The sequence below is a fragment of the Lactobacillus paragasseri genome (genome assembly GCF_003584685.1).
GTDB classification, from domain to species: Bacteria; Bacillota; Bacilli; order Lactobacillales; family Lactobacillaceae; genus Lactobacillus; species Lactobacillus paragasseri.
In genome coordinates, this window is the sequence record NZ_AP018549.1 from 1,672,027 (window position 1) to 1,729,697 (window position 57,671).

Sequence of the window (57,671 nt, forward strand, 5' to 3'; positions counted from 1 at the left end):
AAATTGTTGCTTACCACGGGTTTGTTTATCACGTTGAACAACAACATATCCTTCTTTAGCCAATTTTGAAACAATTTCATTATCTTTATTGGTATTATCATAGCTTTGATCAACATTAGCAATATTAAATATTGATGGAGGATTGCCCTGGTTATCTAATTCCAGTTCATTCCCCATATAAGCTCCATACTTACTTGTTGATGGATTTAGCTTATAAGTAATTCCTTGATTTTCCGGATTTAAATGATCTACTCCCGTAACATCTACGTAGTGAATTTGTACCTTAGCTACACTACCATCTTCTGACAACGGAGTCGGAGCATAATGTAAGTGTAGAATTTGAGGACTAGGATCTTGCATTTTACTAGAATCGTAGTCAGTATTATCAAAGGTCCATATTTCATCCGCGGGTATATCTACATAGCTGACTCCTGATTCATCGTCTTTTACTTTCCAATCTTCACTACCAGAAATTTTAATTTTATAAGGAGTTGTATCTGAAGTATAACTTTCTGGCATCAAGTAGCACTTTTTACCACTATTTGATGGACCACTTGTTAAATAGTTCAAGATAGGTAATAAGCCATTATCACTAGAATATGACACATTACCAGCTTGGCTTAGATCAAAATTTTTGGTTAATTCTACATTAAACTTAATTTGATGTTTTTTACCTTGAGAATCTTTATATTCATATATTGCTTCATCAATATAGTAACCGGTCCGTTGATAAACCATTAGTCCACTTAAATACGGATTAGAATCATCTGAAGGTATACCTGGATTATGTTTGATCAGATTACCATTTGCATCATAATCATACTGTCCTTGACTATAATTAGTTGCAGACCCCTGATTATATAAGGAGTTATACCTTGCTCCACCAGATTCATTATACGGGATCACTTCACTCCCCTTATTTCCCTGTATCTTAAAGTAATCTGTTCCAGATTTATCTGCATCTTGAGTAGTTTCAGGCAATGCAAATTGCTTAGTTATCGGATCTCTTCTATATGGATCATTGTCACTAATTATATAAAAGTTTTGTTTTTCTTGTTGCACGGGCGTATAAACTACAAAGAAATTCTGAGTATAATCTGATACGACATTACCATCAGCACTTGAATCATATTGGTTATTAGCCTTCAAGGCATCTGCTAAACTATCATAAGCAGGAAAGCTATTTTGTGTCGCATAATTTATTAGCCAAGATTGATTAATAGCATGAACTGCATCCTCACCATTTATTACCGAACCAATTGCACTGGCTGCTAAAGAAGCCAAACTACTACCATCTTCAGCGTAATAAATCTTATAAGTATAGCCATCACGCTGTAGTTGTTTATCAGTATATTTGAAAGTGATTTTGTCTTTATCATTTCCAATAGAAGAATCTAATAGCTGATTTGTTTTTCCAAGCGCTTGTCCAATCAATACTAAGTTAGCATGGTTACTTCCATACTGAATCAAAATATTTTGATCGAATTCAATTATATTATCATCTACTTTTGCAGCACTTAATTCTTTAATATTATATGGATCATTAATATTATATGCTTTTCCTTTAGTATCAAATTTACCTGTACCTATTCCTCTAACACGTACATATGAGCCTATTAAACTTCCAGAAACTTTAGGTATAACGTGTTCTTGATTTTGACTATAACTAACAGTAGCGTTGGCAGACTGATAAATTAGCCCATTAATTTCATCTGGGAAACTATATTCTTTTAAATCTAAGCTCGATGTCTTACTTGAAAAATCGGCAATACTAATTATTCTGCCAGTTAAAGGATTATATAATCCAGAGACTTCTATAGGATCTAGTTTTTTATTGTAATCTGGTTTTAAAGCTACACCAGGTTTATCAATATTTTCAAATTTAACATTTCTTTTAACAATTATTTTTTTAGTAAAACTATTAGCTTTAATCAAGTTATAAACGACGGTATCGCCATCAAAGTAATACATTGATGTCTTACCAAATTCAGCAGTTCCATTTTTCATTCCATTAGGATATTTAGTATCAGAGTTTTCAATCTTAGCGCCAGATTCAACATCTAATACATAACCATTAGGAATGGCGTCAAGTACAGCTTTAGGAATTAGGGAATAATCCTTATTGTTAACAGCATTATCATAGTCACTATTTTTAGTTGCCTTAATAAAGTCAGACTTATTGACAGTATCAACGCCATCTTTATAAGTATGATTTATATCTGGCACTAAAATATCTGCTTGACTACCATCATTAAAATGAAGTTTTAAAGTTAATTGTTGATTGCCCAGAAATAGTTACAGAAGCTGAATTTTTATCTCCTGCGTTAATAACAATTGGTTTAAGTAAATCCGTCCAGGCAACAGAAGATCCATAAGCAGTCTTATTCAGATCTTTTTCAAAAGTTGGATCATAACCATTTAGAGTAACGCCATAAGTACTATTAGCAGGAACAACAGAAATCGTTGTTAGTACTGTCTTAATCTTTGCCCAATCAGTTACTTTATCAGCTGTTACAAAATGTGACTTCAAGCTAGGATCATCCCACTTAATACTATTCAAATTAATATTTTCAGTAGAATAATATTTTTCTATACCTGACTCAATAATATCTCCCGTGGCGGTATTTACTACTTGAACTGAATTTGCATCCTTTAGCTTAAAATCAAATTGAGACTTGCCATCATCAGTTCCAGGTACATGTGAAACCACTACAGCATTGTAAGTATCTTTGTCTTCTGAGTTAACCAACACATTAGAAAAGGTCATATTCCATGAACCTTTATCATCTGATTGTCCTTTAAATAATAAATCAATATCTTGGTTACCTTGAGCCAGACTCTTAGAGTAAGTTCCTGTTGCTGCAATAACATCCCAGTTACTTGTGGTTAAGCGATAAGCATTTTCAGAATTTTCAACAAATGGTAGTAAAGATTGATCAGTAACACGATAAGAAGTATTACTTAACTTTTCGCCTTCTGGTAATGCTAAGTAAACTTGCAAATCACTTGATAAGTTAAGGTGCGTAATTAAGTTTGAATTATTTAAGACTAGCTCCCAATTTTGATTAGTTGCAGTAAATTCACCAGAAATTTTAACAACTGTACGGCCATTTACTTTAAAGCTAGTTATCTTTACATCTCTAGGTAATGCAGTTTTATTAATGCTTGATAAAACTGCATTAGTTGGTAACACAGCATAATAAGTCAATTTTTCAGGCTTGTTTAATAAGTCAGAAATATAAGAAGAAATACGACCAGCTTCTGATGCTCCAGGAACTTTATTATCCTGTCTTCCAGAAGCCGTGATGGTATTATAGTGAACCTCTGGCCTAACTGGAATTTTTTCAACAATAATTTGATTTTGAGTAAAGAGAGCTGGGGCACTTGAATTATTAATACCATCAGCAGTCACATACAAGTCAGTATGTAAATTATTACCTACTTTAACCTCACTGCCATCTGCATAAGTTTTAGCCAATACACCATTTAGGCCAAAATTAGGAGTAGATTCAAAAGCATTAAGTTCGTCAAAAGTCAGAACAACTTTCTTAATCAACTTGCCCGCATTATCTTTTAAAATTGTAGATTGATTGTTGACATCAACTGAACCCGTTTCAGTTGTTCCATCAGCGAGTGTAAAAGTATATTTAAATCCATTAGTGTTTGAAGGAACTGATAAACCACTTATATTCATTCCATCTGGAATATTAACAGTCATTACTACGTTTTTTAAATTATAAGCCGTTGTGTTTCTTGCAGAAATAGAACTATTTAAATTATGGTTACGTGTATCTTCCATTGGAGTAACTGGCTTACTGTCATCAATACTGCCATCGCTCTTAAACTCATATCTATCCGGGTCAATAGTTGCAGTAAATATATCTCCAATTGGCAAACTATCTAATCCGTGATCTTTTCCTAAAATAGTTACTGTAACCGGATTTATGGAACTACTAGACTTATCCCCTACAGCATTAGTCTGCTGAGTTATTGTTGGTTGATTCGAATTGGATAATTGCGTATTTCCTCTTGGAACATCCATTTTAAACTGACCAATAATTTTAACTGCACTATAAATATTTGATGCCCTGCTTAGTTGAGCTTCACTTAATTGTGGTAACGTAAGTTTTACTACTGTACCATCTTGACTAAAGCTAGCATTATATGCAGATAGATCTGAATTATTAGCTTTATTTGTAGCATCAGTATTTAAAACAAAATTTTCTGGCATTGGAATTTCTAAAGTCGTACCATAATTGAAATTTTCGTTAAAGTTACTTATATTTAAATGCCATTCATAGTCTGTATTAGCTAATAAAGGATAATTTTCATTAGAATCTACATTTACCTTATTTCCTTTTGTCGTATAAAGGGAATTTTTAGAATCTCCTCCCTGTTCCCAATATAAATAAACGGAATCTGTTACAGTCTGTTTAAATTCGACGGTCTTTAATAGATGATCATTCTTATATAAAAATGCTTGGCGTGTGAACGTACCGGTTGAATGGAGTTTGTCATCTCTAAAATGATTTGAAGTAGTTAAAATAATTGGCTGACTACTAGTATTATCATGCGTAAATGTATCAGTAATTACCCATTGTTTTTTATCTGCATCATAAGTTTTAGTTGCTGTTCCATAGCTACTATCAAATTGACCAAAATCTACTGAATCTATAGTAGCAGTTTTTTATCAGCAGACTCACCATCTTTAGTCGTGCCGTCAAATCCATCCGTGGTTGTTTCGGGGATAACAATCTTATAAACGTCTCCAGCTTTTGCTTCATTAGTACTAAAATTGAATGTTGCTGAATCTTCAGTATCAATTTTATCCTTGTCTACAGTAAAGTCAGTATACGTATTTTCTGCCTTACTTTCATTAAGTTCAGCCGTGTTAGTTGGAACTGCTTTTAAGGTATCTAAAGTTTGAGTATTTTGCCGTACCTTTTCAGCAGAATTTACATCCTTAGTTGCTACTGGTTTATCGTCTTTTTTATCTACATTAACCTCCGTAGCTTGAACAGTAGATTTATCTGTTTTATTTTCTACATCTGTCTTTGCTAATTCAGCAGTTTTTTGGTGAACTACCTGAGTTTTAGCATTTGTATCTGCTGAACTTTTAACTGTTGTAGCCTCATTTTTTACAATTGGGGAAGTAGCTACAGTCTGCACTTCTTTCTCTGCACTATCAGCGCTTGCAGCTTGAGCTGTCGTTTCACTTGTTCCTAAATAAAAAACTGTTCCCAATAAAACAGAAGCTGTACCGATTGTAAGTTTACGAATGCTAAAACGTTGTCTTGCATTAGCACTATTTTTTATATATTTTCTATTGTTCATCGATTACTATCTCCTAATAAATACTAGCTGTAATAAATAACACACTTACATTTTAACACCTAAGTTTGTTTAGTATTAGTCTTGACTTATTTTTAGTTACCATAAAAAAACATTTACTATCAAAAGTTATCTTCATTCTTAAACCATCCCAAAATAAAAAACATAATTATCAACTAGACAATTATGTTTTCTACCTTAATTATTCTTTTTATATCTCTTCCACAAGACTATATTCCAAATTATCAACAAGCACACCCAAAAGATGGCTAAAATCATCGTATTCCGATAACCACTGCCTTTTTGAATCTTATTCCAAATTTCGCTAAAGTATGTTCCACTTAAAAATGCACTTAAAGTTATTATCGATAATGTCAAAGACATCTTTTTAATTTTATCCTTAACCTTCATCAACTGAATCCAGTTATAGACAACTTCACAAATTACGATTAGTAAAACTAGTAAGTCATACCACCATTCACGTTGTTTAACAAATTCATCAATGGTAGTAATAAAATAGTAACCTGCAAGGATTGCAAATATATTTAAGATCAACAGCTGTCCCACAACTGTACTTTGTTCTTTTTCTTTCATGATCTTCCGCACTTTCTACTTTTTCTCTTCATATAAATTATAAAACATTCGCTTTTCTTCTTGCTTAACCTAAGGCTCTATTTTTTAAACTGCCGCCAATAATTAGCAAGGTATTCTGTTGTTAAACTCACGGGATGGTTAATCAAATCTTGTGTTTGTCCTGCAGCAACGACTTTTCCACCATTTTTTCCGCCACGTGGCCCTAAATCAAGAATATTATCTGCATTAACTATCATATTTAGATCGTGCGTAATCGTAATAATAGTTGCCCCTTGATCTAGCAATTTCTGCATTACTTGAACTAAAACTTTCACATCAAGCGGATGTAATCCAATTGTAGGCTCATCAAATACAAATAAAGTATCGTCCTGTTTATGACTTAAATGTGTCACTAACTTCAAACGCTGTGCCTCTCCACCAGATAAAGTTGGTGTACTTTCACCTAAATGAAGATAACCTAGTCCAACTTCTTTTAGTAAAAGTAAGTCACGCTCAATTTTAGGTTCTTTCTTAAAAACAGGAATTGCTTCATTAATATCTAAATTTAAAATATCAACAATTGAGTAGCCGTTCCACTTTACTTTTTGAACTTCTGGATTATAGCGATTACCCTCACAGGTCGGACAAATCTGCTGCATATCAGGTAAAAATTGAATATCTAAAGTTACAATTCCAGTTCCACCACAAGTTGGACAAGCTCCCTGTTTATTATTATAAGAAAAGTAAGTTGGCGTATAATGCTTGTTTTTTGCAAGAGGCTGCCGAGCAAATAATTTACGTAAATTATCCATAATTGAAGTATATGTAGCAACAGTTGACCTGGTACTTTTACCAATTGGTGAAGCATCAACGCTAACTACTTGATTAATTGGCGATTCAAAGTTCTTAACTTGTTTAGGTAAATTTTCACCTTTTGCTTGTGCTTGAATTGCTGGAACTAAACTATCTAGAATTAAACTTGTCTTACCTGCTCCAGAAAATCCAGTCACAGCAGTTAATTGATTAACAGGAATATTCGCATGAACATCTTGCAGATTAAAATAATGATCCACATTAAATGAAATTTTTACAGAGTTAACTTTTTCTGCTCGCTTTCTCGCCATTAATTCAGCAGTTCCATCAAGATAAGGTCTAATTAAAGATTGCTTGTCTTTTTTTATTTGATCAACGCTACCTTGATCCAGAATTTCACCGCCTTGTTCACCTGATCCTGGTCCAATCTCAATTATTTCATCAGCTGCTTTAATAATATCCACATTGTGATCCACAACTACTAGTGAATTTCCTTGTGCTACTAATTTATGCAAGACCTTAATTAAGCCGTCAACATTAGCAGGATGTAGCCCAATTGAAGGTTCATCTAAGACATATAAGACGCCAGTTGTTTCTGTTCTCAACGTGCGTGCTAACTGAATTCGCTGTAATTCACCTGTGGATAAGGTGTTACCATTTCGAGCCATTGTTAAATAATCTAAGCCTAAATCAAGTAGTGGTTGCAAGTTCTCCACAAACTCTGTGAATAAGGCGCTGGCCATTTTATGCATCTCAGCTGGTAAACTCTTAAGCACTTGACCTTTCCAAGCAATCAAATCATCTAACGGCATTTCAGCTACTTCGTTAATATTTAAACTACCTACTAATTGCTTCAATAATCCTGGCTTTAATCTTGAACCATGACACACAGGACAAGTCTGATATGAGAAAAATTCTGAAATCCGCTTTTGCGCACGTTCGCTCTTACTAGTTTTGGCAGAACGTAAAACAGCTTGGTGAGCATTTTCATAAAGGGCATTAAAATCATGAAAAACTCTCCCCGTTCCTGATAAAAAGTCCATTTTATACTTCTTTTCAGGACCATTAAGAACAAAATCTTTTTCTTTATCAGTTAAATCCTTATAGGGAATGTCAATCCTAACCCCCGCATGTTCTGCTACATTGGGCATAAAGTTTCTACCAGGTAGCGACCACGAAGCAACTGCTCCCTCTTTAATAGAAAGACTAGGATCAGCAATCAACTTACTATCATCCAATTGACGTACTTTTCCTGTTCCGCCACATTTTTCACAAGCCCCATCAGAATTAAAGGCAAACTGTTCAGCACTTGGCGCATAAAACTTAACACCGCAAACTGGACAAGTAAGTTGACCCATTTCTTCACCTGACTTTGCCATTGCTTCTGCAATTTCTAGACTTGGCTTTAAACGGTGACCATTGGGACAAACAGGCGAGCCTAATCTAGAAAAGATCAACCGCAAAATATTAAAAGTTTCGCTCATTGTTCCAACCGTTGCGCGTTCAGATGGAATAGTTGGACGCTGCCTTAAGGCTAAAGCTGAAGGAATATGCTTGACGCTAGTAACATTTGCCTGATTTCCCTGTTTGATTCGTCTACGCATATAAGTAGACAAGGCATCTAAATATCTTCTGGAGCCTTCTTCATATAAGATACCCATGGCTAAAGAAGATTTTCCTGAGCCTGACAAACCAGAGATTGCAACAAATTTATGAAGTGGGATATTAACATCAATATTTTTCAGATTATGAACACGTCCCCCACGCACTTCAATCTGAGTTGGTAACTTTGCAGTCAAAGTCAGTTCCTCCTTACTTTTTATCAACTACTATCTTACAACAATTATTATAAAAAATAGCCATTCTATCGTTGCCTATACAAAAAGAAGACTCTGCTTTATAAAAGTAGAGTCTTCTGAAGGAATATAACTATGAAAATTTAATTTAAGGAAATATTATTTAAGAATTGTGTAATTTGTGTTGATATATGAGGATTATGGAAAATTAAAATTTTAAGTTATTTTGTAAAGCCAACATCGTACCATGAGTTTGCTGATGGCTTAAGTGACCAGCCAGTTACCTTGTTATTAACTGCAGTTACTGACCAACTGTTTGTGGTAGGTACAACATAGGCATTGTCATACATCCATTGTTGCCACTTATCAAATGCTTGTACACGGTACTTGTGGTTGAAGGCCTTAGTTGAATCAATGTTAGTAAGAAGCTTAGATTGAGTTGGAGAAACAAAACGAGCCATGTTGTATGGAGCACCTTCACTGTAAAGGTCCATTGGTGATGGTTCAGATGATATGCTCCAACCACATTCAAAGACATCAATCTTAGGACTATCTGCTTGAACATCTTGTACCCAAGAGTTGAATTCCATTGGACGGCCACCAACAAATTTAGCATCTAAGCCAATCTTTTGCCATTGTTGGATGTAGTTAGTCCAGATCTTTTCAGCGTTTGGTTGTGTATTACGAACAGCAACGTTAATAGTTAACTTCTTACCATTTGGTTGACGACGGTATTTTTCACCCTTACGCTTCTTGTATCCAGCCTTGTCTAACAATTCATTGGCTTTCTTCAAGTTGTATGGGTAGCCCTTGATACTCTTGTCGGAGAAGTCTCCAAATTGTGCTGGGATTAAAGTATTAATACGGAAAGTCAAGCCATTGCTGTAGCGCTTGTTAACAGCATCAATGTTCATTGCATAAGCCATCGCTTTACGTAATGAAACATTGTTCATCTTAGCGTTCTTATCTTCAACGTTCTTACCAGTCTTCTTGTCAAACTTACCTACCTTAAAGCCTAAGTAGTTGTAAGATAGAGGAATCTTACCAATGAAGTTAACATTCTTAGTATCCTTAACATTGTTCCATTGAGAGTTAAGTACACCAGTAATATCAAACTTGTGACTCTTAATAGCTTGAGAAACAGAGTTAGTTCCGATTACTTCCATAGTAATCTTGTCTAAGTTTGGCTTACCACGCCAGTAATGTTCGTTTGGTACGTAAGTAACTGATTGACCACGAACAACCTTTTGAACCTTGTAAGGGCCAAAGAATAGTGGTTGCTTACGAACCTTATCATCAGATAAAAGCTTATCAAATGGCACATCTTTCAAGTAGTGGTATGGTTCTGCACTTTCAAGGAAGTAACCGTTACCTGATTGAAGCATACCTGGTTTCATTTCCTTAAAGTGAAGTACAACTTTTCTACCATCTTCGCCATTTGGCATTTCAATACCAGAAATCTTATCAGTCTTACCTTTGTGATATTCTTCTAAACCAACAAGGTTAGCTAAAGAATCTGTATATCTTGAAGTCTTAGTCTTAGGATTACCAACGATCTCATAGGCATATTCAAGGTCCTTAGCAGTTACTTGCTTACCATCAGACCACTTAACACCTTTTTTCACTTCAATAGTGATTGTCTTGGCATTCTTATCTAACTTAAAGGTAGCTGCACCTTTATTGTTAATCTTATAGCTATCATCAACACTAAATAGTCCTTCTACTCCTGGTGCTTGAATCTCACCATCAGTACTAGTATCAGATAATTCTGGTAAGAAAATACCTGTGAAAGGTGAGTCACTTTCAACTGCGTACTTTAATGTTCCGCCCTTTTTAACTTGTTTCTTAGGAACAGCTTCTTTAAAACTAACTTTCTTATCGCTAGCGTTATTATTGTTGTTATTCCCACAAGCAGTTAAAGTCAATGCCGCACCGGACAATACTGTAATTGCTCCTAACCACTTAACTTTTTTCATTTTTTCTCCCCCTTTGTGAGATGACTTAAATTTCTTGATTCTGATTATATGATATTAAAACGAAAAAAACAATACAAAATTAAAATATTTTTCTATTGAATTTGCTTTTTATTAAAAAGTTAATATTAATACACTTGTTTTCTTTAATAAATAAATCTACTAGTTATAAAAATTGCCAAAAGTTATAAAGAGTTATAAAAAATAGAAAGTAATACATATGAACAATAATCCTTTCAATCCTAGTTTTGGTAAAATGCCAAGTATCTTTCTTAAACGTGGTAGTTTATCTCAAAGAATAATCAGCGAATTAAATAGAGAAAATTCTCCCTTTCAAACTTCACTCATTTATGGTCAAAGAGGATCTGGAAAAACTACTCTCATGTCTGAAATTGCTTCAAAACTTGAAAAAAATAAGGATTGGATCATTATTGATCTAGTTCTTGATAATGATTTACTTATTTCCTTAACTAATCAGCTTCAAGAGCATTTATTAAAATTAAAACTAATTAAAAATTTAGATATAAAAATGAATTTTCTGGGAATTGATATAAACGCTTCTCTAGCTCAAAATATTGATGCTAATTTTCAACAAATTTTTCAAACTAGCCTAGAGAAATTAACCAAAAAAGGTAAAAAAGTGCTTATTAACATTGATGAAGTGCATTTAACACCTCTTTTAAAGAAATTTGCTAATTGTTATCAAATTATGATTAGAAAAAACCTTAATGTTTCTTTATTAATGGCTGGTCTTCCAGAAAATGTTTCTGAAATTCAAAATAATGACGTATTAACTTTTCTCTTGCGAGCAAATCGAATCGTTCTAGATCCCCTAGATTTAGAAACCATTAAACTTAGCTACAAGCATACCTTTCAAAAAGCTAACTTCAATATCGATGATAAAACTATTCTATATATGACCAAACAAACTCAAGGATTTGCCTATGCATTCCAACTTTTAGGTTATCATGTCTGGAGATACGCTACAGATCAGAATAAAAATACTATTTCCATCTCCTTAATAGATGAAATATTAGATATTTATTTAAATGATTTAAATCGAAATGTCTATTTCAAAGTCTATAATGATCTATCTTTCAAAGAAAAAGAGTTCGTGCAAGCAATGGTAAAAGTAGGAAAAACTAAAGTTAAAAGTCAAGAAATTGGTAAAATAATGAATAAAAGCGCCAATTATTTAGCTGTTTATCGCAGAAAATTAATAGATGACCAAGTAATTAAACCAGATGGTTATAGCTACGTAAGTTTCTTGCTTCCTCACTTTGATAAATTTATTGAGCAAGAAATGATCTTAAATGAACTATAAAAACCTCACTAAAAAGCTGATAATATTTTCATTTCAAGCGAAGATATTGCCAGCTTTTCTTTATATTCTCTTTTCAGAAGTTTTTTTAATTTTTCTCTTAGGTGTGAAATTCAAAGCTAAAACTGCCCCAATTACTAAAAATGTTCCTAGCCAATCCATCCCTAACATCACCAAACCAAAGATTAAAACTGAACCAACTGTAGCGGATAAGGGCTCAAACGCATCAAGCAAACTAACCGTTGACGGCTTAACATAACGTAATGCATTCGCCATAATCTGAAAAGGCACTATTGTTCCCAGAATAATAATTGCTCCTACCCGGAGCCAAACTTTTGGGGTGTTTGGAACAGCGGGAAAGCTAGGATGAAAAATCACCAAACCAAGTCCAGCAAAAATCATCCCCCAGCCAGTCAAAACTAAACTTGATATTCTTTTAACAATTTTAACTGGAATCAAAGTATAGCTTGCTTCACCTAGAGCAGATAATAAGCCGAAAAATAATGCCACTGGGGTAATTGCTAAATGATTCAAATTTCCATGAGTTGACAGAAAAAATACACCGATAAAAGCCATAATTGCTGCTAAAACATCTAACCTTCTTAAAACTTGCTGATGAGTTAAAGCAAGATAAGCAAGAACAAAAAACGGTCCAATAAATTGTAAGATAGTCGCAATCGAAGCATTCGCCATTTCAATGACAATAAAGTAAAAAATCTGTACTGGTAATAAACCAAATACACCATAAGCAATAATGTGCAACGTATTTTTCTTGTCTTTTAAAACTGAAATTGGCTTTTGATGTAAAATTGTCGCAATGATTAATAAGACAATCCCAGAAATAATTAGCCTTACTTGCGTCAGCCAAATAGGTGTAATTTTAGAACTGATCTTAAATAAAGACTCCGCAAATAAACCTGATACTCCCCACATCACAGCTGCTAAAGCTGCCAAAATTGTCCACAATCTGCTTCTAGTAACTTGCTTATCCATCCAGCTTCTTCCTCACAAATAAAAATCAATCTAAATCATCATAGCATAGTTACTCTAAGCAATCATTGTAATTTCGGCAAAAAAATACTGTTCAATTAGTTAAGCAACCTGAACAGTATTTTTTAATTCAAATTAATCTAAATCTTTTCCATCAGATTCAATAACTTTCTTATACCAATAGAATGAATCCTTGGGCATTCTCTTTAAAGTACCGTTGCCTTCATCATCTCTATCCACATAGATAAAGCCATAACGCTTACTCATTTGACCGGTACCTGCAGAAACTAAGTCAATACAGCCCCAAGTAGTGTAACCAATTAAATCTACACCATCATCAATTGCACGCTCCATTGCCTTAATATGCATTCTTAAGTAATCAATCCGGTAATCATCATGAATCTTGCCATCATCGCTGATCTTATCAACTGCGCCAAGACCATTTTCAACAACCATCATTGGAATGTCGTAGCGATCATACATTACTTCAAGATAATATTGAAGTCCATCTGGATCAGTTGCCCAGCCCCATTCGGAATACTTCAAGTATGGGTTCTTAACACCAGCAGCAAAATTGCCGCCCACTTTATCTTTTACTTCATGGGTAGTAATAATGTTAGACATGTAGTAAGAGAAGGTATAAATGTCAACTTTTCCTTCAAGCAAGTCTTTTCGATCTTGCTCAGTAATATCTAAATGAACATTATGTTCATTCCATAAACGCTTAGCATAAGTTGGGTATTTACCTTTTGCTTGCACATCGCCGCAGTAGAAGATATTTTTTTCCCACATATGACGGTTAGCCAAAATATCCTTAGGATCTGGTGTTAATGGATAGTCTACAATACCGCAAATCATATTACCAACTACATAGTTAGGATCTAATGCATGAGCAATCTTAACTGCGCGAGCACTAGCAACAAATTGATAATGCAACTTTTGGTAGGCATGTTGATATACCTTATCATCAGTTACATTATTACCAAATGCACTCAGCATTAAAAGCGTTGAGTTAATTTCATTAAATGTAAGCCAGTACTTAACCAGTCCTCTGTATTCTTCAAACAAAGTAGTTGCATACTTAACATACATATCGATCATTTTGCGATCGCCCCAGTCATGGTATTTTTCACTGAGGTATAGCGGATCTTCGTAGTGAGAAATAGTAACTAAAGGTTCAATCCCGTACTTTTTACATTCTTCAAATACACGGCGATAAAAATCTAACCCAGCTTGATTTGGCTTTTCTTCATCGCCTTTAGGGAAAATTCTAGTCCAGGCAATTGAAAGGCGGAAGATCTTAAAGACCATTTCAGCAAACATCTTAATGTCTTCTTTATAGTGGTGATAAAAATCAATTGCCACGTGGTTTGGGTAATATTCATTTGGATCAATTGCACCAACTGCGCCTTCTGGCAAGCCCGCCCCAGGAATACCTGGAGTTTTTTCTAACTTACCATTCAACTTATAAGTCAACATTCTTGGTGCATCTAAACTACCAGCAGTTGTAATATCAGTGACTGATAATCCTTTTCCATCTTCATCATACGCACCTTCAATTTGATTTGCGGCAGTAGCTCCGCCCCATAAAAAGTTTTTTGGAAATGACATTTATATTTCTCCTCTTTTTCAATACTAATCATTTTTATTATATATGAAATCGATTACATCATCTAAGCCATTTGCGGATTTGAACTAGCTGCTTCTGCTTCACTAGCTCCTTCTAAGTCTAAAATCTCTTGTCCTACTTTTACCTTGCCTTGACTTACAACAGTGATCTTTTCATAATCTTTTGAGTTAGTAACTACGATTGGTGTCGTTACAACATAGCCCTTAGCATGAATTGCATCGATATCAAACTTAACTAATTCATCACCTGCTTTAACTTCGTCGCCTTTTGCAACTAAGGTTTCAAAACCATGTCCTTGTAAATTAACAGTATCCATTCCGATGTGCATCAAGATTTCTGCACCATCGCTTGTCTTCATTCCGATAGCATGTCCTGTTGGGAAGGTCATTACAACTTTACCATCTGCTGGTGCATGTAGAACTCCTTCGCTAGGCTCAACAGCAACGCCTTCACCCATAGCACCGCTTGAGAAGACTTCATCTTTTACTTCTGATAGTGGCAATAATTCACCAGCAAGTGGACTAACTAGTTCAGTTGAAACATTTAAGTCGCTAGTACTTGCTAAGCTTGGGGCAGCTTTCGCAATAGTATCTGCTTGGTTTGCAACTTCTTGAACAGTCTTTGCTTGTTTTTCATCGTAAGCTTGATCAACACTCTTCTTGCCAAGAACCATTTGTAAAATAAATCCAAGAACAAATGAGACAGCCATCGCAATCATTAAACCGTAAACACTCATGTCAACACCAGTCTTGGGACCGATAGCAGCAGGGATTACGAAGACTCCCATACCACCCATCATGTACATCTTAGTACCGAAGAATCCAATCAAACCGCCACCAATACCAGCTGCAATACAACTTAAGACAAATGGCTTTTTACGTGGAAGAGTTACACCATAAATAGCTGGTTCAGTAACACCGAAAATTCCTGATAAGAATGCTGGAAGAGCAATACCTTTTAATTTTTGATCTTTAGTTTGTAATAAGATTGCTAAAACAACACCAATTTGTGCAAATGAAGCACCTAATGATAAACCTAAGATTGGGTCATAACCTAATGCAGCAATATTTGACATCATTACTGCAACGAATCCCCAGTGAACACCGAAGATAACGAATACTTGCCAGAAGCCACCAAGTAAAATTCCAGCTAATACTGGACTAAAGTTGTAAACGGCTGAAGTAATGGCAGCAAGTGCATTACCAATCCAAGTAGCAAGTGGCCCGATAATTAAGAAAGTCAAAGGAACTACAATCAGTAAAGTAACAAATGGAACTAAGAAAGTTTTTACCACAGTTGGAATCCATTTCTTGCACCATTTTTCAACAACAGAAGCAAACCAAACTGCTAAAATAATTGGAATAACTGTTGAAGTATAGTTCATTGAAATAATTGGAATACCTAAGAATGTAGCATGAACTTGTGAATGTAAAAACGTTCCGTTAAATAGATCAAACAAAACTTTTTTGCTGCTATTCATTGCTACCATTGCTGGATAACACATCGCAGCGCCAATTGTAATGGCTGTAAAGCGGTCTACCTTAAACTTCTTAGCACTAGTAATTGCTAGAATAAGTGGCAAGAAGTAAAAGAAACCATCCCCAATCGCATATAAAACTTCATAAGTACCAGAGGTTTTAGCGAGCCAGCCAAATGAAGCGCACATTGCAGTTAAGCCTTTAATCATACCTGCTGCAGCCATTGGCCCCAAGATCGGAGTAAAGATACCTGAAATAAGATCGATAGCTTTATCCATTAAACTCATATTGCTGTCATCTAAATCGTCATCAGCAACTTGGCCACCACCAGAAAAGCCACCTTCTTTTAAGACTGCCTCGTATACGTCAGCAACTTCATTACCAATAACTACCTGATATTGTCCACCAGCTTTAACAACTGTAACAACACCATCAGTATCTTTTAAGGCATCATCATTAGCCTTTTTTTCATCTTTTAATTTAAAACGCAAGCGTGTTGTACAGTGAACAACGCTGATTACGTTGTCTTTTCCGCCAACGTCCTTAATAATCGTTTTTGCTAGAGCATCATAGTTCTTAGCCATAGCTTTTTTCCTCCCAATAATAAAACCCAAGCTACTCAAAAACTAGAGAACGTAAATGTTCAATGTCTTTCAGTAACTTGGGTTCTTGCCTAATCGAATTAGTAACATACCTAAATATGAAAATATTTAATTTTCTTGGCGGTTTGTCACGCGCCAAATGTGTAAAACAAGATAGAACTTATCATCTGAATTTAGAGTCTATCCCTTTTTACTATGTAAATAAGTTGCGATTCTTTCTGCCGTATCATAGGCATGATTGTACTTAATCTTCATAAAAGCTAGTAGCGAATCATCAAGTTCGCCACTTTTTTGATGCTTATTTCTTAAAAGTCTTACCAATAATACTCTTAAGTGAGTAATGAAGCGACTATAATTAAACGACTCTGTATCTAAAGTCATTTGGTATTGATACTGAATAATATCAATAATTCCGCTAATCAACTCAGTGATCTCAACTGTTTCTTGAACCTGATCATTATCAGAAGCTGCATTAACGAAGTGATAAGTCATAAAAATACTTTCACTTGGTGGTAAGTTGACTTTCATTTCTTTATTAATTAAAGCAATGACTTTTTCGCTAATCTTATACTCCTTAGGAAAAAGATTCTTAACTTCCCAGCGTGTATTAGCAGCACTCATATCAATATGATCTTCAATTCTTGAAAGAGCAAAATCAATATGGTCAGCTAAAGCTAAGTATTGAAAATCATTGAACTTCACATTTAGAAGTGGCTCCACCATCTGGATCACCTTATTGGTTAAATCGATGGTTGAAGCATTGATTTCTTTAACTTGATTGACTTCATCTTGATGAGAAGTAGCGGTAAACCGCCTTTCAATTTTATTCTCATCAATCTTATCGCCTTTCTTTAAGCCAAAGCCCACGCCTTTACCCAGGACTACTTGTTCTTGGCCTTGATCGTCCTGAACCAAGGCTGCACTATTGTTAAATGTTTTAAGAAATATCATCCGACGAATCACCTTTATATAGAAAAAAGCTACCACAAACTACAATATACACTTTAAGTATATCATCATTATTTGTAGTAGCTCAGACCTGATCGCATCAGTAATCCGCTTATTTACAGTAATTATAATAGCGCTTTCACATACTTGTGTCAACAAGCATTTGCAAAAAAATGCTTATTTTCATGTCAGAAAAAAAGGCTAGACCTTAATGTCTAGCCTCTTTTAGGGATTTCAAACTAACTTTTATTATTTTTGACGCTTTTTTCTATCTACGCCTAATCCGAATAAACTACCTACTGCGGCAATTGCTAAGCCTAAGATACCAGCTGTATTTTCTGACTTAGCACCAGTTTGTGGCAATGTATTCTTTTCAGCATGGTGATTTTCATTTACAGTAGCTGCTTTTGCAGTATTGGTTTCAGAATTAGTTTCTGTAGTCTTACCACCATTGTTGTCACTTATTCCAGTAGCGTCTACATAGACCTTAACTGTTACATCTACGCTAGAGCCATCTGGATAAGTTACCGTAACAACGCCTGTATGTTCACCAATTGTAGAAACATTTGGCACTTCTTTCCAAGTGTACTTAGTACCTTCTGGCATATCGTTCTTGTTCTTAATACCTTCTGATGGGTTTGGAACAACACCTGGAGTAGTGTGAATTGGTTGTGGCTCTGGAGTTACATGGTTCGTACCGATAATTACTGTTACGTTAACCTTATCTTTTGAACCATCTGGGTAAGTCACAATCACAGTGCCTGTAGTCTTGCCTGGCTTAGTTACATCTGGAGTCTTCTCCCATGTGTACTTAGTTCCATCTGGCATGTCATCCTTGTTCTTAATACCCTTTTCTGCTGGTGGTACTACACCTGGGGTAGTGTGAACATCTTGACCTTCTGGAGTGTACTTATCTGCATCACTTGGAGTAGTTGGATTGTCAATGATTACTGGAACATCAACTTTATCCTTTGAACCATCTGGGTAAGTTACGATTACTGTACCTGTAGTCTTGCCTGGCTTAGTTACATCTGGAGTCTTCTCCCATGTGTACTTAGTGCCGCTTGGCATATCGTCCTTGTTCTTAATACCCTTTTCTGCTGGTGGTACTACACCTGGGGTAGTGTGAACATCTTGACCTTCTGGAGTGTACTTGTCAGCATCAGTTGGAGTTGTAGTCTTAGTGTAAGCAACTACCACATTGGTATTTGGTGTGTTAGCATTTACATTCTTATCAGCTAAAACAACTTTTGCATCTTTGCCATCAACGGTTGAAGTATAGTCAGTTACTTGTGGCACATTGTATTCTGGCCAAGTGCCTTCAGTTGCTCCAGTTGACTTCCAAGTATTGCCATCTTTTACGCCAACAGTCCATGGAGTATCAGCTTCTACATTTTCACCTTCACCGCCACGAACAAAGTGAACAGTTTGAACAATCGTTTCAGTTGTTCCATCAACCTTATTAACAGTAATCGTACGAACAACGTCTTTGTTCATGTCCTTATTATTTGGATCATACGGTGTTGGAGTTACTGTATTACTCTTTTGGTAAGTAATATGAACTGCTTGTCCATTTACTGGTGTGCCGTTTTCAATTGCGGAAGCTGATTGAATTTCAGTTGCTTTAGTTCCATTTACGTATGAATCGTAACTAGAAATTTGTTCTACTGCTGCAGCTGGATATTCTGCTTCGCCACCTAAAACAAACTTGTTGTTTTCGATCTTACCAACTTCCCAAGCGCCAGTTCCAGTAACTTCTCCAGTTACCAAATCTTCAACACCGTTTCTACCAAAGTTAACAGCTTGAGTTGCAATTAATTGCTCTGCTTTGCCTGGCTTAGTTTGGTAAATATCACGGTTAACGCTAGTAAACATGTCCTTGTACTTATGATCAGTTGGATTTACACCTGGAGTTGTTGGAGTAATGTCCTTTGTTTCGTGAACTAAGTTAATAACAACTGCTTCATTCTTAGCAGGAATAACTACATTTTCTGGTAATGTTTGACCTGCAGCTAGCTTGTAACCTGCTGGAATGGTTAAGTTAGTCTTTACATTAACGCCTGGCTTACCACTTACAACAATTGGGTTACCAACATTCTTCTTGTCAACAGTGTCATAGAATTGATAACTTACAGTTACATCTGCAACTGGAGTTTCACTTTGTTGGTAAGTAATGTGAACTGCTTCACCATCTACTGGCTTGCCGTTTTCAATTGCGGAAGCTGATTGAATTTCAGTTGCTTTAGTTCCATTTACATATGAATCGTAACCAGAAATTTGTTCTACTGCTGCAGTTGGATATTCTGCTTCGCCGCCTAAAACGAACTTGTTGTTTTCGATCTTACCAACTTCCCAAGCACCAGTTCCAGTAACTTCTCCAGTTACCAAGTCTTCAACACCGTTTCTACCAAAGTTAACCGTTTGAGTTGCAATTAATTGCTCTGCTTTGCCTGGTTTAGTTTGGTAAATCTTACGGCTAACACTTGTAAACATGCCCTTGTACTTAGGATCAGTTGGATCTACGCCTGGAGTTGTTGGAGTGATGTCCTTTGTTCCGTGAACTAAAGGAACAATGATTGTATTATCTGTTGTTTGATCAACTGGATAAACGAAACTTGGATCAACTTTCCAATTGGTTGGAACTTCACTATCAATATCAGCCTTCAAAGTAGAAGCCTTTAAGCCTTGATTCTTATTGAAGTTAAAGGTTAACTTGTCTTTGCCATTCTTAGTTTGCATTGGAGTATTAGTTTCAGCATCAATGTACTTAACAATTACAGTTGCATTGTAGTCTGAATCATCATGTTGCTGTTTACTTTGAGTTACTGGAACAACTAAAACTGCAGGTTGACTAGTAATATTGCTTTCAGCCGCTGGATAACTATAGCCATCTACAATACTGTAGTTAGCTGGTAAATTACTGTTAATAATATTCTTTAGTTGCTCAGCACTTAAACTTGAACCCTTGGCAATATTACCAATAGTGTAAGCTGCAACTTCTTTGCCATCATATTGGTAAGAAACTTGTTGGTTAAAGCTAGTCTTTTGATCATCTGGCTTACCTGAATTTCCATCTTTTTCAACGTTGATATTAGCCTTAACGTCAAGATAAGTACCATCGTTAAACATAATTCTTACAGTACCTGGAACATTATTAGCTACTTCTTTAGTAGAAGGCATTTCGTTAGGAGCCCAAGACATACTAAATAGTTTACTGTTATCAGTACCTGGAATATAGGCTAAAACTTCTGGTGCATTAGAATTAGTATTTTGACCATTCCAACCTTCTCTACCAAGGCTATTAACGTTAATTAAAGTACGATATTGTTCTTGAGTTAAATCTGAGATATTACTATTTTGCTTAAAGTTCAATGTTGAACCTGTAGTAGCACCGTAGAAGTTGAAGTAATTATTTAGCCAATTGTTATATGCATTAACACCTAAACCTAATTTAGAAACAACATCAGCATCGTTAATTTTGAAGTTATAACGCCACTTAGAATTTCCTGGTAAACTTTCGCCTGTAGTAGTCTGCTCTGCTGGATTTACTTGACCGTTAGCTAATTGATACAAAGTATCAGCTGAACCATTAGCAAAATTACTTACATTAGTGTTTGGTGCAGAAACGCCTGGTAAATTAGTAATCCAAGAATAAGTAAATGCACTAGCTGCAAATTTATCGTTCGCATCTTTTTCGTTGACATAGTTCTTACCATCTGTACTTAGCTTATAAGTAGTTATCTTCTTGTAATCACTTGCTGAATTACCAGTACCATTCCAGTCACTGTAGAATTTAATAGTACTAATAGCACTATCATTAACCGATGGAGTGAAATCAACACTAGTCTTATGAACACTGGCTACTGGAGCAGTAAAACTAGTCATCGTTTGATCGCCATAATAAGTATTATGCTCATGATCCATACCAGTTACACTAGCTGGAACATTAACAATCTTGCTTGAGCCATCTTTGAATGTAACAACAACTGGTACATTAAAGGAACCAAGTTGAGCATTTGAATCTACTGTTTCAGTTACTTTACCTGTTGTTTGGTCAACATCCACGGTAACACCAGTTGGAGCTGTGAAAGTTCCAATCCTATAGTTAGAAACTTCATCGTTTGGCATGTCTGCTGGAATTGTTGGGTTAACAGAACCAGTATTTTGTCCTGAATCTGGACGTTCAACATTCAAATGTGGATAAGTAATGTGATATTTTTCAGAATCTTTTTCTTCTGTAGTTACATTAATAGAACTTGCTGGAATATTAATATCTAGATAAGTATTTTGTCCTTGAGCATCTTTATCATTGAAAGTAATTCTAATTACTCCGCCTTGATCTTGAACAGGCTTAGTTTGCCATGCGGTGGACTGAATTTCACTATCTGGAATATTGTTTTGAACTAAAGCCTTAAATTGTGAGCTAGTTAAATCTGAACCAGCCAAAATATCAATTGGCTCAGCTAAAGTCTTAGCACCAGCACCTTTAGCATCAATATCAAATGGGTTAGTCTTGTCAGTCTTTCCATCAATAGTGATATCAATTACGTTATTAGCAATATTCTTACCGGCAGCTGTAGCTGTTTCTACAACAGTATTAGGTGTATTTTCCCAATCTGCAGTGTAATTTGTAATAGTTGTTGGCGTAGTAGCAATTTGGTGATTTTGGTCAATACTGTAAGATTGAACAGATGTAATCATGCCACTGGCAGAAATAACTTGTGAATTGTCACTTGTTTCATGTGCGTTAGCATTAGCACGACTAATTGTTACTACAGTTGCATTATCATTATTCCAAATAACAGTTTGAGTACCTTTAGTTACAACAACTGGTACATTAGCATTTTGCTTGCTGCCATCTGCGTATGTAATAGTAACAGGAATGTTGTAAGCGCCCGGTGTAGTGCTAGTTGTAGGAGTTAAAGTAACTCTACCTGTTGAAGGATCAATTTTGCTCCAAGTGGGGGTTGCTTCAGTTCCTGCAAAATGAGTACCGTCTGGAGTAGTAATTACTTCGCCAATCTTATTAGTAAAGGTTGGATCAGTTGTAGCTGTCTTTCCTTGTTCAACACTAACTGGCTTATATGAAGGAGTATATTGGTTATTTGTTTGTAATTCAGAGCCAAATTTTACACCAGAGGCATTCCACCAACTAAAGTGATTAATAAAGCTATTCAAAGCATTGGAAGCTGCAGTTTCAGTTCCTTCAGGCACAACAGAACCATCAGAGAAACTGTTCGAACCCGTCTCAGAAGGATTTGCAGTTAAAATTACTTCGTTAACACCTTTAGCTGGAGTATCAGCATTAACAGAATCAATCATATATTCTGAGCCTGGTTGATTCCAAGCACCATATTGCTTGTGGGAACGAAAGGCATAGGCAAAGTCCCCACCTTGACTAGTATTGTTTAAGTACTTGATGTTCCAAGTTACTGGATCACTAGCACCTGCTGGCACCATGGTTAATGGAGTATTATAGTTGCTATCAGCTGAATTAATCACAATGTGAGTTTGTTGGTTAGCGACATCACCAGCACCATCAGTCTTAATTAAGTAGCCTGGCTTGTTTGCTGCAGTACGTTGTAAGTTAACTAACTTAGCATTAGTGAAGTTAATGTAGTTTTGACTACTTGAACCCCACATAGTTAAAATAGCAGGCCAGCCATTTCTATATGAGCCTTTAGTTAAAGTATAGGTATCTGGTAAGTAACTTGAATATGAGGAATCTTCCAAATCTAAGCTACCACCATTCACATCAAGATGATAAGTTGCACCAAGTCCGTCCTTTGGTCCCATTGCAAGCAATGGTGAATCAGAATCAGTCACTTTAGTTCTAATAATTGAAAGTAAAGCATTTTGACCAACTCTCACCGTGCTATCAGCAGTCTTGCCATCATAATCTAAGCCAATAAGAGCAGCTGATCTCCAACCAGTGGTATTCATCTTGCTAGTTGTAACTTTTAATGAAGAATTCTCTTGTAAATCAAGATCGCTAGCATTCATAATTCCCATTGAGGAACCAGAGCCCAACTCCATCGTTACTTTAGCATTAGGCATTAAGCGAACAACACCTGAGGTTGCATTATCAATAGTTTGATTTCCTGCACCGGCACCATTAGGAATAGTAATTCCAGCCATGTTAGAAGTATTAGCACTGTTGAAATCAACTGTAGTACCATTACTTACTACAACATTGCCTGAAACGTTAATATTGCTCAAGTTATTTGAAGTACTGTTATTAGCAGCTAAAGTCGTTGATCCGTTAAGGAAGTTAACATTATTAGCTTGAATCAAGGCATTCCCAGTTGTATTTGAACTAGTTAAATTGCCTTGCAAATTATTCTTACCCTCGAAGTTAACATTAGTACCTTTATTATTAAGGAGTTGACCTGAGTCTTGACTCGTAGTAACGCCGTTAAAGGTAATTGCATCATTATTAGCAGCAGAATTCTTAAACCAGAATGGGCCATAACCACTAACAGTTTGCAAACTTAGGTCTTTTAAGACTACGTTCCAGCTATGACTAGCAGTGCTTGCTCCTTGATCATAGTGCGTATTGTCACCTAAGCTAATGTAGCGATTGCCCATGTCTAAACCATATTGATTTTGACCATCAATGGTAACTTGACGCGCACTACCATAATTATTAATTGTTTGGTAAGTATTATTACTCAAGTTAGTATTACTAAAGTCAATATTTTGATTTAATTTAATTGTATTTACGTTAGCATCTTGTAATGCATTGATGAATTGAGAATAATCACTAACTGATTGTTCTTGATTATTTGATGTGTTTTGAGCTTGAGTAATTGAGTTTGTCTGAACAGTAGACTTTACTTGCTTAGTTGCAGCTGTTTTTGCTACAGCGTTAGTGTTAGTAGTTTGCTTTACAGACTCATTTTTATTAGTTTGAACCTTATTATCAGAAACTACCTCTTTCTTTTGTACATTAGTCGTTTCTGCAGTTCTATTAGTGTCTAAAGTAATGTTTTGATTATTAGTTTGATTTTTAACTAGGCCTGGGGCTTCTTTGGAAGCTTTTGCAGTATTAGTAACATTTACTTGATTTGGATTTAAGGTATCAGCTTTTACGCTTTTACTACCTGCACCAAGACCGAAAATAGTAAAGCCAATTAAAACTGAAGCAGCTCCCACTGAAAATTTTCTAATTGAGAAACGCTCTTTTTTATTTTCCATCTTCCGAATTTTTTCTTGATAATTATTCTTAGATAACATTATTGAATCTCCTCCGTCAATTCTACAGACCTTTCAGTGTTAACTATAGTTCTTCTTTTTATAATATTCAAGGATTTAATAACGTATATTGTTTAATGCAGAACTATAAATTACGCTCTAAATATCAATAGCAGAAATTAACAGAAAATCAATATGCTATTCAGTTATTTTATGCTTAAAATCCTTGTTATAGCATAGTGTTTATACGTATAAGCATTTTATTATTGAATAGACAATTCAAAATAAAATATTGTATTTTCATTTGCAAAATATTAATTAATATTAGCTAGGGTATAAACACCTGTTATTTTAAAACAAAAAAATAAAAATAATTAAAAAAGGAGCCGTATACTACACGACTCCCTCTTTAAATCTCTTTATCTACTAATACTATCAGCACGGCCTTTATAATCACCGTTTTCAGTTCCGATGATTAATTCTTCGCCTTCTTTAATAAAATCTGGCACAGTTACAACTAAACCAGTATCCATCGTTGCAGGTTTACCACCGCCAGCAGCAGTTGCACCCTTGATTTCTGGTTGAGTTTCCTTAACAGTCATTTTTACAGTAGATGGTAAGTTAATTCCGATCAATTTACCTTCATCAGTAAACTTAAGATCAACATCAATATTAGGCATTAAGAACTTAGCTTCTGCTGCAAGGTGTTCCTTGGGAATTAGATATTGTTCATAAGTATCAGTATCCATAAAGATAAAGTTAGCATCATCATCATAAAGGTATTGTGCCTTCTTTAAAGCAACGTTAACTAACTCCACCTTCTCACTTGGACGCATTGTTTTGTGAACAACAGCTCCACTCATCACGTCACGTAAATCCATTTGCATAACCGTGTTACCCTTACCAGGCTTGTGGTGGTTACTCTTTAGTACTTCAATTAACTTACCATCTTGGCTAAAAATCATACCCTTTTTTAATTCGATTGCTTGCATGTTTTCTCCCTAAAATTTTCTAATATACATATCGCTGATCTCATGATTACCATACTTTTTAATAATCATATCAGCTCTCTTCTTAGTTGGTTCGATATAGTCATGTAAATTCTTCAAGTTAACATCACGCCAGACTCTTTTGGCAAAATTATCTGCTTGTTCAAGCGGGACGTTAGCCCACTTATAAAAGAAATTATCTGGATTATTGCGATTAATCTCGAGCATTAAATGGTAGCGATCAAGATACCATTTCTCTAAGTCTTCTTCGCTTGCATCCAGATAAATTACATAATCAAAAAAGTCACTTGGGGGAGCTTGCCCGTCTGGAGGCACCTCCAGCAGGTTAATTCCCTCAACTACCAAGATATCAGGAACGCTGACATACCCCAATTCATTAGGCACCAGATCAGAAATTTCCTGCGAGTATAGTCTATATGGTACTCTTTCTTTACCAGCTTTAACGCTTGCTAAAAAAGTATAAAAGGCATCCCAGTTAAATGACGATGGGAAGCCCTTTTGATCCATTAAGTTTTTAGCTTTAAGTTCTGCATTCGACATTAAAAAACCATCAGCAGAAACTTGGGCAATTGTTTTATCTGGTTCAAGGCGTTCGAACAAGCGAGTTATTTTCTTTGCAAAAGTAGATTTTCCTACAGCAACAGACCCAGTTACTCCGATGATAAAAGGTATTTTTTGCCATTTTTCGTTATAAAAGGTCTGCTTAGTGCGATAGATTGCATTTTTTTGGCTCATATTGTACTGAAGATTCTTCATCATGAAAATCTCCGCACTAAATTCATCGCTTGGAGGGATTAGTGTCTGCCACTTTTCAGATGTCAGATGTGTAAATTGCTCTTGCATAAAAAGCCGCCTTCCTTCTGCCTTGTTCCTAGTATTTTTACATTGTTCAGCCTATCATATATATTGAGAGAAAGAAAAGAAGATATCTATGAAAAAATTAATTCTTTTTGGTGATTCCCTACTTGCAGGCTATATTGATGGACGCGCAACTAATATTGTAACTCAAGGACTGCAAGAAAAATTACCTAAATTTACAATTATTAATAATTCTGTACCTGGGACAACTACTGAAGAGGCAATTGATTTTTATGAGTTACGAATCAAACCTTTTAAGTATGATCTAGTTATTCTGGCCCTAGGCACTAACGACGCCAACATGCAGTTTGGTTTGAGCGCTGGACGATATGCGCATAACTTACAAGTATTGGTCGATTTAATTGGGGCTGATAAAACATTATTAATGGGACCTTCCTATACTAATTGGAAAATTGCTCAAGATCAAGCTTGGCCTAAAACTTTGCAATTTGAATTAGTTGCTCAAGAATGCCATGTTGAAAATAAAATTCCATTCTTAAATTTTGCCAAAGTAATGCGGCAGACTGGTCACCCTAACAAGCTACTGCAGAAAGACGGAATTCATCTAAATAAAGCAGGAAATAAGTTATTAATTGAACGATTAGCAGATCTAGTTGAAGAAAAAGAAATGGTTACTGCATCGTAAAAAAGCATCCCATTGTTGGGATGCTCTTTTGTACTCCGGATATTTTATTCAGTTACTTCTTGCTTTCTTAATTCATTTTGTTCAGCAACTCTAAAGAATGGTAAATAAATAAAAATACCGATAATGATTAAAATCACTTCAAAAATAATATTTCTCCAATCCATTGAACTCATATATGCCTGGAAGAAAAACGGTGTAAATGAAGGATCTACAATATACCCCATTCCAATCCAGTGTAAACTTTCAGCAATATAAGTAAGAATAATATTAATAATTGGAGCAATCAAAAATGGAATACCTAAAATAGGGTTAAAACAAATTGGTGTACCAAAAATTACTGGTTCATTAATACTACAAATTCCAGGAATAATTGATAGCTTACCTAATGCACGATATTTTTCTACCTTACTTCTCATCATTAGAATTACTAAAGCAAGTGAATTACCAGATCCACCTAAAACAGCAATTCTAAACATCTGTAAATTCATTAAATGAGTAGGTGCTAATCCCTTTGCTACTAAAGCAGCATTAGCACCGGTAGCTGCAATACCAGTTGCAAAGACAATTGGAAAAATTACATTACTTCCGTTAACACCAATTAACCATAATAGATTTCCTAAAGTTACGATCAAAATATAACCCCATAAGCTATTAGCCAAAAATGTAGCTGGAGTCAAACACTTCATAATGAAGGTAGTAAAATCAGCATGCGTTAAGCTGACTAAAATTAAATTAGCACCATAGAAAATAAAGATATTTGCTAATAGCGGTACTAAGGAATTAATAAAGTTGGCAACCATTGGGGGAATCGATGCTGGCAACTTTATCTTTAACTTACTCTTTTCAATCCCGCGGTCAATTTCGACAGCTAATAATCCAATGATAATTGCAACAAATAGTCCATTTGTTCCTAAATTATTGAGACTAATCTTATTATTCTTATCAACAGTAGTTGCAACCATTAAAAAGGTAACTAATGAGATCATCCCATCAGTAGCAGGATGAAGCCTACGATATGACTTACTTAATTCATATGCAATACCAAAAGCACAAATCATACCAAAGATTCCCATAGTCATATTGTATGGGATAGTTATTTGAGCATAATGTGCGACAGCCCAATATTTCCAACCAGCAAGCCATTGCATAAAAATATTAGCTGTTCGTGGATTATATCTATCAAGTACAATTGGTGGGTTAGCAACAATTAAGAAGAATGAACCAATTACCAAAAATGGCAATCCGAAAAGCATACCATTTGATATAGCTTGTAGATGCTTTTCATTTCCAAGTTTTTGTCCAATAGGCGTTAAAACTTTATCCAATTTAGTAATCAGTGAATCTTTTTTAGCAGCAGTTTCAGCCATTAGAGATCACCTATTTTCCTTACTAAAGATAAATACAACTTAAATTTGATATGGATTGAACTTGAAAGCATTAGGTATAACCTTACTGTCATCCCAATTTTCTCTAATTTTGTGGTATTCGTCCCAATAGTCATTGTCCACTTTTAATTGTGGAGTAACCTTAGAATCGACTTCTAGAAAATGCATACTTCCTCTTCCCATCTTTTTGCCACGAGTGGTGTGCTTGTCTAATGCATAATCTGGAATTTCAGGAACATAACCTAGAGCAAAGTTCTTAATAATGATATTCTTAAGTAAATCAGAAGACCGATCCTTAGTTGATTCACATAAGTAACGAATTGCATGAACAAACATCATGGCACGATCCGGCTCATTGTAACTAAAGTTTTGTCTCATTTGATTTAGACTATTAATCAAAATTGGAGCTTGTGGATTTCCCATTCCTATATCTTCAACTGAAATAGCTTGAAGTCTACGCCATAGTTTTTCTTCCATTTGCGGAGAAGAAATATACATTTCATAAGCAAATTCACATGCTGCTCGTTCTTTGCCTTTTCTGATTGATTTTTGCAATGCAGAGATAACTTCATCAGCTGCTAATCCATTTCTAGTCCTAGTTCTGGCCCATGGATCAGCTAAAAATTCCTTATCTCTATTTTGTGGTACTTCATTTTTCTTAATATCTTTTTCTGACATCGTGAGTCCTTCTTTCAATATATAGGAGAAAACAATGAATATTCAAACTATTAGCGAAAAGTTTCAACTGAATACTGATGAACAAAAAATATTAATTTATATGAATCAACACCGTAATGAAATTAAAAATATCAATATTCGTGAACTCGCTAAACGAACATTTACATCTCCTAGCTTTATCGTTAAGACCTGTAAAAAGATGAAGCTTTCAGGATATTCAGAATTGGTCTTTCTAATTGCAGATGCGCCAAATTTTCCTAATAATACTGAAAACGACTTAAAAGTAGAGTCATACGTAAAGCCTTTTTCCAACTTGATGGATAAGCATAAAGACTCAATGATCATGATATTGGGCAGTGGATACTCTCAAAATATTGCTAATTACATGAGTGAATATCTTAATTTGAATGGCTTTCGTTGTACATCCAATTCGCATCTTGAGATGCTTAGAAAGCATAAGAATACTTTAATAATTATCATCAGCAATTCTGGAGAAACAAAGCGATTAGCTGAACTTTGCATACAAGCTCAGAAAAATAATCGTGATGTTATTTCCTTTACAGGAGATAAGAACTCAACAATTGCAAAACACTCAACGCTTGCAATAAGCTCAGATACTTTTAACCCCACTTCTTTTGACAGCCATTACCCTCAGCTGTTTTTTGGTCTAACACTCATCTATTTTGAATTATTAATGAGTAACTTTTTGTCTAATTAGGTACCTTCTTAAGACAATTCTTATACTACTTTGGTTTTTAACAATTTTGAATACTTTTCCTTGTTTTGAAAACATGTTTCCATTTTAAAAAACATTTTTATTCAGGCATCAAAAAAGGCATCCCTAACGGGATGCTTTTTTTACACACACTACTCTACATACAAGGCTTGCTTACCTTGCTGATTATAGCTAGCTTCTATTTTCTTTAAACTTACTTTTTTATCTTTAATGCCATAAGGATCATTTACGTAAACAATCCCCTTCTTTTTATTATATCCAGTAACCACACAAGCATGAGAAGAAGGTGTCACATTAACCTTTCCCTGCTTAGTCTGCCATGTCCGCATATCATTTACCCGGTCATATTTTAAAGTCGTAATAATCATCACTGGGTGTCCTTTAGAAACTAACTTCAACACCCTAACAAAATCATTGCCAGTATAATTACGAATTCTCTTAGTATACTTCTTAGCAACATCATAAAGCGGCTCATTATAAACGCACCATCCTGCGTTTTCGATACTCATATAACCAACAAAACCAACATGAGGATTACCGCGATAATCATTGCCAATAAAAGAGGAAACATGCTTAATGTTAGAAGACAATTCTAATTTACTTACATTAATATCATAATAATTTAGGAGCATTGACAGTGACGTAACTTCACAGCCATTTGGCAGGTCCGGTAATTGCCTTTCTAAGGGGACATTCAATTTTTGCTCAGGTCTTAAAGTAAGCCAGTCATATTCATTTTGAATTTTTTCAAAATTAAGGATAATCCCAGCTACTCCAGCTGTAATCAGTATTAAAATTCCATATAAAATCTTTCGTCGACGTCGATATCTCTTTGCTCTGCTTATTCTTTTCATGCTGAATATTCTATATCAGAAATGTCAAAACGCAAATTAAGTTGGCAATGTAAGAATTAAATAGATTTCATTTCTTTTGTGCTTTTAGCATAAGAATTAAATTAACTTTATTTATACTCGAAATATGCAACAAGAATTAAGTTAATTTGATTTATATGCTAAAATTAAATTAAGAATTAAATTAGTTAAAATCTTGTATCAACTATTATTAAAATTAGAGGTTAACAATGGTACCACGTGATTCTTACTTAAATACTTTAGATAAACTACGTAATAAACAAATCATTAAAGTCCTAACTGGAGTACGTCGCTGCGGTAAATCTACTATTCTTCAGTTATATCAAGAGCGATTGCTCAAGTCTGGAGTAAATACTAATCAAATTCAAACGCTAAATTTTGAAGATTTAGACTTAGTATCAATTAAGACCTACCTAGACCTATATAACTACATCAATGAACATCTCATTCCTAACAAAATGAATTACATCTTTATTGATGAAATCCAAAGCATTCCTAATTTTGAAAAAGCACTCGATAGTCTTTATATAAAAAATAATGTAGATTTATATGTCACAGGATCTAATGCCTTTATGCTTTCTGGCGAATTAGCTACTCTTCTTTCGGGACGCTACATAGAAATCCCTATCTATCCTTTTTCTTTTAAAGAATTTTTACAAACAACTGAACTTTCAAAAGAAGAAGCCTTTTCAACTTACTTAGAACGAGGTGGATTTCCATTTGCTACTGAATTAAACGACAATAATACTTATCTTTCTTACATTCAAGGAATTATCAATACAGTATTAATAAAAGATATCCTAACGAGAGTGAATCGCGGTAATGCAACTTTACTTGAAGCAATTGCTAGTTTCTTAACTGAAGCCAACGGCAGTCTCGTTACTCCTGCTAAAATTGCCAATACTCTAACCTCTAATGGAATCAAGACTAGCAACGCCACAGTAATTTCATACCTCGAAAAATTAGTAAATTCCTATTTATTCTACCAATGCAATCGATATGATATTGCAGGCAAAAAATATCTACAAATTAATAGCAAGTATTACCCCGTTGACCCCGCCCTCAGACGTGCTCTTTTAGGTCAGAAACGTCCAAACATGGGCAGCAGGCTTGAAAATATCGTGTTTATGGAATTAAAGAGACGCGGTTATAAAGTATATGTCGGTAGTCTTAAAAATAAAGAAATTGATTTCGTTGCAATCAAAGACGGTGTTAAGCAATATTATCAAGTTAGTCTCACAGTCCAAGACGATAAGACTTATAACAGGGAAATTGCACCCTTTCTTGAAATTACTGATAACTATCGGAAAATTCTTCTCACTCAAGACCCCGGTAGCTACAACGACAATGGTATTGAACAAATAAACGTTATCGACTGGCTACTAAAAGAGCAATAAATTTAAATAAACCCACAAAAAATGGAATGCCAAATTTGGCACTCCATTTTTTTATTTATTCACATAAGTCTTCTCGTCTAAATCATCAAACAGTGGGCTCTTCTCGCCTGTATAAATCAAGTCAAGTTTATACATTGCACGTGAAGTAATTGTGTAAAGCAATTGCGTTTCATCAAGTTGATGATAATTATCCCTTGAAACATTCCAAGCAATTACTGCATCAAATTCAAGTCCTTTAGCTAAATATGATGGCATAACTAAAGTTCCAGGCACTAAACGCTGGTTAGCTGACCCAATTAAAGTTGCCTTAATTTTTCTTTCTTTCAAAACCTTAGCCACTTCTTTTGCTTCAGCCAAAGTCTTAGTAATAATGGCAGTAGTTAACTTTTGCTCATCATTTTCTACTAAGATATCTTCTAAAGCATTATATTCTTTTTCAAGACTATCACGCTTGTAAAAAGCAGGCTTAGGGCCACGTCTATCAAAGGCCTCAATCTTTTCACCTTGCCGCAGAATTTGCTTAGTAAAATTAGTTAAATCCTTAGTTGAACGATAAGACTTGGTTAATTGAACAACATCAGTCTTTTCAGGATCAAACAACTTGGAAATCTGACCTAAAAGAGTCTTACTTTCATCTTTAGTAAAAATAGCCTGGTTCAAATCTCCGAGCATCGTAAACTTAGCTCTTGGGAAGTTGTATTTAAGGTAAGCTAACTGGAATGGAGTGTAATCTTGAATTTCATCAATAAAGGCATAACGCATTTCATAATCAGTTCTACGCCCTGTAACTAAATCGTACAAGTACAAATATGGTGAAATATCAGCCATCTTGATCTTGCCGTTTCTGAATCTTTCCTTAACATTTTCAATATGTGCTTCCCATTCTTCTTGGCTAATCTCCCACTTGCTTAAATCAATCAACTTAGGGACAGCACGCAAGAAGCGCAAGTATTGCGCACGAATATTCAAGAAACGGTTCTGGTGAATCTTACGACTAACTTGCTTTAATTGCTTAATTACAATTTTACGAGCTAAGAAATGTTCTTCTTTAGCACTTGATTCAAATTCTTGGTCTGGACGATCATATAACTTATTCAATTGCTCTTGATCTAACGATTCAATCGTCTTATCAACCCAAGCCTTCTTAGTTTCTGGCTCAATTCTTCTATTTAAGCTATTAATTAAAGCTTCTTTGGTAGCTTCAATTCTGTTTCTTAAATGGTAATTTTCATTAAAACCATAGTAAATTTCCTTGATCTTTTCTTTATCAAAAAATGGTTTCTTCTTATTCTTAAAATAAATATTTTTAAAAATTAAACCATTCTTTTCAAGGTGCTTAGCATAGCGAGTTACCGCATTAAAGAATTGTAAGGAATCTTTTAAGTTAACGATCTTGTCATTTTGCTCATTATCTTCGAATTGTTCAAATAAGTTTTCAACATTCATCCCTGGAACACGACGAGAAACAAATTGCCAGTAAGTCATCTGCACCATATTTTGTTCACCCATTTCAGGTAGAACATTTTTAACATAATCGTTAAACAATTGATTAGGGCTAAACATAATAACATCGCTAGAAGTTAAATTCCCGCGATAACGGTAAAGTAGGTACGCCACACGTTGCATAATAGCTGAAGTCTTACCTGATCCTGCTGCCCCTTGAACAAATAAAAGATCTGCACTAGTATTTCTAATAATCTTATTTTGTTCACGCTGAATCGTTGTTACGATCGACTTCATCTGTGTAGAAGATTTTTCGTTTAAGACATTTAAGAGCATTTGATCCCCAATTGATTCATTGGTATCAAACATATTGGTAATCTTACCATCTTCAATTAAGAATTGCCGTTTCTTAGTCATATCAACGGTTTGCACACCATCTGGCGCATTATAAGAAACTTTACCTAACTTACCATCATAATAAATAGAAGATATCGGTGCACGCCAATCATAGATTAAAAAGTGATCTTCTTTATCTGCAAAAGACCCTAAGCCAATATAAATCGTTTCAGGATCTTCATTAGGTTCCTGGAAATCAACTCTGGCAAAATACGGTCTCTTTTCTAAACGCTGCAAAGTTGATAATTGCTTAGCAGAATGTTGCCAGGCATTTTGACGTTCTGCTAACATTTGTTGCTGCTGATGAATTGACAAGGCAGTATCCATTGAAGTTGAATAGCCATCATAATCTAATTTCACATCATCAAAAAAGTGCGAATTAATATTTTGCGCTTCATTTTGCGCATGTTCAATTGAATGATCTAATTCGCTTTCTTTCTTTTTAATTAAGCCTAGAACTTTATCTAAATGTTTTTGTTCTTTTTGTTGTTCAGTTTCTTTTACCAAAATTAAGTCACCTATTTCTAGTATTAGTAAAAACTTTGCATACTATTTTATCATATGTATACGCTTTCTAAAAGAATTTACAACTTTGAGAAAGTCTCAATTATTATTTAGTCTTTTCTTAACTAATTAGTTTTATAATTAAATAAAATTACCTAGCGAGATGAAAAAGTGAAACGATTCTTTAAAAGTATTCTAGTTCTAGCTCTTTTATTTATTGGACTTAACTTTGCTTATCAAAAGACTGCGCCAGAAATTGAAAAAACTTTTGGAACTAGAAACCCACTCCCATATTTAACAGCCAAAGTACAACAATTTATTTCACCTGAGAAAATTCAAAATGATGATACAAATGCCGACAGTTCCAAAGGACATACTTTTGAAACTAACTCTGCATCTGTTTATCTTGACCTCTCTGATCCCACCCTCAGGCAAGCCGCAATTGATGGAATCAATATTTGGAACAATACAGGGGCCTTTAATTTCAAAATTACGAATGACAAAAGTAATGCCAAAATCATCATTAAAGCAATGAATGATGGTCAAACTAACGCGGCTGGTTTAACTGATACGCAATATAATTCCCTAACAGGGCACTTAATTAAAGCAACTGTCCGTTTAAATTCATATTACCTTTTAAATCCAAGTTATGGCTACAACCACGGTCGAATCGTCAACACAGTTGAACACGAATTAGGCCATGCAATCGGGTTAGGCCATAAGAACGGCATTTCCGTCATGTATCCACAAGGATCTTTTTATACAATTCAACCCAGCGATGTTGAAGCTGTTAAAAAATTATATCAAGAACAATAAGAGCGATTCTATTTTTAAGAACCGCTCTTATTTTGTATTTTTCTTTTTTAATTGGTGTTGCTTTTTAAAATAAGGAATCCAGAAAGTTATGACATAACCTACTGCAATACCTACAAAAGTCCATACCATAATATTTTTAACAAATAAACCGATAAACAAACCAATTAAGCCAAAAATCCCAATAATAAATGATTGATCTAGTTGCTTCATACTTATTTCTCCATTTCTATCTTAACTATAACAAAATTATCTTATTATAAGCATATTTTTAGACTTATTTTGCCTTGCATTTTATACTATATATCATAAATGCTTTTAGATATGTTTGCTTATATGCAAAGAAATATCAACACTATACAAATAAAGAAATGTATTTTAATAAAAGAAAGGAATGGTATATCCTTTATGGATAATCAGAAACAACCTCCCTCGTATTCTCAAACAACAAACGAGTTATTTTCAGATTTAGAAACAAGTTCTACTGGCTTAAGTGAGCCAGAAGCTCAGCGGCGGTTAAAGAAATATGGACCTAACGCTCTAGCTGAAAAGCCACCAAAATCAACCTTAATGATGCTCAAAGAGCAAATCATTGATCCGATGATTTTGATCTTATTAGGAGCAGCTGCTTTTTCTGCAATTTTAAATGAATGGGTAGAAGCCAGCGTAATTTTCTTTATTGTTGTCGTTAACTCAATCATTGGAATTATTCAGGAGAAAAAAGCTCAGTCTTCTCTAGCGGCTCTCAAAACGATGAGCGCGCCAACTGCTACAGTTATGCGTGGCGGTATTGAAAAGATCATCCCTGCTAGCGAATTAGTTATCGGGGATTTAGTTATTCTAGCTAGCGGCGACATGGTTCCAGCTGATTTGCGTTTAATTCAATCTGCTAACTTAAAAATTGCAGAAGCCTCTTTAACCGGTGAATCAATTGCTAGTGAAAAGAATGCGAAAGCTGTTCTTTCAGTAGATTGTCCTCTAGGCGACAGAAAGAATATGGCTTATACTTCTTCAATCGTTACTTACGGACGAGGAAGTGGGATTGTAACTAAAACTGGAATGGACACCGAAATTGGCCAAATAGCCGGTATGCTTGAAAATGATGATGCTAGTGATACTCCATTAAAGCGAAAACTTAATACAGTAGGTAAAGTCCTAACAATCATTGGCTTAATTATCTGCGTTTTAATCTTTGCAATTGGTGCCTTTTACGGCCGCCCACTTTTACCACAATTTTTAGTAGCAATTTCTTTAGCAATTTCAATTATTCCAGAAGGTCTACCAGCAACTGCAACCATTATTATGGCGCTAGGCGTGCAGCGGATGGCTAAGCAACACGCTCTAATTAAAAAACTACCCGCTGTTGAAACTCTAGGCAATGCGACGGTTATTTGTTCTGATAAGACAGGAACATTAACGTTAAATAAAATGACTGTAACTCATTTAGCTAATGGTGATGATTTCCTTAATAAAAAAGTTCTAAGTGTAGAAAAAGCAAGTAAGGATTCTAATTCATATAAGCAATTAATCTATGCATCTAGTCTTTGTAACGATGCTAGTTTTAATTTAGAAAATCCTAAAGAAGTAATTGGAGACCCGACTGAAGGTGCACTTCTTCCTCTAGCACAAGATTTAGGTTACTCGGCTCTTAACTTAAGAAAAGAGTATCCAAGACTTAGCGAATATCCTTTCGATTCAATTAGAAAGAGAATGACTACGGTTCATGAAATAAACAATGAATACGTCGCTTACACTAAAGGTGCGCTCGATGAGTTACTGCCACTTTGTGACTACATCCACACAAATAATGGTACACGTAAGTTAACTAAGGCTGATAAAGATAATATTCTTACCTTATCGCACAAGATGTCTGATCAAGCATTAAGAGTCTTAGGCTTTGCCAGCAAAAATATGCTAAACCTGCCTCAAGAAGGTGAAAATATTGAACAGCATTTAGTTTTCTTAGGTGCAGTCGGTATGATTGATCCTGCCAGAGATGAGGTTAAGGCATCAATTAAGATGGCTCGCGAAGCTGGAATTAAGACCATTATGATCACGGGTGACCACAAAAATACAGCAGTCGCTATTGCTAAAAATTTAGGTATTTATACTAATGGAAACACTGTTATTTCAGGTACTGAATTAAACGAAATGACAGATAATGAACTAGATCAAGCAGTTAAATCCGCCACTGTTTTTGCCCGCGTTTCGCCTAATGATAAATTAAGAATCATTCAAAGCCTAAAACGAAATAATGAAGTAGTAGCCATGACAGGAGATGGGGTCAATGATTCACCCGCCCTAAAGGCTGCTGATATCGGTGTTGCTATGGGTATTGGTGGTACTGATGTTGCTAAAGATGTTTCAGATATGATTTTACTCAATGATAGCTTTACAACAATTACGGCAGCAATCAGAGAAGGTCGAAAAGTATATCGCAATATTCAGAAAGTAATTCAATTTTTACTAGTTGGTAATATTGCCGAAATTACTACTTTATTTGTAGCTACAATCTTCAACTGGGATGCACCGCTACTTGCTGTGCATATTCTCTGGGTTAACTTAGCTACAGCTAGTTTGCCTGCTTTAGCTTTAGGAGTAGACCCAGCAAGTAAAAATATCATGAAACATAAGCCAGTAAAGACTGGAACTTTGTTTGAAAAAGACCTTGTTTGGCGTGTTATCAGTCAAGGAATTTTCGTCGCCTTAATGACCTTAATAGCTTACTGGATTGGAGAGTCGTTTGATAATCCAATTGCTGGTCAAACAATGGCATTTTGCGTTTTAGCCTTATCCCAAATGCTTCGCGCATTTAACCAACATTCTAATACTGATCCAATCTGGGTTAGAGGCAATAAAATAAATGTTTGGTTGATTATCTCCTTTATTGTTTCAGCGGTCCTAATGGGAATCATTCTTTTCACTCCTAACTTACAAACTCTCTTCCATTTGACTAGTCTTACTTCAAGACAATGGTTAGTAGTAATTATTCTTTCTCTCTTCTCTATCCTGCAAGTTGAGATAAGCAAGTGGATTAAGAAGCTAATTAAAGCTAGACAAAAAGAAAACAAGCTGCAAACAACCAGTGACTAACATAATATAATAATTTAATTATTTAATTATTATGAGCATATTTTTCGACTTATGATGATTTAATTTATATAATATAAGTATAAATTTAACACTTACAACTGGCATAAAGACTTAAGCAACCTTTATGCCTTCCACTTTTTGGTAATCAAAATAATCGGTATCGTAGATACCAAAACAGCCAAATTACTTAATCAAAGTAGTTTGGCTGTTTTTTTAGAGATTTTTGATGACAACTTTAGTGCCAGCAGGAACAGTTGCGGCAAGCCATTTTGAATCGGGAATGCTTAAGCGAATGCATCCGTGAGAACCTGGACTCTTACCAAGTTTTTTAGCTTCTTCTTTATTGATAGAACCATCTGACTTAGTTGGAACCGAGTGAAATAGATATACTCCATGATCCTTCCAGCTAACATAATATTTAGCTCCCTCATTTAATTTATGATTATAAAAAGCAGCTCCACGCTCATGCTGGATATGATATGTTCCTGTTGGCGTATCAGACTTATTTTTATGATATACTCCTCCAGTTGAAAGCATAGTATAAATCGGCTTCTTGCCACTCATAATATAAGTCCGATTTCCTTTAAGAGAAACTCTAATCCAAAGGTCTTTAACTTTTGTCAAATCGGGTTGCTCTTTATTTTCACTCTTTTTATTCCAGGTACCAGCTTTTACCAAGTCTTTAGGATCTTGATAAGGTCGAAATTTTTTTACTTTTTGAGCTGTAGTTACACTCGAATTTGCCTTTTCATGTGAATTTTGTTGCTGGTTAAAAAGTCTATTCCATATTCTTACCAAAAAATTAGCTTGTTTAACATCCTGGTGAACTGTCGCTTTAATCGCAACATCTTTATTACTATTAAGTACTGGTGTATTAATTAAATAAAATCTTCCAACTGTTTTACCGCTAATTTGAGGCGCATGAATTGTATTTTTTGAAAATTTAACTTTTAAATTAGATAATTGTTGCTTTTTAGGAAGCCAAACCACAGCGGATTCTTTTACATAAACTGGAGCAGATTTTTCTTTACCATCAACAACTTTAACTTTTCTTACTGAAGCAAAGCTATATCCTTGTTTAATCTTCTTACTACTATAATTGTCAAAAATATATTTTAATAATTTCTTAGTTTGGATAAATCTTGATGGATCATCTCCACTAGCATGCTGCGCTCCCATTACTACAGTAACTAAACGTCTACCATTCTTTTTCATCGTAGACGCAAAACAAGCTCCAGCCGCATCAGTAGTTCCTGTTTTTAATCCATCTACTGGATAATTAGGATCATATTGAGATAATCATTTTAACATCCAGTTCCAATTTTGCATTGGCGTAATAGTTTTACCGTCAACAAAAGAGCTTTTTGCAACTTTTGTCGTATTTAATACTTGAGGATATTTTTTCAATAAATGAGAAATTATAATTGCCATATCAGATGCTGACAAAGTATTTTCTGCATCTTTAGACTTATTCTTAAACCTTTCTTCTCCTAGAGTGTAATTAGGCAATCCATTGGCTGTAAGGAGCTGCGTTGCCCCCCCCAATATTCCACGAAACTAGCTGCTTCCGCATCTTTTTAACAAAAGCTTGCTGCGATCCGCTAATTGCTTGTCCTAAAAGCATAGCCGGGCCATTCGCAGATTGAATTAAAGTAGCTTCATATAATTGCTTAATTGTATAACCAAGATTTAACTTTAATGGAACACCAGAATATTCTGGATTATTACTGATTTTTACAATTTGCTTTGTTGGTTTTACTTTTTGATTCCACGATAACTTTTTATTATGAATTGCATCTAATGTTAAATAAATGGTAATTAACTTTGACATTGACGCAACTGGTAATTTTTTATCTGCATTCTTTGCATATAAAACTTGCCCACTCTTTAAATCAATTGCAATTGCAGACTTTGCTTGTAATTCTACTTGCTCTTGATTGTAATTATTAATACTACTTGCTTTAACGGTTATTGGTTTAATCAAAAAAATCAAAATACATACCAATAATGATATGATTGAAACCAATTTCACTTTATTTTTTCTCATTCTTTTCTCTCCCTGTATTAAATAAAATTTTAGCAAAAAACTAGGCACATTATACCATCTTTTTTAATTTATTAAGGAGTCAAAAAACGTCAAGTACATTGTATATACTTGACGTTTTCCTATATTTATTTAAATAGATTTCTTTATAACTGCTGCAAGAGCTCGTTCTTTAATTTTATCTACATCAACTTTATTACGCTTTTCATATTCTCTAGCTAAAACGTCGCACAAATATAATTGTGAGACTTGCCCTGCTACACTACCAATACTCATAAACTCACTAACTGACGTTTGTAAACTCACATCCCCTAATTGAGCAATTGGAGAAGTAAGATCATTGGTAATTGCCAGGATTTTTGCTCCATAGTCTTTAGCAACATTTAATGAATCATACGTATCCTTAGTATGACCTGAAAGAGATAAGCCAACTACTACATCGTCTTTATTCAGCAAGGTTGCAACTTGGACTTGAATATGAGGATCCGACTCTGCATTAGCAATTAGTCCAATTCTTAGCCATGTTCTCTCATAGTCTCTAGCAGACTCACCGGAATGTCCTACTCCAAAAATATGAATTCGCTGAGCTTTAGCTAATAAACTAACTGCTTTTTTTAGAGTAGGTGGATTAATTAATTCTTCTGTTTTTTCTATTGAAGAAATTAAAACTTTACTACTTCGCTGGGAACTTGTCTGAGCTCCATCATGGTTCTTAGCTGTAGTCATCATTGAATCTTGCGCTAAAGCAATTTTTAAATCCGAAAAACCTGAATAGCCTAGTTTTTTACATAATCTAACTATCGTAGCATCTCCCGTATTGGTCGCCTTTCCCAGTGACTTAATAGTGTCATAAATTACACGCTCAGTATGAGCAGCAATATAGTTAGCTAATTTATTTTCTGACTTCGTTAATTTATCTTTATTTTGATTGTAAAGCTGAATAAATTCCATTTTCTCACGTCCTCGTCCTAATAACTATATCATGTTTTTACTAGAAAACGCTTGCATAATATTTAAATTCATTATATTATCTTCTTGGGAGGAAAACTCCAGAATTAAATTAATTTGGAGTATATTTGCAAATGAACAAGGAAGAATTTATCAACAAAATCCATGGTGGTTTAATTATTTCATGTCAGGCTTTACCTGGCGAACCACTCTATACTGAAGAAGGCGGCATTATGCCATTAATGGCAAAAGCTGCTCAAGAAGCTGGTGCAACAGGTTTAAGAGCAAACTCTGTTAGAGATATTAAACAAATTAAAGAAGTAGTCGATCTACCAATGATCGGAATTATTAAACGAGATTATCCACCGGAAAAACCATACATTACGCCAACTATGAAAGAAGTAGACGAATTGATGGAAACTGGCGTTGAAGTAATTGCCCTTGACTGCACTTTACGTCCAAGACATGATGGCAAGACAGTAACTGAATTTATTAAAGAAATTAAAGCTAAATATCCAAACCAACTTTTAATGGCAGATACTTCAAACTTTGAAGAAGCCAAAAACGCCTATGAAGCAGGCGTAGATTTTGTTGGTACTACTCTTTCTGGCTACACTGAGGAAAGTCCTAAGACTGACCATCCAGATTTTGATTTAATTAAAGCTTTAGTCGATGATGGTCTGCCAGTAATTGCTGAAGGAAAAATTCACACTCCAGAACAATTAAAGCAAGTAATTGATATCAATCCAGCAGGAATTGTAGTTGGTGGTGCGATTACTCGCCCACTTCAAATTGCTAAAACTTTCACTTCTGTTTTTGAAAAATAATAAATCATAACGAAAGAGGCTTAATCATGTCTAAGAAATTTTCTCATGTTGGGCAGGCCTTTTCACAACTAGGTCAAGCCTTCATGCTTCCAATCGCCATTTTACCGGTAGCTGGTTTGCTTTTAGGTTTAGGTGGTGCTCTAACAAATAAAGCAGCCGTTGGTGCTTATCCTTGGCTTAATCAAGAATGGCTTCAAACCATCTTAAAAGTAATGAACTTCGCCGGTAGTGCAGTTTTTAATAATTTAGCGCTTATCTTCTCAATTGGACTAGCTGTTGGTCTTGCTAAGGGAGATAAAGGTACAGCTGGCCTGGCTGGTGGTGTAGCTTATTTAGTTTATACCGCAACAATTTCAGGCTTGCTACAAATGTTTTCACCTAAAAACACTATTGATACTGGTGTTTTAGGAGCAATCGTTATTGGATGCGTAGTCGCTTATCTTCATAACCACTATCGTAAAGTTGAATTACCTCAATTTCTAGGATTCTTTGGCGGATCAAGATTTATACCGATTATTTCATCCCTTGCAGCTATTGTAATTGGTGCTATCTTCTTTATCATTTGGCCACCAATTCAAAGCGGTTTAACTAGTGCTGGTTATGCAATTGCTAAAATGGGAAGCTTTGGTAGTTTCTTGTATGGATTTTTGCTTCGTTTAACTGGAGCAGTTGGTCTTCACCATACTATCTATCCAATGTTTTGGTACACAGCATTAGGTGGAACTGCGGATGTTGCAGGTAAAACTGTTGTTGGTGCACAGAATATTTTCTTTGCTCAATTAGCTGACCCTAACCATCATGGCTTATTTACCTATGGTACAAGATTCTTTGCTGGTCGTTTTGCTACAATGATGTTTGGTCTTCCAGGTGCAGCTTTAGCAATGTATCTTTGCTTACCTAAGAGAAACCGTAAAACTAATGGTGGTTTATACCTTTCAGGCGGTCTAACCTCTTTCTTAACTGGTATTACTGAACCTATTGAATATACTTTCTTATTCGTAGCACCTTGGCTATACGTTATTCATGCCTTTCTTGATGGCTGTTCATTCTATGTAGCTGACATCATGAATATCAGAATTGGTAATTCATTCTCTGGCGGTTTAATTGACTATTTACTCTTCGGTGTCTTACAAGGAAGAGATAAAACCAATTGGCCAAACGTCTTAATTATGGGTGTTATTTGGTTCTTCCTTTACTTCTTTGTATTTACTTTTTGCATTAAGAAGTTCCATGTTGGCATCCCTGGAATGGTTGTTGAAGATAATCAAGCTGCCGATCAAATTATGGCAGCTGGTCCTAAGACTGATGACAAGCTTTACAATGAATCATGCGAAATTATTTCAGCATTAGGTGGCTTAGATAATATCGAAACTGTTTCAGCTTGTGCAACAAGATTAAGAGTTTCACTAAAAGACAATAACTTAGTTAATGATGATGTCTTTAAGATGCTAGGTGCTCCAGGTGTCTTGAAAGTAGCTGGAGGGGTTCAAGCTATCTTCGGTGGAAAAGCCGATCTTTATAGCCAAGAAATTAATGACATTATCACTCATCCTGACATGCAGCCAGCAAATAATCCACAAGTGGATAAAACTAACAAATCTGCTTCTACTAAAGTAGAAACTGTTCATAAGTCAGAAAAAGTTATTTTTAAAGCACCCGTAAAAGGTAAATTTGAAGATATCACCCAAGTTAAAGATGAAGTATTCTCACAAAAGATGATGGGTGAAGGGTTTGCAATTGAACCAGAAAACGGAAAAATCTACAGCCCAGTTGATGCTACTGTCATTTCGATTTTCAAGACGAAACATGCTATTGGCCTTAAAACAAAATCTGGCCTAGAAGTAATGCTTCACCTTGGAATAGATACAGTTGAACTTCAAGGCAAACCATTCACAATGAAAGTTAAGGAAGGCGAGCAAGTTACTCCTGAAACACAATTAATTGAAATGGACCTTGAACAAATCAAGGATGCTGGAAAAGATCCAGTTGTGATGACTTTGATTACTAACAGCAATGACAGAGTTTCACAAGTTGAAGATATCGTAACTAGTGGACAATTAGTTGGACCTCATGACGATGTCTACTCTGCATTAACTAAATAATATCGAATTAAAAAATGCACTTCGTATAACTACGAGGTGCATTTTTCTTTATCTAATGAAAATTATCTTCCTGTTTTAATGTCTAAATCTAATTCAATTGGGCAATGATCTGATCCCATAATGTTGTTTAAAATCTTGGTATTGATCATCTTATCTTCTAAGTTATGTGATACCAAGAAGTAATCTAGCCTCCAGCCAATATTCTTTGCTCGAGCATCTTCACGATAGCTCCAATAAGTATACTTTGCTTCATCTGGGTGGAAATAACGGAAAGTATCGATGAAGCCAGCATTCAATAATTCAGAAAATTCTTTTCTTTCAATTCCAGTAAATCCTGCATGACGGTGATTGTCATCTGGTTCTGCTAAATCAATCTTCTCATGAGCCACACTCATATCCCCGCCAATGATTACTGGCTTATATTGCATTAACTTAGTAACGTAATTTCTAAAGATTTGTGCCCACAATTCTCTAAAATCTAATCTTTGCAATTTCTCTCCAGAGAATGGAACTTGGACATCAATGAAATAGAAGTTTGGAAATTCTAAAGTAATACTTCTACCCTCGCCATCAACTTCTGGAACGCCGAATCCATTTGCGACTGTAATTGGCTTTTCTTTAGTAAAGACAGCAGTACCAGCATAGCCCTTTCTTTTGGCATAATTCCAGTATTGATAATAGCCTGGTAAGTCAATTTGTACTTCATTTGCCTCTACGCGAGTATCTTGTATGGCAAAGATATCTGCATCTAAGTCTGTAAAAGTATTAACAAAGCCATGACGCAACGCAGCACGCAACCCATTTACATTCCAAGACATAAATTTCATAATAATTCTTCTTTCTATAAGCTTACTAGTCAGCTCTCTCACCTTTTATTGTACATAGTTGGTTCAAACAGATAAAATATTTCGATTTCTCTCATCTAGTTTTCAAATGCCATACAAAGAAGCCAATTCCAATAATCAAGGCTAAAATTCCAGTCCAAATCAAACCAGCATATGTTCCGCCGAAAAAGCCTAAAATTCCGGCAACAATCATCATGGCAAAGCCAGCAATATCACCGCCTAGACCGTCACTATTTTCAGTTGAAATATAGACAATCCCGCTTGCCATAAATAAGCCACAAAGGAGAATGCCAAGAATCCCTGCTAACATATTTTTGTCAGCAATTATTCCTAAAAATCCACCTAATAAACCTTGAATAAATAGCCATACAGAATAAACAATCATCAAAATTCCTATTACTAATTTTGTAACTCTCATAATAATTCCTCTTCTTTCATCTCTTAAGTTAGTATACTTAGCTTTAATATTCAAAATTTTTGATACAATGTTTCTATCACAAGGAGAGATGAGAATCACAATGCGAACATTCGAACTAATTGGCCTATTTATTTACCTAGTTTTAATTGCTATTCTTGTAGGTCGACAAATTAAAGTAAGTAGTGATTTTAGAAATAATAAAATCACCGAAGAAAAACATCAAAAACTGACTAAAAGAAATACTATTCTCTTAATTATAGTGGGCATCTTGTTAATTCTGTTTTTGTATACGCCTTTTAAGATTTTAATTTTTTAGGTTTGATATAATCAAAGTAAGTAATTCAAGGAGATTTTTATCATGAAAAGAATCTATATCGTCCGTCACGGTCAAACTTATATCAACCGCTATGACAAAATGCAGGGCTGGTGTGACACCCCATTAACTGATGAAGGAATAAAGGGTGCAAAAGATGCTGGTAAAGCTTTAAGCGATATTCCTTTTGATATTGCTATTTCAAGCGATTTAAAGAGAGCTAGCGACACTTGTGACTACATTATCAATGAAAATTGCAACCGTGATGAGTTGCAGCATATCGCAACGCCATTTTTCAGGGAACAATTCTATGGCTTTTTTGAAGGAATGAATTCTGATGAAGCTTGGCGCATGATTGGTGGCCCCCATGGCTATCCAAGAAGAGATGAACTCCTTAAAAAAGTTGATATCAATACTATTAAAGACTACATGAAAGAAGCAGACCCATATCATGAAGCAGAAAATGCGGAGGAATATTGGGGCCGAGTTAACAAAGGCTTTGATTTAATCAGTAAATTAGATGGTGCTGAAAACATTTTACTTGTTACTCATGGCTTTACCATTAGAAGTATTGTTTCTCGCTTTGCGCCTGGCAAATACAACTTGGCTCACGGTCCAAGAAACGCATCAATTACAATTATGAATATGACTGATAAAGATATGAAAATTGCTTCTTATAATAAAATGTCAGTTTAACGCAAAAAAAGACTTCACCAATTTTTGATGAAGTCTTTTTCTTAATCTTCTTTTTGTAAAACAATATGTTGGTATAAAATCACTGTTAATAGGTAGTAAATTACGTAAAGCACTCCGAAAATTGTAAATGGTATCCACAGTTTGTCATATGTATTCATTCCCAAGATGGATTTAAATAATTGAAGTCCGAATAGGACGTCTACCACACCTAAAACTGCTGGTAAAGCAAACAGAATTCCAATTTCTTTAGCAATTGATGATTTCAATAAGCTCTTTCTCGTTCCAACTTTCCAAAGCATTTGATATCTTGGCTTGTCGCTGTTTGCACCAGATAAAACCTTGAACATCAAGGTTGAGGCAAGCATTGCTAGAAAGGCTAGTCCTAAGAAGAAACCCATAAATTCAAAACCAGAAGTCATACTTGAAACTAGACGATATTGAGCAGATTTTGAATTAGAAAGATTTACATTAATTCCATCTTTTTCAGCCTCTGGTGAACTAATCATTTGATTTACTGATAATTTTTGCAATTTTTCAATATTGTTGAAATTACTTCTAAAATTATTAACTCTTAAAAGCTCAATCTTATTTACTTTAGCCTTAATTTGATCATACTGAGCTTGCGATACAACCTTAGCTTGAGCGTCAATATACGGAGTAAGAGATACTAATTGATATTCACCCTCTGCTGCAACATCTGACTTCTTATTTTTAAAATCATTAACAGTAAGACGTCTAGTATCGTAGTGGTTCACGTCATTTTTACGTGAATAGTGCTGATACATAATCTTATTATTCTTGAGCTGATTTTCAGAAATGTAAAGGACGCGATTCTTTTCTTTTCCCTTACCTTCTACGACCATCTTATAGTCAAAATGAGTTGTAGATTTTACAGAAACTTTCTTTAATTGATTATCTACTTTTTGATTATGGTTGTATAAAACAACATCATAATAACTACTTTGCATTGCTTGTTCAGTCATATTGTTGAAGTTCAAGCCAACAGTAATTGCTCCTAAAGCAAGCGCAAATAGTAATGATACGGTTGATAAAATTCTAGTATAGTCACTTAATCTAAACTTCAATTGACCTAGAGTAAAGGAATGAAGTTTTCGATATTTGAAAGATAAGTTCTTACGAAGTAAATCAATAATTGCTGTAAAGAAGGAATCAAAAGTAAAGTAAGAACCGAAAACAATTGTAAAGAAAGCAATGGGAACGGTTTTGGTACCTAATTTTGCTGCATGCATCATTGCCCAATAACCTGTGACAAGTAATGCAATACCTAATAGTGCCTCAATAAATTTCCATAATTTATTTCTATGTAATTTAACTGGTTTTTGATCTTCATGAAGTAAATTAATTATATTCGATTTAACTAACTTATGACGATTCCAGAAGGCAGCTAAGAAGAATAAAATTGCAAAAAATGCGATTGTCCAAAGTAATGCTGGTAAATAGAATCCTACAAATTTATGAATTTGTAAGCCCAATTGTGAGATTAAAATGCTAGAAACGCCTTGCGTTAAAGCAACTCCTAGAACAGTTCCTAATAAAGTAGCTAATAAACCAACAACAAGTGTTTCAGTAAAAATCAGTCTTCCAATTTTACTAGTCCTAGCACCTAGCATCATGTACATCCCATAGTCTTTCTGCCGCATGCTCAGCAAAAAGCTATTAGCATATACAATATAAACAAAAGTGATAATTGATAAAAGCGCAATCCCAAAGCCAAAAACAATTTGAGTAATTTGGAAAGCAATACTTAACGAGCCTTTTAAGAAAGCAGGATTAGTTGCTAAAGTCATAAACATGTAGAAGATTGCACTAGCAAAAGTTAAGCCAGAAAAAAGAACTAAATAGTCTTTGAACCGGCTTTTAATTCCGGTTAATGATAATTTCCAAAGCATAATTATTTCCTTCCTAGTATTAACGTCTACCTAATTCCGCAATAATTTCTTGATAGAATTCTTCGCGGCTCTTGCCATCCTTTTTAATTTCTTTACCAATCTTACCATCCTTGATAAAAAGAATACGGCTAGCATATGAAGCTGAATATGGATCGTGAGTTACCATCAGGATTGATACTTTATCTTTTTCGTTCAACCCCTTCATGGTTTCAAGAAGTTCTGTAGCACTCTTTGAATCAAGTGCTCCAGTTGGTTCATCCCCATAAAGAATAGCTGGTTCATGAACTAACGCCCGCGCTGCTGCAACACGTTGTTTTTGACCACCAGATATTTCTGCTGGATATTTATTTAAGATATGATCAATCCCTAATCGCTTAGCAATTTTATCAACTTTAGGATTAATTGCACTTGTCTTCACATTTTGAAGTGATAAAGGAAGTGCAATATTTTCACGATTAGTTAAGTTCTCTAATAAGTTAAAATCTTGGAAAATAAAACCAATCTCTTGTCCACGAAAATCGGCCATTTGGTTCTTATTTAAACCAGTAATATCGCGACCATTGATATAAACATTTCCTGTAGTTGGTTGATCTAAAGTTGAAAGGATATTCAATAAAGTTGTTTTACCTGAGCCAGAAGCCCCCATGATCCCAACGAATTCGCCACGTGCCACATCAAAGCTGATGCCTTTTAAAGCTTGGTATTGTTTCTCACCTTTCTTACCATAAGTCTTGGTAATGTCTTGAACTTGAACTACTTCACCCATGATTACTCCTCTTTTTGTTATAGTGTATTACGTACCTGTTACACTATATAATACAGACACAAGCATAAAAAGTAAAGCCTGTTTTTCATTTTTTTGAACTTTTATTCTTGTATAATAGAAAACGGTATTGTAATTAAAATACGAAAAGAGGTTTAGTATGCAGGGAAGCTACTTCTTCAACCCTCCTCCTAAATTTAAATAAATAAAGTAAGATAGGATTTTTAGGAGGAAACATGGATACTTTTGATGAAGCTCAAAAACGTAAAAAACTAACCTGGCCGGTAATTGCACTGATGGACTTTGTTACAGTTATTGGTTTTGATGATATTACTTACAACTTTCAAAACCAAGGGTTAGCTGTTGTTAGTGACTGGATTTTATTATTAATTTTATTTGTTGTTCCTTATGAACTAATCGTTGGACAATTAGGTGCAACATTTTCTGATGATGGCGGTGGTTTATCATCTTGGCTAAGACATACCTCTGGAGACAAAATGGGATATATTACTGCCTGGTGCTACTGGGTAGTCTCTCTGCCTTACTTAGTTGATGTAGCAAATTCTACCGTTGTTTCCTTTGCATGGCTTTTTAAAGGACACGCATTAAGTGACAAGGAAATGAGTAATTGGGCTTTTGCCTTATTTACTGCAATTATCTTTGTCATTTTTATATTTTTCCAACACCGATTTGCTAATTCATTGCAATGGTTATCCATTATCGGTGGCGGAGCAATGTTTATCATGACTATTCTTTTCGTAATCATGACTATTGTCTACCTCGGCGAAGGACGCACGATTGCTACGCAGCCATTCCATTTTAAGAATTTCTTGCCAACTTTTGATATGAAATTCTTAATGTCATTAGGCTTATTAATTTTCGCCATGAATGGAGCTGAATTCGTTGCGCCATACGTTACTGAAATGAAAGATGGACCTAGAAACTTTCCTAAAGCAATGTACATGCTTGCAATCATGACTGGATTTCTAACAATCTTTGGCTCTTTTGCTCTCGGTGTCTTCTTTAATGCACACCACTTACCAGATGATTTAAAGATGAATGGTTCTTACTATGCCTTTCAAGCAATGGGTGAAAAATTCGGAATGGGTAAATTCTTCCTATATACCTTTATTATTACCCAAGCTCTCTATATGCTTGCACAACTAGCTGTTTTAGTAGATGGCGGTGCAAGAATTTTCTTATCAGATACTGCTAAAAAGTATCTACCTAAGCAATTAACCAAGACTGATAAAAATGGGCTACCAATTAACGGTTACTGGTTAACAACTGGAATTTGCTCCGTTTTACTATTTTTAAGTGCTACTCTTCCGTCAGTTAATGACATCTTCAATCAATTACTTAATTTAAACGGAATTGTATCACCATATGTTACCGGACTACTCTTCTGGGCCTTTATTAAGATCAGACTTCACCCAGAAAAATTCCCATCACAATATGTATTTATCAAAAACAAGACTTTTGCTGTTATTGTTGGTTGGTGGTGTTTGATTATTACAGTTACTGGCGCAACTTTTGGTATCGTTCCAATTGATGCTAAGGCTGGCTCAGCTACTTGGTGGCATATGCTAATCCTAAACATTGTCGAACCTCTTTTAATGATTGGACTAGGGATTGTTTTACCATTAATTGCTAAGTGGCAAAGGTCAAAAGAAAATTAAGTTAGTTCTATTAAAAAAGCCAAATCGATTAATGATTTGGCTTTTATTATGCTTCAATAACATAACAATTTATGAAAGCTCTTTTATTTGCTATTATTTTTATAAGGTCTTATATTTATAAATGAAGACAGTCTTCATAGAGAAGCAATAAATAACAATATATTTAATTGCTGTTACTTTATATAAATATCTAGTAAATATATTAAGAAGAAGTTTTTGATATTCTGAGTCGTAATACCTATCCACTATTTTCACTACTTTTTCCCGTCTATAGTTCAATAAAATTGAAAATAGTGAAACTAATTGTTAGTAAAATACAGTTTAACTAAATTCTTCAGGAAGCTGAATCGTATCTTAATATATGACTTCAGTTTAAACTATGTATTACAAAGATAATATATTTGTCACCCTATATACCCTTAAGTCGTGAGCTTTCCTATTCCCCCATAATTATGTATGGCTTAAGTGATTTTCTTAATAACTACCTTTGATACAGTCAGTTCAATTTCATTGAGAAGTGTAAGATTTATTATGATATCAGAATAGCAATTATATACTCCACTCATATTTATGTGCACGGTTAATTAAAGTAATTATCTCTATTCGGATATTACCGTGTTCAAATATCCTAAGGTCACTTCGGAATCGAAGTGGCCTTTTTGTCTTTAAAATTGATTTTTATTTAAAAAGAAATTATAATTTTCATACTATCAAATAAAGGAATGGTTATGATGATTTTCTAAGCTATTTATCCAATATAAAAACTAAATTTATGAAAGCAGGTGAATTATTTGATCGACAATCAACCAAAAAAGACTAAAGCCTTTATCGCTGGCGTAAATTTAAACGATCCCAATTTTGACTACTATATGACAGAACTAAGAGAATTAGCTCTCGCAAACAACTTAGATGTTGTCGGCCAGGGAAGTCAAAAGGCTGAAAATATTGTCGCAGGTACATACTTTGGTGTGGGGAAGCTTAACCAGATTAAAAATATGGCCCGTGAATTACATGCTAAAGTCTTAGTTATCAATGATGAATTGTCTCCTACTCAAATCAGAAATATTGAGGGCATGACAAAGCTTAAAGTTTTAGACAGAACAGAGTTAATCTTAGAAATTTTCTCTAATCGAGCACGGAGTCGACAAGCCAAATTACAAGTTCAACTTGCAAGATTACAGTATGAATTACCTCGGCTTCATCCTTCTGAAAATAATCTAGACCAGCAACGTGGTTCTGGTGGAGCAAGTGGCGGTTTCGCCAACCGTGGTTCTGGGGAAACTAAACTTGAATTAAATAGACGTACTATTGGTAAACAAATTAGCGCAATTAAGAAAGAGCTAAAAGACATCAGTAAACAAGAAGAAATCAAATCTGCTAGAAGAAACAATTCTCGTCTGCCTCAAGTGGCTTTGGTTGGCTACACTAATGCAGGAAAATCAACAACGATGAATGAATTGCTAAATGTTTTTAGTGACGAAGCCAATAAAAAGCAGGTTTTCGCAAAAAACATGCTTTTTGCGACTTTAGATACTAGCGTTAGACGAATTGATTTGAAGGATGATTTAAGTTTCATTCTCTCAGATACCGTTGGTTTTATTTCTAAGCTCCCTCATAATCTGGTTGAGTCATTTAAAGCTACATTGCAGGAAGCAAAAGACGCCGACTTGCTCATTAATGTAGTAGACGCATCGGATCATAATATGGTTCAAATGATTAAAACCACGCAAAAAGTTCTAAATGAGTTAAACATCACTGATGTTCCAATGATTACCGCTTATAACAAGGCTGATTTAACAGAACGTAATTATCCTCAAATTGAAGGAAATGATATCTTATATTCCGCTAAAGATCCCGAATCAATTAAGCAGTTAGCTAATTTAATTGTCAAAAAAGTATTTGATAATTACGAAAAAATAAACTTAGTATTGCCACTTTCAGATGGCAAGAACTTAGCTTACTTACATGAATATGGTCAAATTTTAAGTGAAGACTTTAAAGACGACGGCGTTCACGTTACTGTAAGGCTATCTCCAAAAGATCTAGAAAAATTTAAAGTAAATGCTGTATAGCAGACAAAAAGAGTAGATTTAAAATCTACTCTTTTTTCGTATTATTTATAAATGATTACTGCTTCATTCTTTTCTATATTATTCCACACTTTTGGCGCGTCATTAGGTTTTAAGTTTACACAACCATAAGATCCGTCATTTAGGTAAGCAGTCTTAGACCAGTTTTTTCGCCAGCTATTATCATGAAAGCCACAACCAGTTAAAGTAAATGGCATCCAGTACTTAACATCAACTGAGTATTTAGAACCATCATCATTTGTTCCCTTTAAGACACTTGGAGATTCTTTATATTGGATATACCAAACTCCAGTAGGTGTTTCTAAGTTTTTATGAGCAATTTTAGTTTCAACTGTACCAGTAACGATCGTGTTTAAAGTAACCACGCACTTACCATTCTTATATATCCACAGCTTTTGATCAGTTAAAGAAACAACAATGTAACTATTTCCAATTCCATTATTACTTAAGCCATATCCAGTTCCATACGTACTGAAACCTTCACCGTAGATATAGTTTTTACCATTTAGCTCTTGCGTATTATTGACTAAAGCATTTTCAACAGCAGCAACAAGCTTTTTCTCATTAATAGCCCAACCATAACTTTCATTTTTTACTTTTGTAACTTGACCATTTGGCAATTGGAAGTCATAAGATTTATGAAGTGTAGATACTTCTTTATTAATACTGCTAATCTTATTCGCTAAGATCTTTGTATCTGAAAAAACATACTTATCATTTTCATAAGTTACCGTTGGAAAAATTTCCGACCGCTTAAATACAAAAGACTTACCATTAACCGTATATTTTACTTGTCGATCTTTAATCTGATTTAACTTTTCTTTTGCTTTTAAGAGCTCAGTATTCTGAAAATTCCATTTTTTACGGCTAGGGTAGCGAGTATGTTGTTCTTCAAAGTAAGATTGAACTTTTTTGTTCGTAATTACTTTATCGCTATTCTTCTTTAAAATGACTTCGTCACCTTTTAAAACCGCACTATTTTTAGCTTTCTCATTTATTTTAGCAGTAGCTTTTTTAACAGTTAGTTTGCCGACTGGAACATTATAAATTACAACATTTGAATTAAAGTGACTAGCATTAAATTTTTCCGCTTCAGCATTTCTTTTTGACTGGATATATCCAACTACCAACCAAGCTATTAAAACAATTACTAAGCAAATTAAAATACCTATTAGCCACTTACGATAGTTATGTAGTGACCCCCGAAATTCGGACACGGATTTCGGGGGTTTTACTATGTCTAAATTAACTAAAAAAGATAAATTGAATATTTATAAAGAATGGACTATTGAAAATAAAAGATCGACATATTTAAGTAAAAAGTATGGAATAGGCTCAGTTAGTATTAAGTACTTAGTTTCACTCATTCATAGGCATGGAATGGATATATTAGATAAGCCCCATACTTATTATTCAGCCCAATTTAAGCTAGAAGCTATCAATCGGGTTTTAGTCAATCATGAAGCTGCTTACTCTGTATCTTTAGAATTGGGCTTGAAAAGTCAAGGGATGCTTATTAACTGGATTCGCTCTTATAAAGAAAACGGGTATAATGTCGTTATCAAGAGGAAAGGACGACGAACCCGTGAACAAAGAGCTAGAGAAATTGAAGAAAGAAAACGAAGAATTGCGTCACCAGAATTTAAAGCTTACTGTCGAGAATGCATTTATAAAAAAATTGGATGCCTTGGTTCAAAAGAGAAAAAACCAACCAAAACAGAAATAGCACAAGCTGTTAGAGAATTAAGGCTAGAACTTGGGTTGGGTGTTAAAACTATCTTGTCGATTTTAAATGATCCGAATAATGCTTTACCTAGCTTATCCAGAAGCAATTATTACAATATTTTAAAGCGCGAAGATCAAGATGAGATAAAGCACCACAGTCTAATTAAACGAATTAAAGAAATATTCTTTGAACTTAAAGATAGATACACTGCTCCAGGTTATCGAACAATAACTGATCACTTACATAGTGAAGGCTTTATAATCAATCGAAAAACAGTCTATCGTTTAATGCGTAAACTTAATTTGATTGGATATCGTATGAAACGTAGAAGACGCTACAACAGCTTTGAGGGTGAAATTGAAGGAAGAATTAAACCTAACTTAATTAAACGCAACTTCTTTGCTATTAGACCAAATATGAAGTGGTACACGGATATTACTGAATTCAACTTAAGAGGACAAAAGCTTTATCTATCGCCTATTATCGATGGCTGTGGGAGAGATATTGTCGCTTATAATATCTCTCGTCGTCCCAACTTGCAGCAGGTACTGACTATGCTTGATGATGCATTTAAAGTTAATGATTCATTGAATGGATTAGTATTTCATTCAGATCGTGGCTGGCAATATCAACATAAGACTTATCAATATGAACTTGCAAGACGTGGCATTGAACAAAGTATGTCTAGGAAAGGCTGTTCTCCAGACGATGGGCTTATGGAAGGCTTCTTTGGCATACTTAAAAGAGAGATGTTTTATGGCAAAGAATCAAACTATGCCAATCTGAATGAATTAGAACAAGCGATTAAAGATTATATTCACTTTTATAATTACGAAAGAACAAAGAGTAAACTAAAAGGACTGACTCCGATTCAATATCGGAATCAATCCTTAGTTGCATAATATTAATAAAGTGTCCAATTTTTGTGGGTCACTACATTATTTGTGGGATGGGTATTTTTTTCTATATTCTTGTTATTCATTAAAAATACCTGTTTCCTAAAAAATTTCTTTTCATTATAACACAAAAAAGAAGGTTAATCTTTCAATTAACCTTCTAAAATAACTATGTTTATTTCATTTAATTATCTTACACGGATTGCGTAATCTGGCATGAAATAACTTGAGATAGTAGCTTGAGTTACGTTTTGACCTGGTTGTGGTGCGTGTACGTATTGGTTGTTACCTACGTAGATAGCATCGTGGTAGTCACCCCACATTAAGATGTCACCAGCTTGTGCTTGGCTTACAGAAACGTGTTGACCAGCACCAGCTTGTTGGTAAGTAGTACGTCCAATGTTCTTACCTGCTTGGCTGTATGCGTATTGTACTAAACCTGAGCAGTCGTATGCGTTAGGACCAGTTGCACCCCATACGTAAGGCTTACCGATTTGTGATTTTGCTGCATTAACTACAGTTTGAGCAGTGCTGCTTGATTGAGTAGAAGCTTGTTGCTTAGCTGGTTGAGCAGCTTGGCTTGAAGCTTGTTGAGTTTGGTGTTGTGCAGGCTTAGTAGCAGTAGTGTTTTGTGCAGGTGCACTGTAAGTTGCTGCTTGTTGAGTCTTAACTGTAGTGTTAGCTTGTGCGTAGTAGTTAGTCTTTGCTGGAGCAACATAAGTGTTGTTAGTTGAAGCAGTGTATGTACTTTGTTGTGCAGTAGTTTGTGCTACTGGAGCTTGTGCAGCTGCTGAGGTTTGTTGTGCAGTAGCTGCAGTATTAGTTTGTACAGGTGCCGTTGCAACTGATGCATTGTTAGTAGTTGCTGTTTGTTGTGCGTTGTTAACGCTAGCTACAGCAGTTTGTGCATCGGCAGTAGCGTTGCTTGCAACGTTAGCTGCAGGAACTTGGCTTACAGCTGCCTTAACTGCAGATAAATCAGCAGTAAGTGCGATTGGAGCTTCTTCTTGTACATCATCACCTGAGATCCATTGGTCTCCACCTAAGTTGTACCAAGTTTCACCCTTAACAGTCTTAACCTTCTTGTATGTCTTCCAGCTTGATTCATGTGGTAAGTATTTACCAGTTTGTTGCTTGCCATCTTCGTAGCTGTTCCAAACTGCAACACTTTCACCAGTCTTAGAATTTACTTTTACAACACCAATTTGCTTTGCAGGAGCTTGGATAGTTGAAGCTTGTGCAGTATTGTTAAATGATAATGAGTTTAATTTAGCTGCACTTAAAGTTGCGATACCTGCAACAGCGAATGAAGCAGCAGTGGTAAGTTTGATTACTTTAGATTTGATAGTCAAAGGTATTTCCTCCATAAAATTCTTTTTTCTTAATATTATCAACATAGCCGTCATTAATTAACTTAAAAGTTATGCTATGTGTCTCTTTTTTTAATTGACAATGGTTATTGTAGGGTATTAATATTACAGCCCTGTTACAAAGCTAAATCATTGTCATTACATTTCGCTTATTCTCAATCTTTTTCATTATTCAAAACCTACTCATTATCAAGTTTTGCTATGATTTCATCTATTTTTTTAGCTGTTTCTTCCCAGTTATCATTATTTAATACATGCGCTTCTTTTGCTAATTCGTCTGATAAATGTAAGTCGCGTTTAAATTCATAGCTGTTTAATCGTTTATCAATTTCACTCGCTTGATCGCCGCGTGCTAGTAGTCTTTTTTTCAAAACAGAAAAATCAGAAACGGTCAAATAAATAAAATATACCTGCTTTCCTAATTTTTCTAAATATGATTTAACCCCATCTGTTTCTACTATTAAAGAAACTAAATCATTCTTTTCCCAAGCTTTTTCTAACGCTTCTTTACTTGAACCATATTGATATTCTCCATATTTTACATGTTCAAAGAAATGAAGTTTT

Annotated in this window: 39 protein-coding genes and 2 pseudogenes (2 of these 41 only partly in view); 13 read left to right on the forward strand and 28 right to left on the reverse strand. The window is 34.8% G+C overall.

Translation table 11 applies throughout. From position 1 onward, the window contains the following. The 6 genes from LpgJCM5343_RS09685 to LpgJCM5343_RS08275 all read right to left on the reverse strand — a co-directional run. On the reverse strand, positions 1 to 2,226 hold the beginning of the coding sequence (locus LpgJCM5343_RS09685; RefSeq protein ID WP_123812588.1) for a mucin-binding protein. 3,744 nt of this gene lie to the left of the window's left edge; the window shows 2,226 of its 5,970 coding nt (coding positions 1–2,226); the start codon lies at positions 2,224 to 2,226; its stop codon lies off the left edge, out of view. Between the two features lie 25 nt (positions 2,227 to 2,251). After that, the gene (locus LpgJCM5343_RS09555) at positions 2,252 to 4,231 is read right to left on the reverse strand and encodes a hypothetical protein (protein WP_174705303.1); all 1,980 of its coding nucleotides are present in this window, start codon (positions 4,229 to 4,231) and stop codon (positions 2,252 to 2,254) included. Between the two features lie 440 nt (positions 4,232 to 4,671). Continuing rightward, entirely contained in the window at positions 4,672 to 5,334 is a 663-nt protein-coding gene (locus LpgJCM5343_RS08260; RefSeq protein WP_113576215.1) for a YSIRK-type signal peptide-containing protein, read from the reverse strand. A gap of 195 nt (positions 5,335 to 5,529) precedes the next feature. Further along, a complete protein-coding gene (locus tag LpgJCM5343_RS08265) occupies positions 5,530 to 5,925 on the reverse strand; it encodes a hypothetical protein (RefSeq protein ID WP_003650016.1) in 396 nt (131 codons plus the stop codon). Between the two features lie 77 nt (positions 5,926 to 6,002). Further along, entirely contained in the window at positions 6,003 to 8,516 is a 2,514-nt protein-coding gene (locus tag LpgJCM5343_RS08270; protein WP_049148693.1) for an ATP-binding cassette domain-containing protein, read from the reverse strand. Between the two features lie 218 nt (positions 8,517 to 8,734). Beyond that, positions 8,735 to 10,489 (reverse strand): oligopeptide ABC transporter substrate-binding protein, encoded by a 1,755-nt coding sequence (locus tag LpgJCM5343_RS08275; protein WP_113576214.1) that lies wholly within the window; start codon positions 10,487 to 10,489, stop codon positions 8,735 to 8,737. A gap of 217 nt (positions 10,490 to 10,706) precedes the next feature. Here LpgJCM5343_RS08275 and LpgJCM5343_RS08280 point away from each other — a divergent pair, with 217 nt between their 5' ends. After that, complete coding sequence (locus tag LpgJCM5343_RS08280; RefSeq protein ID WP_049148698.1) at positions 10,707 to 11,810, forward strand: ATP-binding protein; 1,104 nt, start codon at positions 10,707 to 10,709, stop codon at positions 11,808 to 11,810. A 60-nt stretch (positions 11,811 to 11,870) separates the two neighbouring features. Here LpgJCM5343_RS08280 and LpgJCM5343_RS08285 read toward each other — a convergent pair whose 3' ends face one another. From LpgJCM5343_RS08285 to coaA, 7 genes and pseudogenes are all read right to left on the reverse strand, one after another. Continuing rightward, positions 11,871 to 12,800, reverse strand: a complete 930-nt coding sequence (locus LpgJCM5343_RS08285; protein WP_049148700.1) for an EamA family transporter — start codon at positions 12,798 to 12,800, stop codon at positions 11,871 to 11,873. 132 nt (positions 12,801 to 12,932) lie between these two features. After that, the gene (locus LpgJCM5343_RS08290) at positions 12,933 to 14,408 is read right to left on the reverse strand and encodes a glycoside hydrolase family 1 protein (RefSeq protein ID WP_113576213.1); all 1,476 of its coding nucleotides are present in this window, start codon (positions 14,406 to 14,408) and stop codon (positions 12,933 to 12,935) included. 62 nt (positions 14,409 to 14,470) lie between these two features. Beyond that, on the reverse strand, positions 14,471 to 16,489 hold the full coding sequence (locus LpgJCM5343_RS08295; protein WP_049149106.1) for a beta-glucoside-specific PTS transporter subunit IIABC: 2,019 nt from the start codon (positions 16,487 to 16,489) through the stop codon (positions 14,471 to 14,473). Positions 16,490 to 16,615: 126 nt separating this feature from the next. Next, positions 16,616 to 17,458: pseudogene (locus tag LpgJCM5343_RS08300) on the reverse strand (PRD domain-containing protein). Between the two features lie 246 nt (positions 17,459 to 17,704). Then, a complete protein-coding gene (locus LpgJCM5343_RS08305; protein WP_239667470.1) occupies positions 17,705 to 24,691 on the reverse strand; it encodes a Rib/alpha-like domain-containing protein in 6,987 nt (2,328 codons plus the stop codon). A gap of 377 nt (positions 24,692 to 25,068) precedes the next feature. After that, positions 25,069 to 25,641 carry an elongation factor P gene (efp, locus tag LpgJCM5343_RS08310; RefSeq protein WP_003650006.1) on the reverse strand — a complete coding sequence of 191 codons (573 nt, stop codon included), beginning with the start codon at positions 25,639 to 25,641 and terminating at the stop codon, positions 25,069 to 25,071. Positions 25,642 to 25,650: 9 nt separating this feature from the next. Continuing rightward, positions 25,651 to 26,502 carry a type I pantothenate kinase gene (gene coaA / locus LpgJCM5343_RS08315; protein ID WP_003650005.1) on the reverse strand — a complete coding sequence of 284 codons (852 nt, stop codon included), beginning with the start codon at positions 26,500 to 26,502 and terminating at the stop codon, positions 25,651 to 25,653. 88 nt (positions 26,503 to 26,590) lie between these two features. Between coaA and LpgJCM5343_RS08320 the strand changes: the two genes are divergently transcribed. Next, entirely contained in the window at positions 26,591 to 27,163 is a 573-nt protein-coding gene (locus LpgJCM5343_RS08320; RefSeq protein WP_049149100.1) for an SGNH/GDSL hydrolase family protein, read from the forward strand. A gap of 44 nt (positions 27,164 to 27,207) precedes the next feature. On the opposite strand, the gene LpgJCM5343_RS08325 is transcribed toward LpgJCM5343_RS08320, so the two are convergent. Both LpgJCM5343_RS08325 and LpgJCM5343_RS08330 read right to left on the reverse strand, forming a co-directional pair. Next, complete coding sequence (locus LpgJCM5343_RS08325) at positions 27,208 to 28,530, reverse strand: PTS sugar transporter subunit IIC (RefSeq protein ID WP_049149097.1); 1,323 nt, start codon at positions 28,528 to 28,530, stop codon at positions 27,208 to 27,210. 39 nt (positions 28,531 to 28,569) lie between these two features. Continuing rightward, complete coding sequence (locus LpgJCM5343_RS08330; RefSeq protein ID WP_003651501.1) at positions 28,570 to 29,226, reverse strand: AAA family ATPase; 657 nt, start codon at positions 29,224 to 29,226, stop codon at positions 28,570 to 28,572. A 34-nt stretch (positions 29,227 to 29,260) separates the two neighbouring features. On the opposite strand from LpgJCM5343_RS08330, the gene LpgJCM5343_RS08335 reads away from it, so the two are divergent. Then, positions 29,261 to 29,944: a MurR/RpiR family transcriptional regulator gene (locus tag LpgJCM5343_RS08335; RefSeq protein WP_003651499.1), complete on the forward strand. Its 684-nt coding sequence runs from the start codon at positions 29,261 to 29,263 to the stop codon at positions 29,942 to 29,944. Positions 29,945 to 30,093: 149 nt separating this feature from the next. Here the strand turns inward: LpgJCM5343_RS08335 and LpgJCM5343_RS08340 are convergent, their stop codons facing one another. Continuing rightward, positions 30,094 to 30,816, reverse strand: a complete 723-nt coding sequence (locus tag LpgJCM5343_RS08340) for a C39 family peptidase (RefSeq protein WP_049149095.1) — start codon at positions 30,814 to 30,816, stop codon at positions 30,094 to 30,096. A gap of 227 nt (positions 30,817 to 31,043) precedes the next feature. Between LpgJCM5343_RS08340 and LpgJCM5343_RS08345 the strand changes: the two genes are divergently transcribed. Continuing rightward, complete coding sequence (locus tag LpgJCM5343_RS08345) at positions 31,044 to 32,231, forward strand: ATP-binding protein (protein ID WP_049149092.1); 1,188 nt, start codon at positions 31,044 to 31,046, stop codon at positions 32,229 to 32,231. A 51-nt stretch (positions 32,232 to 32,282) separates the two neighbouring features. On the opposite strand, the gene helD is transcribed toward LpgJCM5343_RS08345, so the two are convergent. After that, a complete protein-coding gene (gene helD, locus LpgJCM5343_RS08350; RefSeq protein WP_049149089.1) occupies positions 32,283 to 34,577 on the reverse strand; it encodes an RNA polymerase recycling motor HelD in 2,295 nt (764 codons plus the stop codon). A 168-nt stretch (positions 34,578 to 34,745) separates the two neighbouring features. On the opposite strand from helD, the gene LpgJCM5343_RS08355 reads away from it, so the two are divergent. Further along, positions 34,746 to 35,390 (forward strand): matrixin family metalloprotease, encoded by a 645-nt coding sequence (locus LpgJCM5343_RS08355; RefSeq protein WP_049149087.1) that lies wholly within the window; start codon positions 34,746 to 34,748, stop codon positions 35,388 to 35,390. Between the two features lie 27 nt (positions 35,391 to 35,417). On the opposite strand, the gene LpgJCM5343_RS08360 is transcribed toward LpgJCM5343_RS08355, so the two are convergent. Further along, on the reverse strand, positions 35,418 to 35,600 hold the full coding sequence (locus tag LpgJCM5343_RS08360; protein ID WP_003646756.1) for a hypothetical protein: 183 nt from the start codon (positions 35,598 to 35,600) through the stop codon (positions 35,418 to 35,420). A gap of 195 nt (positions 35,601 to 35,795) precedes the next feature. On the opposite strand from LpgJCM5343_RS08360, the gene LpgJCM5343_RS08365 reads away from it, so the two are divergent. Further along, entirely contained in the window at positions 35,796 to 38,480 is a 2,685-nt protein-coding gene (locus LpgJCM5343_RS08365) for a cation-translocating P-type ATPase (protein ID WP_049151192.1), read from the forward strand. 213 nt (positions 38,481 to 38,693) lie between these two features. On the opposite strand, the gene LpgJCM5343_RS09625 is transcribed toward LpgJCM5343_RS08365, so the two are convergent. The 3 genes and pseudogenes from LpgJCM5343_RS09625 to LpgJCM5343_RS08380 all read right to left on the reverse strand — a co-directional run bounded on the left by LpgJCM5343_RS09625 (position 38,694) and on the right by LpgJCM5343_RS08380 (position 41,475). Further along, on the reverse strand, positions 38,694 to 39,269 hold the full coding sequence (locus tag LpgJCM5343_RS09625; protein WP_431844630.1) for a L,D-transpeptidase: 576 nt from the start codon (positions 39,267 to 39,269) through the stop codon (positions 38,694 to 38,696). Continuing rightward, positions 39,249 to 40,527 (reverse strand): annotated as a pseudogene (locus tag LpgJCM5343_RS09710) (D-alanyl-D-alanine carboxypeptidase family protein); the annotation flags it as partial. The pseudogene LpgJCM5343_RS09710 and the gene LpgJCM5343_RS09625, both read right to left, overlap by 21 nt. 129 nt (positions 40,528 to 40,656) lie before the next feature. Then, positions 40,657 to 41,475, reverse strand: a complete 819-nt coding sequence (locus LpgJCM5343_RS08380; RefSeq protein ID WP_020807512.1) for a MurR/RpiR family transcriptional regulator — start codon at positions 41,473 to 41,475, stop codon at positions 40,657 to 40,659. 131 nt (positions 41,476 to 41,606) lie between these two features. On the opposite strand from LpgJCM5343_RS08380, the gene LpgJCM5343_RS08385 reads away from it, so the two are divergent. Together LpgJCM5343_RS08385 and LpgJCM5343_RS08390 are read left to right on the forward strand one after the other, a co-directional pair. Next, on the forward strand, positions 41,607 to 42,299 hold the full coding sequence (locus LpgJCM5343_RS08385) for an N-acetylmannosamine-6-phosphate 2-epimerase (protein WP_049151302.1): 693 nt from the start codon (positions 41,607 to 41,609) through the stop codon (positions 42,297 to 42,299). A gap of 26 nt (positions 42,300 to 42,325) precedes the next feature. Then, on the forward strand, positions 42,326 to 44,401 hold the full coding sequence (locus LpgJCM5343_RS08390) for a PTS sugar transporter subunit IIABC (protein ID WP_049151194.1): 2,076 nt from the start codon (positions 42,326 to 42,328) through the stop codon (positions 44,399 to 44,401). Positions 44,402 to 44,463: 62 nt separating this feature from the next. Here the strand turns inward: LpgJCM5343_RS08390 and LpgJCM5343_RS08395 are convergent, their stop codons facing one another. Continuing rightward, positions 44,464 to 45,228 carry an exodeoxyribonuclease III gene (locus LpgJCM5343_RS08395; protein WP_049151196.1) on the reverse strand — a complete coding sequence of 255 codons (765 nt, stop codon included), beginning with the start codon at positions 45,226 to 45,228 and terminating at the stop codon, positions 44,464 to 44,466. Between the two features lie 91 nt (positions 45,229 to 45,319). Next, entirely contained in the window at positions 45,320 to 45,664 is a 345-nt protein-coding gene (locus tag LpgJCM5343_RS08400; protein WP_003652598.1) for a hypothetical protein, read from the reverse strand. A gap of 100 nt (positions 45,665 to 45,764) precedes the next feature. On the opposite strand from LpgJCM5343_RS08400, the gene LpgJCM5343_RS09640 reads away from it, so the two are divergent. Together LpgJCM5343_RS09640 and LpgJCM5343_RS08410 are read left to right on the forward strand one after the other, a co-directional pair. Beyond that, positions 45,765 to 45,980 (forward strand): hypothetical protein, encoded by a 216-nt coding sequence (locus LpgJCM5343_RS09640; protein ID WP_003652595.1) that lies wholly within the window; start codon positions 45,765 to 45,767, stop codon positions 45,978 to 45,980. A 42-nt stretch (positions 45,981 to 46,022) separates the two neighbouring features. Further along, on the forward strand, positions 46,023 to 46,673 hold the full coding sequence (locus LpgJCM5343_RS08410) for a histidine phosphatase family protein (protein ID WP_020807518.1): 651 nt from the start codon (positions 46,023 to 46,025) through the stop codon (positions 46,671 to 46,673). A gap of 41 nt (positions 46,674 to 46,714) precedes the next feature. On the opposite strand, the gene LpgJCM5343_RS08415 is transcribed toward LpgJCM5343_RS08410, so the two are convergent. Further along, the gene (locus LpgJCM5343_RS08415) at positions 46,715 to 48,583 is read right to left on the reverse strand and encodes an ABC transporter permease (protein WP_049151198.1); all 1,869 of its coding nucleotides are present in this window, start codon (positions 48,581 to 48,583) and stop codon (positions 46,715 to 46,717) included. 19 nt (positions 48,584 to 48,602) lie between these two features. Continuing rightward, the gene (locus LpgJCM5343_RS08420) at positions 48,603 to 49,349 is read right to left on the reverse strand and encodes an ABC transporter ATP-binding protein (RefSeq protein WP_049151199.1); all 747 of its coding nucleotides are present in this window, start codon (positions 49,347 to 49,349) and stop codon (positions 48,603 to 48,605) included. Between the two features lie 233 nt (positions 49,350 to 49,582). On the opposite strand from LpgJCM5343_RS08420, the gene LpgJCM5343_RS08425 reads away from it, so the two are divergent. Together LpgJCM5343_RS08425 and hflX are read left to right on the forward strand one after the other, a co-directional pair. Then, complete coding sequence (locus LpgJCM5343_RS08425; RefSeq protein WP_049151200.1) at positions 49,583 to 51,025, forward strand: APC family permease; 1,443 nt, start codon at positions 49,583 to 49,585, stop codon at positions 51,023 to 51,025. 791 nt (positions 51,026 to 51,816) lie between these two features. Beyond that, positions 51,817 to 53,097, forward strand: a complete 1,281-nt coding sequence (gene hflX / locus LpgJCM5343_RS08430; protein ID WP_049151201.1) for a GTPase HflX — start codon at positions 51,817 to 51,819, stop codon at positions 53,095 to 53,097. A 41-nt stretch (positions 53,098 to 53,138) separates the two neighbouring features. Here hflX and LpgJCM5343_RS08435 read toward each other — a convergent pair whose 3' ends face one another. Beyond that, positions 53,139 to 54,332 (reverse strand): L,D-transpeptidase family protein, encoded by a 1,194-nt coding sequence (locus tag LpgJCM5343_RS08435; RefSeq protein WP_101891113.1) that lies wholly within the window; start codon positions 54,330 to 54,332, stop codon positions 53,139 to 53,141. 19 nt (positions 54,333 to 54,351) lie between these two features. Here LpgJCM5343_RS08435 and LpgJCM5343_RS08440 point away from each other — a divergent pair, with 19 nt between their 5' ends. Further along, positions 54,352 to 55,743: an IS3 family transposase gene (locus LpgJCM5343_RS08440; RefSeq protein WP_324253539.1), complete on the forward strand. Its 1,392-nt coding sequence runs from the start codon at positions 54,352 to 54,354 to the stop codon at positions 55,741 to 55,743. 182 nt (positions 55,744 to 55,925) lie between these two features. On the opposite strand, the gene LpgJCM5343_RS08445 is transcribed toward LpgJCM5343_RS08440, so the two are convergent. Both LpgJCM5343_RS08445 and LpgJCM5343_RS08450 read right to left on the reverse strand, forming a co-directional pair. Continuing rightward, on the reverse strand, positions 55,926 to 57,089 hold the full coding sequence (locus tag LpgJCM5343_RS08445) for a C40 family peptidase (RefSeq protein WP_174705304.1): 1,164 nt from the start codon (positions 57,087 to 57,089) through the stop codon (positions 55,926 to 55,928). Between the two features lie 197 nt (positions 57,090 to 57,286). Continuing rightward, positions 57,287 to 57,671: the 3' portion of a guanylate kinase gene (locus LpgJCM5343_RS08450; RefSeq protein ID WP_003651275.1), read on the reverse strand. 173 nt of this gene lie beyond the right edge of the window; the window shows 385 of its 558 coding nt (coding positions 174–558); its start codon lies beyond the right edge, outside the window; the stop codon is at positions 57,287 to 57,289.

Excerpts from the sequence above, each read along its gene's own strand:
- LpgJCM5343_RS08280 (WP_049148698.1), top strand. The coding sequence starts at position 10,707 with ATGAACAATAATCCTTTCAATCCTAGTTTTGGTAAAATGCCAAGTATC.
- LpgJCM5343_RS08340 (WP_049149095.1), bottom strand. The coding sequence starts at position 30,816 with ATGAAAAGAATAAGCAGAGCAAAGAGATATCGACGTCGACGAAAGATT.
- LpgJCM5343_RS08305 (WP_239667470.1), bottom strand. The coding sequence starts at position 24,691 with ATGTTATCTAAGAATAATTATCAAGAAAAAATTCGGAAGATGGAAAAT.
- LpgJCM5343_RS08365 (WP_049151192.1), top strand. The coding sequence starts at position 35,796 with ATGGATAATCAGAAACAACCTCCCTCGTATTCTCAAACAACAAACGAG.
- LpgJCM5343_RS08265 (WP_003650016.1), bottom strand. The coding sequence starts at position 5,925 with ATGAAAGAAAAAGAACAAAGTACAGTTGTGGGACAGCTGTTGATCTTA.
- LpgJCM5343_RS08390 (WP_049151194.1), top strand. The coding sequence starts at position 42,326 with ATGTCTAAGAAATTTTCTCATGTTGGGCAGGCCTTTTCACAACTAGGT.
- LpgJCM5343_RS08345 (WP_049149092.1), top strand. The coding sequence starts at position 31,044 with ATGGTACCACGTGATTCTTACTTAAATACTTTAGATAAACTACGTAAT.
- LpgJCM5343_RS09640 (WP_003652595.1), top strand. The coding sequence starts at position 45,765 with ATGCGAACATTCGAACTAATTGGCCTATTTATTTACCTAGTTTTAATT.
- LpgJCM5343_RS08360 (WP_003646756.1), bottom strand. The coding sequence starts at position 35,600 with ATGAAGCAACTAGATCAATCATTTATTATTGGGATTTTTGGCTTAATT.
- LpgJCM5343_RS08325 (WP_049149097.1), bottom strand. The coding sequence starts at position 28,530 with ATGGCTGAAACTGCTGCTAAAAAAGATTCACTGATTACTAAATTGGAT.
- LpgJCM5343_RS08290 (WP_113576213.1), bottom strand. The coding sequence starts at position 14,408 with ATGTCATTTCCAAAAAACTTTTTATGGGGCGGAGCTACTGCCGCAAAT.
- LpgJCM5343_RS08260 (WP_113576215.1), bottom strand. The coding sequence starts at position 5,334 with ATGAACAATAGAAAATATATAAAAAATAGTGCTAATGCAAGACAACGT.
- LpgJCM5343_RS08400 (WP_003652598.1), bottom strand. The coding sequence starts at position 45,664 with ATGAGAGTTACAAAATTAGTAATAGGAATTTTGATGATTGTTTATTCT.
- LpgJCM5343_RS08320 (WP_049149100.1), top strand. The coding sequence starts at position 26,591 with ATGAAAAAATTAATTCTTTTTGGTGATTCCCTACTTGCAGGCTATATT.
- LpgJCM5343_RS08395 (WP_049151196.1), bottom strand. The coding sequence starts at position 45,228 with ATGAAATTTATGTCTTGGAATGTAAATGGGTTGCGTGCTGCGTTGCGT.
- coaA (WP_003650005.1), bottom strand. The coding sequence starts at position 26,502 with ATGCAAGAGCAATTTACACATCTGACATCTGAAAAGTGGCAGACACTA.
- LpgJCM5343_RS08275 (WP_113576214.1), bottom strand. The coding sequence starts at position 10,489 with ATGAAAAAAGTTAAGTGGTTAGGAGCAATTACAGTATTGTCCGGTGCG.
- LpgJCM5343_RS08295 (WP_049149106.1), bottom strand. The coding sequence starts at position 16,489 with ATGGCTAAGAACTATGATGCTCTAGCAAAAACGATTATTAAGGACGTT.
- LpgJCM5343_RS08380 (WP_020807512.1), bottom strand. The coding sequence starts at position 41,475 with ATGGAATTTATTCAGCTTTACAATCAAAATAAAGATAAATTAACGAAG.
- LpgJCM5343_RS08335 (WP_003651499.1), top strand. The coding sequence starts at position 29,261 with ATGAATATTCAAACTATTAGCGAAAAGTTTCAACTGAATACTGATGAA.
- LpgJCM5343_RS08425 (WP_049151200.1), top strand. The coding sequence starts at position 49,583 with ATGGATACTTTTGATGAAGCTCAAAAACGTAAAAAACTAACCTGGCCG.
- LpgJCM5343_RS08330 (WP_003651501.1), bottom strand. The coding sequence starts at position 29,226 with ATGTCAGAAAAAGATATTAAGAAAAATGAAGTACCACAAAATAGAGAT.
- LpgJCM5343_RS08410 (WP_020807518.1), top strand. The coding sequence starts at position 46,023 with ATGAAAAGAATCTATATCGTCCGTCACGGTCAAACTTATATCAACCGC.
- LpgJCM5343_RS08285 (WP_049148700.1), bottom strand. The coding sequence starts at position 12,800 with ATGGATAAGCAAGTTACTAGAAGCAGATTGTGGACAATTTTGGCAGCT.
- efp (WP_003650006.1), bottom strand. The coding sequence starts at position 25,641 with ATGCAAGCAATCGAATTAAAAAAGGGTATGATTTTTAGCCAAGATGGT.
- LpgJCM5343_RS09555 (WP_174705303.1), bottom strand. The coding sequence starts at position 4,231 with ATGCCAGAAAATTTTGTTTTAAATACTGATGCTACAAATAAAGCTAAT.
- LpgJCM5343_RS08385 (WP_049151302.1), top strand. The coding sequence starts at position 41,607 with ATGAACAAGGAAGAATTTATCAACAAAATCCATGGTGGTTTAATTATT.
- LpgJCM5343_RS08420 (WP_049151199.1), bottom strand. The coding sequence starts at position 49,349 with ATGGGTGAAGTAGTTCAAGTTCAAGACATTACCAAGACTTATGGTAAG.
- LpgJCM5343_RS08415 (WP_049151198.1), bottom strand. The coding sequence starts at position 48,583 with ATGCTTTGGAAATTATCATTAACCGGAATTAAAAGCCGGTTCAAAGAC.
- LpgJCM5343_RS08440 (WP_324253539.1), top strand. The coding sequence starts at position 54,352 with ATGTCTAAATTAACTAAAAAAGATAAATTGAATATTTATAAAGAATGG.